This window comes from Micromonospora globosa (genome assembly GCF_000717585.1).
In the GTDB taxonomy this organism is placed as follows: Bacteria; Actinomycetota; Actinomycetes; order Mycobacteriales; family Micromonosporaceae; genus Micromonospora; species Micromonospora aurantiaca.
Genome location: NZ_JNZR01000035.1, coordinates 1 through 53,299, shown reverse-complemented (window position 1 = coordinate 53,299; position 53,299 = coordinate 1). Strand labels below are relative to the sequence as shown.

Below are 53,299 nucleotides of genomic sequence, written 5' to 3'. Positions count from 1 at the left end.
GGCGCAGTGGGCGCGGCCCTCGCTGTGCAGCCGGTGGACGGTGGAGGAGACGCTGGCGCACATGACCGCGGCGGCGAGCATCGGCCGCGTCCGCTGGCTCGCGAGCGTGCTCGGCGCCCGGTTCGACTTCGATCTGCACAACGACCGCCGGCTGGCCGGGCACCGGGGCGCCGACCCGGGGGAGACGCTGGACCGGTTCCGCCGGATCATCGGCAGCACCACCTCGACGTTCGGGCCGACCGAGGCGTGGCTCGGTGAGGTGGTCGTGCACGCCCAGGACATCCGGCGTCCGCTCGGCCTGACACGGACGCCGTCGGTCGAGGCCGTCACGCCGGTCGCCCGGTTCTACGCCGGGCGGGACTTCACGGTGGCCGGGCGCAGCGCGATCGACGGCCTGCGGGTGGAGGCGACCGACGGACCGTTCACCGCCGGCACCGGCCCGCTGGTCAGCGGCACCACGCTCGCGCTGATGATGGCGATGGCCGGGCGGGCCGCCTACTGCGACGACCTCACCGGCCCCGGCGTGCCGGAGCTGCGGGAGCGCTGCGCACCCGCCTGACGACGCCCGGCGGCGGGAACGCGGGAGAACGGCGACGCCTGCCGCAGCGAAGGTCACTGCTTCGGCAGCGTCAGGATCTCCGCGCCGTCGTCGGTGATGGCGATGGTGTGCTCGCTGTGCGCGGTGCGGCAGCCGGTCGCGCTGCGCAGCGTCCACCCGTCGGCGTCGGTGACCAGCGTGGCGGTGTCCGCCATCACCCACGGCTCCAGCGCCAGGAGCAGTCCGGGACGCAGCGTGTAGCCGCGCCCGGGGCGCCCGGTGTTCGACACGTGCGGGTCCTGGTGCATCGTCGACCCGACGCCGTGGCCGCCGAACTCGGTGTTGACCGTGTATCCGGCTTCGGTGAGGACCGAGCCGATGGCGTACGAGAGGTCGCCGACGCGGGCGCCGGGCCGGGCCGCGGCGATCCCGGCCTGCAGCGCCCGTTCGGTGGCGTCGATGAGCGCGACGCTCTCCGCGGGCCGGGCGTCACCGACGACGAAGCTGATCGCGGAGTCGGCCACCACCCCGCCCAGCGAGACGGCCAGGTCGAGGCTCAGCAGGTCGCCGTCGGCCAGCGTGTAGTCGTGCGGCAGCCCGTGCAGCACCGCGTCGTTGACCGAGGTGCAGATGTAGTGGCCGAACGGCCCGCGCCCGAACGACGGCTCGTAGTCGACGTAGCAGGACTGCGCCCCGGCCTCGGCGATCATGCGCTGCGCCTGCCTGTCGATGTCGAGCAGGTTCGTGCCGACTGTGGTGCGGCTGCGCAGCGTCCGCAGGATGTGGGCGACCAGGGCGCCGGTGTCCCGCGCCCGCCGTACGTCGGTGGGGCTCAGGATCTCGATCATGCAGGCGCCTTCCTCACGCGACCAATAAGTATCCCGGTCATGTTATCCCGGTATTAGAATCCTGGCATGGTCAGGTTGCCCCTCACCCCCGCCGAGGTCGAGCGCGGGCAGCGCCTCGGTGCGCTTCTGCGCCGCGCCCGGGGCGAGCGTTCGATGCTGCTCACCGCGCTCGACGCCGGTGTCTCCCCGGAGACGCTCCGGAAGATCGAGTCCGGCCGGGTCGCCACGCCGGCGTTCCCCACCATCGCCGCCATCGCCGACGTCCTCGGCCTCTCCCTCGACGAGGTGTGGGCCGAGATCAACCGCTCCGACGCCGCGGTGCGTCTCGCGCCGTCCGAGCGGCGCCTGGCTTCGTAGGGCCACCCTGCCGACCCGGTGAGCATACTGAGTATGCTCCCCCGCATGCCACCCTCGCGTCGCGCCGTCGCGCTTGTCGTCCCCGTCGCCGGTTTCCTGCTCGGCTTCCTGGACTTCGTCTGGATCAAGTGGGTGCCGTTCCCGTTCGCCGAACTCGGCAACTCCACAGCCACCTGGGCGGTCGCCGCGTTCGCGCTGGGCTGGTGGATCCGGTCGGGCGCGGTGCGCGCCGCCGTGGCGGCCAGCGTCCTGCTGATCGTCGCGGTGCCCAGCTACTACCTGGCGGCGACGCTGCTCCAGGGCGACGACCTCGCCGTGATCTGGTCGCCCACCTCGATCGTCTGGATGGCGTTCGGCGTGGTGGCGGGCGTGGTGTTCGGCGTCGGCGGCATCTGGGCGCGGACCGACGGATGGCGGCGAATCGTGGGGACCGCCCTGCCGGTGGCCGTGTTCGTCGAGGAGGCGCTGCGGTTCGCGCTGAAGTCCGGGTCGTACCCCGGAGCGTGGTGGAACGTCGCGATCGACCTCGCGCTCGCCGCGCTGCTCGTGGTGCTGATCGGCCGGTCCGCCCGGGTGCGGCTGCTGGCCGCCGCGGTGGCGTTGCCGGTGGCCGCGCTCGGCGCTGTCACGTTCGCCGCCGTCGCGGGCTGACCCGCCGCGTCGGCCGGCGAACCACCGGTCCTGGCCGGCGCGGGCGGGCGGCAGGACCACCGCCCCGGCCGAGAGGCTGCGGACCACCGGCGACCGGGATCGGCGACAATGGCCCGAGAACGGCGTGGTCCGGACGACGGGGGAGGAAACGGATGATCCGACGGCAGGTGCTCGCGGCGGCGATGCTCACGGCGACGGCTCTGGTGGCCGGCTGCACCACGGACCGGCCCGAACCCGCACCGGCGACCAGCGCCCCGGCCGCATCCACCGCCCCGGCCACGCCGAGCGCCACACCGAACGCCTCGCCGGTGCCCGCGCCGCCGGAACTGGCGGCCCTGGAGCGGCGCTCCGGCGCCCGGATCGGCGTCTTCGCCCTCGACACCGGCACCGGCCGCACCCTCGCGCACCGGGCCGACGAGCGGTTCGCGTACGCCTCCACGTGCAAGGCACTCGCGGCGGGCGCGATGCTGGCCGCCACGTCGGACGCCGACCGGGACCGGGTGGTCCGCTACCGGCGCGCGGACCTGGTGGCGCACTCCCCGGTGACCGAACGGCACGTGGAGACCGGGATGACGCTGCGGGACGCCGCCGAGGCGGCGGTGCGGTACAGCGACAACACCGCGGGCAACCTGCTGTTCGACGCGCTCGGCGGCCCGGCCGGTTTCGCGCGGGCGCTGCGGGACGTCGGCGACCAGGTGACCCGGCCCGCCCGTACCGAGCCGGAACTCAACGCGGCCACGCCCGGCGACGAGCGCGACACCAGCACGCCCCGCGCGCTGGCCGGCTCGCTGCGGGCGTACACGCTGGGTGAGACCCTGCCGCCCGCGGACCGCGACCTGCTGCTGGGCTGGATGCGGGCCAGCACCACCGGGAGCGGACTGGTCCGGGCCGGCGTGCCGGCCGGCTGGCAGGTGGCGGACAAGTCCGGCACCGGCGGGTACGGCACCCGCAACGACATCGCCGTGGTGTGGCCGCCGGACCGGGCGCCGATCGTGCTCGCAGTCATGTCCAGCCGGGACAGCCGCGACGCGGAGCCCGACGACGCGCTGGTGGCCCAGGCCGCGCGGGCGACCGTGACGGCGCTGCGCTGACGCGGGGCACCGCGCCGGCCCGGCTCAGGGGATCGGCCACTCGTGCACGGGCCGGTTGCTGTGCATCAGGTCGACGTAGTGGCGGACCACCTCGCGCAGCGCCGCCGGCCGGTCCATGTGGTCGGCCGACTCCAGCCGGTGCAGCGTCTCCACCTGCCACGTCGCGCCGTTGCGGCCGGTCAGGCAGCGCTGCTCGACGATGCCGAGCAGCCGGTCCCGCTCCGCCGGGTCCAGGCCCCACCGGTCCAGCCCGTGGTGGGCCATCGGCAGCAACCGGCGCAGCACCAGCTCGGTCACCGGCAGGTAGCCCAGCCCGGGCCAGTACACCTGGGCGTCGATGCCGTGCCGGGCGCAGGCGTTGAAGTTCTCCTCGGCCGCGCTGAACGACATCTGCGACCACAACGGGCGGTCGGACTCGGCGAGCGCCCGTACCAGGCCGAAGTAGAACGCGCCGTTGGCGACGGTGTCCACCACCGTCGGCCCGGCCGGCAGCACCCGGTTCTCCACCCGCAGGTGCGGCCGGCCCTTGAGCACGTCGTAGACCGGCCGGTTCCACCGGTAGATGGTGCCGTTGTGCAACCGCAGCTCGGCCAGCTTCGGCACGCCGCCGCTGTGCAGCGTGGCCGCCGGGTCCTCCGGGTCGCAGACCGGCAGCAGCGCCGGGAAGTAGCGGACGTTCTCCTCGAACAGGTCGAACACCGACGTGATCCAGCGTTCGCCGAACCACACCCGCGGGCGTACGCCCTGGGCCTTGATCTCCTCCGCCCGGGTGTCGGTGGCCTGCTGGAACAGCGGCACCCGGGTCTCGCGCCACAGTTCCCGGCCGAAGAACAGCGGGGAGTTCGCGCCGAGCGCCACCTGGATGCCGGCGACCGCCTGGGCCGCGTTCCAGTAGTCGGCGAACTGCGCCGGGCTGACCTGGAGGTGGAACTGGGTGCTGGTGCACGCCGCCTCCGGCGTGATGGTGTCGGCGGTGGTGGCCAGCCGCTCCACCCCGCTGATCGCGATCGGCAGGTCCTCGCCCCGGGCGGCGAAGATCTGCTCGTTGAGCAGCGCGTACCGGGGATTGGCCGACAGCGTCTCGGCGGTCAGGTGCTCCGGGCGCAGCGTCGGCAGGATCCCGATCATCACCATGTGCGCGCCGACGGTGCGGGCCTTGGACTCGGCGGCGTTCAGGCTGGCACGGACGTGCTCCTCGAACGCCGCGGTGCCGGTGCCGGCGAGCCGCCGCGGCTCGACGTTGATCTCCACGTTGAACTGGCCCAGTTCGGTCTGGAACGCCGGGTCGGCGATCGCCTCCAGCACGTCGGCGTTGCGCATGGCCGGGTCGAAGCCGTCGTCGACCAGGTTCAGCTCGATCTCCAGGCCGGTCATCGGCCGCTCCACGTCGAACCGGGACTCGCGCAGCATCTCGGCGAACACGTCCAGGCACCGCCGGACCTTCTCGCGATAGCGGGCCCGGTCCTCCCGGCTGAAGGTACGCACGCCGACGTCCTCGCCCATGGTCACCACCCTGTCACCGTTGGTTCTCCCCAACCTCGCACGGAGTGGCGGGTCAGGAAAGGCCCGGAGGCCCTTTTCTGTACCCCGTGGCGGCCCCGGTGATCCCCGTCGCGGGGCAGCGGGTTCCGTCCGGGCGGCCCGGCCCGGGCGGCTAGCATGGCCGCCGACGGCGAAGGGGAGTGGCGGAATGCGCGACGGGTGGATCCGGGCGTTCGTGGTGGCGGCGTTCGCCGAGGCCTGCTCGTGGGCGGCGCTGCTGGCCGGCATGGCGGTCAAGTACGGCCCGCCCGGCGACGAGATCGGCGTGAAGATCTTCGGCCCGATCCACGGCGCGCTGTTCGTGGTCTACGGCCTGCTGGCGCTCGTGGTGGCCCGGCGGCGCCGCTGGACGCTCGTGCAGACCGGGCTGGCCCTGGCCAGCGCGGTGCCCCCGTTCGCCACCGTGCTGTTCGAGCGCTGGGCGAACCGCCGGGGCCTGCTCGACGCGCCGGCTGCGGCGCAGCGGCCGCTCACCCCCGCGGGTCGCTGACCGCGGCGACGTCCTCGGCGAGGAACCCGGCCAGCACGTCGGTCAGCTCCCGCGGGGCCTCCTCGGCCATGTGGTGCCCGGACGGGATCGACGCGGTCCGCACGTTGTCGGCCCAGTCCCGCCAGATCGCGGCCGGGTCGCCGTAGAGGTCGACCATGTCGTCGCGCTCGGACCAGGCGAACAGCACCGGGCAGCCGATCCGCCGCCCGGCGGCCCGGTCGGCGTCGTCCGCCGCCCGGTCCGGCCCGAGTCCGGCCCGGTAGTCCTCGCACATGGCGTGCACCGTCGCCGGGTCGTGGATGGCGCGCCGGTAGTCGGCGTACGCCTGCTCGCCCATCTCCTCCGGTGATCCGCCGTACCAGGCGTCCGGATCGGCGTTGATCACCCGCTCGGCCGGCTTGGTGAGCTGACCGAGGAAGAACCAGTGCCACCAGCGGGCGGCGAACCGGGCGTCGCAGCGGGCCAGCGCCTCACCGATCGGCACCCCGTCCAGCATGCCGAGGCGGCTCACCCGGTCCGGATGGTCCAGGGCGGTCCGCATGGCCACGTACGCGCCGCGGTCGTGACCGATCACTGCGGCCCGGCGGTGGCCGAGCGCGTCGAGCAGCCCGACCACGTCGGCGGCCATCGCCCGCTTCGAGTAGACGGTGTGCTCCGGGTCGCTCGGCGGCTTCGACGAGCCGCCGTAGCCGCGCAGGTCCGGGCAGATCACCGTGTGCCGCGCGGCCAGCCGCGGCGCCACCCGGTGCCAGGTCGCATGGGTACGCGGGTGCCCGTGCAGCAGCACCACGGGTGGCCCGGAGCCGCCGTGGCGTACGCGCAGGCGGACCTCGCCGACGTCGATCTCGGTGAGCGTGAATCCGGCGAACATGGCCGCAGCGGTGCCCGCCTCCGGTGACGGGGAAACCTAGGTCAGGGCCGAGCAGGCGGCCACGCCGAACAGCAGCACGGCGCCCAGCATGGCCTGCAGCAGCAGCGCCGGACCCAGGTGGGACCAGAGCGTCGCGGTACGCGGGGTCAGCAGTTGCCCGGTGGTCAGGTTGACGATCCGCTCGATCCGCGGCGGCAGGTCCTCGTCACGTTGCGCCCGCAGCGTGAGCTGGACGTGGTCGCCGGGGTGCAGCGCGCTCTGCGGCAGGTGGCCGTGCAGCTCGACCTCCACCAGCCGGCCGGCGGCGTCGCGTACCCGGACCGGGGTGACCAGGAACTCCGGCCCCTTCTTCAGCTCCTTGAAGCTGCGCCGGGCCCCGCCGCCGCCGCTGCTGAGCAACGCGCGCACCACCTTCAGCAGCAGCCCCACCACGCCCGCGGCGGTCAGCACCGCGACAAGCGCGGGCTGCCCGACCCGGACCTCCCGGGCGTAGCCCTCCATCAACCGGACGAGACGCCCGGTGACGACGCGTTCCGTCGGGTGGACGACGCGTCGGCTGTACAGCTCCGTGTCCATGTTCACCACCGAGAGTCCCGTTCCGTGCACAGATGGTATCGGCCCTTCGGGTTGAACGACGTGAATGAACGGTGGTCACGCCCCGGCCGCCGGCAGGTGACATCCGCCGGGGCGCGGGTATGCGTGCGGCCGAGCCGGAAAGGGGTCGAGCATGCAGCTGTCCTTCCTGCGCCCGCTCTACAACCGTCCCGGGCCCTGGTGCTCGGTATACATGGACGCCTCCCGCGACACCCAGGACGCGCGACCGCAGGTCGACCTGCGCTGGCGGGCCCTCAAGGGCGACCTGCTGGGGCAGGGCGCCGACCCGGTCACCGTCGAGGCGGTGGAGGAGGTCGTCCGCCGGCACCAGCCGATGCCCGGCGACTACGGCATCGCCGTCTTCGCCACCCGGGGCCGCGTGGTGCTCACCGAGTACCTGTCCGCGCCGCCGCTGCGTGACCTGGCGAGCTGGTCGGCGCTGCCGCACACCATGCCGCTGGTCGCCCAGCGCGGCGAGCAGGTGGCCTGGGTGCGGGTGCTGGCCGACCGTACCGGCGCGGACGCGATGGCGGTCAGCGCCGGTGGCGTGCCCAGGCGCGCCCAGGTGAAGGGCGGGCAGAGCCGCCAGCTGCGCCGGGTGCAGCCGGGCGGCTGGTCGCAGTCCCGCTACCAGCGCGCCGCCATGGAGGCGTGGCACCAGAACGCCGGTGACGCCGCCGCGGCCACCGCCGACCTGGCCGAGCGCGTCGGCGCGGACGTCGTCCTGGTGGCCGGGGACGTCCGGGCCACCGGCATGATCGCCGCCCAGCTCCCCGAGCGCTGGCAGGACGTGCTGGTCCGCACCGACGCGGGCGCCCGCGACGTGGGCGCCGACGACACGCTGATGGACGACATCATGGTGCAGACCGTCGCCGAGGTCGCCGACCGGCGGATCGCCGCCGCGCTGGACCGCTTCGGCGTCCAGGAGGACGTCGGCGCCGGACTCGACGCCGTGGTCTCCGCGTTGCAACGCAACCAGGTCGACACGATGCTCATCGTGGACGACCCGTCGGCCGACGGCGAGCTGTGGGTGGGCCCCGAGCCGACCGAGATCGCCACCGACCCGGGGCAGCTGGCCGGCATGTCGGTGGCCGACCCCCAGCGGGTACGCGCCGACGCGGCGCTGCTGCGCGCGCTGATCGGCACCGACGCGGACCTGACGGTGCTCGCGCCCGAGGAGGCGCCGGAGCTGACCGACGGGGTCGGCGCGGTGCTGCGCTACGTCGACGCGAGCACGCCGGGGCGGGGTAATGGCTGAGCGCATCGTCGCCGACCTGGTGGTCGAACGCCTGCGGGCCTGGCGGGTGCCGCGGGTGTTCGGCTGTCCGGGCGCGGCGATCGCCCCGCTCGTGGGCGCGCTCGACGACGCGGGCGGGGATCCGGCGTTCGTCCCCGCCCGGCACGAGGAGACCGCCTCGTACATGGCCACCGGGCACGCGAAGTTCACCGGCGGCGTCGGGGTGTGCCTGGCGACCCAGGGCCCGAGCGCGGTGCACCTGCTCAACGGGCTCTACGACGCCAAGCTCGACAGCAAGCCGGTGGTCGCGATCATCGGCGAGGACGTCACCGGCCCGCTCGGCGGCGCGCACGAGGAGATCGGGCTGAGCCGGCTGTTCGGCGACGTGTGCAACCAGTTCGTCCGCTACGGCCGCCGGCCCGAGCAGGTGCCGGCGCTGCTGGACCAGGCGTTCCGTACCGCCGCGGCGACCCGCAGCCCGACCTGCGTGGTGCTGCCGCGCGCGTTGCAGGTCACTGCCGTACCGGACCTGCTGCCGCAGACCGCCGGGGTGGTCACCGCGACGCCCGGCGAGCCGCTGGCCCGGGTGCTGCCGCACGACGCCGACCTGGACGCCGCCGCCTCGCTGCTCGGCAACGGGCGGCGGGTGGCGGTGCTCGTCGGCCAGGGCGCGCACGGCGCGGCCGAGGAGATCGTCGCACTCGCCGACCGGCTCGGCGCGGGCGTGGCCACGTCGCTGCTGGGCAAGCCGGTGCTCGACGAGCGGCTGCCGTTCCACACCGGCGTGCTCGGCGAGGTCGGCACCACCGCCGCCGCGCAGCTCATGGGCTCCTGCGACACGCTGTTGATGATCGGCACCAACGATCCGTGGACCGACTGGTTCCCGATGCCGGGCCAGGTACGCACCATCCAGATCGACATCGACGGCCGGCGCATCGGCACCCGCTATCCGGTGGACGTGCCACTGGTCGGCGACGCCGCCGAGACGCTGCGGGCGCTGCTGACCCGGGTGCCGGAGAATCCCCACCGCGAGTGGCGCGGCATGGTGGAGAAGATGGTGGACCGGTGGCGCGCGGCCGCCGCCGAGCGCGCCGCCACGCCCGCCGATCCGGTCGACCCGCGGCTCGTGCTCCGTGAGCTGTCCACCCGGCTGCCCCGGCACGCCGGCGTCGCCGTCGACGTCGGCTCGGTCGTCTACTGGTACGCCCGGCACCTGGAGCTGCCGCCGGGTGTGCAGGCGCGGCTGTGCGGCACGCTCGGCTCGATGGGCTGCGCCCTGCCGTACGCGGTCGCCGCCAAGCTGGCCCGCCCGGACGAGCCGGTGCTCGCGCTGCTCGGCGACGGTGCGATGCAGCTCAACGGCCTGGCCGAGCTGATCACTGTGGCGCACCACTGGACGGCCTGGCGCGATCCCCGGCTGATCGTGCTGGTGCTGAACAACAGGGACCGGTCCGGCGTCGGCGGCGGCCGGTCACCCGGGGAGCGGGGGCCCGAGGTGCCGTACGCCGGGTGGGCCCGCCTGCTCGGGCTGCACGGCGTCCGGGTGGACCGGCCGGACCTGGTCGGACCCGCATGGGACGAGGTGCTGGCGGCCGACCGGCCTGCCGTCCTGGAGGCGGTGGTGGACCCGGCCGTGCCGCTGGACGCGCCCGAACCGGCGCTGGCCGACCTGCGCGGCCTGGTGGCCGACGGGGACGCCGCCCGCCGGGTGCGGGAGCGGGTGATCCAGACCGAGGCCATCGCGGCGGACGAAGTCGTTTAGCGGCATCCGGGCGGGGCACTGCGACCGGGCGCAACCGTCCCGGGAGGTCACATGTCCGTCGCCGCCGACAGTCGTCACGGCCCCGCTCCGTTGCCCGCGGCGCGCGGGCCCGTCTCCGCCGCGCTGCTGACCGCGCTGCGCGCGGCGCCGGGCGAGCTGCCGGCCGGGCTGGGCACGCACCTGGACGCGGCCGCCGCGCCGCTGACCGACGAGGATCTCCAGCTCACCCTGTTCCTCTGCTACGAGCTGCACTACCGGGGCTGGTCGGGCGTCGACGCGGCGTGGGAGTGGGAGCCGTCGCTGCTGGCGCTGCGCGCCCGCGCCGAGCGGCCGTTCGAGGCGGCGCTGCGCGAGCTGGCCGGTCCGCAGCCGGCGGTGCTGCCGGCCGGCGTGCCGGGTGCGCTGGCCGACCTGGTGGCCGCCGACGACGGCCCGCCGCTGGCCGTCACGCTGCAACGCCGCGCCGACCTCGACCGGTTCCGCGAGTTCGTCGTCCACCGCTCGATCTACCACCTGCGCGAGGCCGACCCGCACAGCTGGGCGCTGCCCCGGCTCGGTGGGCCGGCGAAGGCCGCGCTCGTGGAGATCCAGACCGACGAGTACGGCAACGGCCGGCTGGACCGGATGCACGCCGAGCTGTTCCGCACCACGATGGACCGGCTCGGCCTGGACACCGGCTACGCCGCCCATCTGGACCGGGTGCCGGCGGTGACGCTGGCGACGAACAACCTGATGTCGCTGTTCGGCCTGCACCGGCGGCTGCGCGGGGCGCTGCTCGGGCACCTGGCCGCGTACGAGATGACCTCGTCGCTGCCGAACCGCCGCTACGGCAACGGACTGCGCCGGCTCGGCTTCGACGAGGTCGCCACGCGCTTTTACGACGAGCACGTCGAGGCCGACGCCGTACACGAGCAGATCGCCGCGTACGACATGTGCGGCGGGCTGGTCCGGGCCGAGCCGGCGCTCGCGTCCGACGTGCTGTTCGGGGCCGCCGCCGCGCTGGCACTGGACGCCCTCTTCGCCGCACACCTGCTCACCGCCTGGTCGACGGGCGAGTCGTCCCTGCGCCCACCCCAGCACGCCCTCGCCGCAGCCTGATCCCACTTTTCGCTCGCGATCTTGCGGTTCGGGCCCACTGCGTGCCCGGTTCGGGAGGTTTGCCGGGCACCGAAGTGCAAGATCGACGAGGTGGGGGTCAGGACTCGCGGTCGCTGCCGGCCCGGAAACCGGCGACCTTGTGCGTGCCGTCGCAGAACGGCTTGATCGCGCTCTTTCCGCATCGGCACAGCGCGACGGTGCCCCGGCGCGTATCGATCGGCGTGCCCTCGGGCGTGACCAGCGCGAAGTCGCCGCGTACCAGCAGTGGTCCGTCCCGGTACGGGGTGATGGTCGCCGCCGGGGTGCTCTCGTCGTCGGGCATGCGCGGTGCAGTGCCCGTCCCGGTCCGGCCCAAACCCGCACCCGAGCGCTGTTGCGCCCGCGACGGCGGGCACGCGGCGCGACGGCGTACCTGGGTGTCGCGGGCGGTGCGGTTACCGGGCGGGCCTTGGTCCTCACCCGTGGGGAGATGCCCCGTTTAGACCCCAGAGGGACGGGAAGCCGGGCCGCGTGGTGAGCGAACGAGTCGAACGGACGCCGGTCAGCGGCGCAGGGCTGCCCGCGGAGCGGGTGGTGGCGGCCGGCAGCGCCGCCCGGGTCCTGGTCGCCGTGACCGCCCGGGCGCTGCGCGGCGACGACTGCGGCGACCTCGGCCACCCGGGCGCGCTGTCCCGCCTCACCGGCGCGCCCGAGCCGGTACGCCGCGCCGCCGCCGTCCGGGCCGCCGGGCGGGCGGCGCTCACCGCCGGACAGATCGCCGCCGTGGACGCCGAGCGGGTGGCCGGGTGGTTCGCCGGGCAGTACCCGGACCGGCGCTGGCCCGGCGTGGTGCTCGGCTCGCCGCACGGCGCCGCCGCCCACCTCGCGGTGGCCCTGGGCGTGCCCTGGCTCCCTGCCGGGTTCGAACTGGCCGGGCAGTGGACCCGGGGGGCGGTGGACCGTCCGGACGCGGCGTACGCGCACGGAGCCACGCTGGCCGCCCGGCTGCTCGACGCCAACCCGCGCGTGCACGTACGCCAGGTGCACTGCCCGGCCAGCCGGGGCGCGGCAGCCGGCGCGGCGGTGACGTTCGCGGTGCGCTGGCGCACGCTGCCGAAGGCGTACGCGCGCTTCCTGGCCGACCGGCTGGAACCGGGCGCGCCGGTGCTGCTGCTGCACGACGCCCGCACCTGGCCGGTACGCGACTGCGGCGACGGGCACAGCTTCCAGGCCGGCTGCCCGGGCGGCGGCCTGGACCCGGTCGACTTCCACCCGGACGCCCGGGCGCTGGGCCAGGTGCTGCGCGCGGCCGGCGGTGACGAGACGCGCTGGACCGCGCCGGAGGTCACGGTGGCGGGCGCGTTCGCCGAACACGGCGTGGAGTCCGGTTTCGAGCACGACGCCCGCTCCTTCGGCGACCGGCACGGGCATCCGCTGCACCTGGTGGTCGTGCCGCAGCCGGACGCGCTGAGCGCGGTGACCGCCGACCTGTACCGGCGCTGGCTGCGGCGGGCCGGCAAGACCGGCAACCGGCTGGTGGTGGAGTGCGGCCGGCTGCTCGACCCGGCGCAGGTGCTGCGGGCCGGCCTGGTGCCCTACTGGTGCGAGAACGCCGCCGCGCGCCGGGTCGCGGGCGTCGAGTGGTGGCTGGCCGGCAGCGAGCCGTTCAGCTCGGTGGACGTGCTGCCCGAGCCGCCCGGCCTGCGCTCGCCCGCGTACGCGGGACTGCCCCAGTGGCTGGCGGTGGCCGGCTTCGGGCGCCGCCGGCGGGCCCTGGACCGAGGTGCCGCCCGCGGCTACCCGGTCGCCTCGGTACCCACCCGACGTGCCACGGAGGTGTTGCGCAACCAGCCCTGCGACCTGCCCGCGCCGCCGCCGCTGCGGATGGCCGAGGCCCTCACCGTCCTGCGTGACGCAGGCGCACACCAGGGCCTGCTGGTCCGCTGAACCGCCGCCGGGACCGGGCTGCCGGCCAACCTGGCGAAACTTCCTCGCGATCCTGCGGTCCGTGATTGAGTACCTACGGAGCGGGAAGACCGCTCGCCGCGAAACGGCCCACGACGCCGTGCGGCGGGCAGCCACCGCTTTCGACGTATCCGTCACGTAACCCAACTTCCTCACCCGGTGCGTGGTCCGACCACGCGCACGACCGGTTCCGACCGGGCGGGGGCTCTTCGGCGAGGGGGCGCGGATGTTCGGACAGACCACCACACCCACACCACCGACCACCGACCGGGGTCTGGAGGACCTGGACGCGGCGGCGCTCGCGTACGCGGCCCGGATCGAGGGCCTGCCACCGGAGCGGCGGCAGGAGGCGCGGGACGACCTGGTCCGGTTCGCGCTGCCGTTCGCCGGCCGGCTCGCCCGCCGCTACCGCGGGCGCGGTGAGCCGCTGGAGGACCTGGAGCAGGTGGCCCGTCTCGGCCTGGTCAACGCCGTCGACAGGTACGACCCGGAACGCGGTTCGTTCACCGCGTACGCGGCGATCACCATCGTCGGCGAGATCAAACGGCACTTCCGCGACCGCACCTGGGGCGTGCACGTGCCGCGCCGGCTGCGGGACCTGATCCTCGAGGTGGGACAGGCGACGGCGACGCTGACCAGCGAGCTGTCCCGCGCGCCCACAGTGGCCGAGTTGTCCGCCCGGCTGGAGACGCCGGAGGAGGAGATCCTCGCCGCGCTGGAGTCGGCTGCCGGCTACAGCCCGGCCTCGCTCAACGCGCCGGTGGGCGGCGAGAGCTCGGCCGAGTTCGGCGACCTGGTCGGCGAGTCCGACCACGCGCTGGAGTCGGTGGACGACCGGGTCACTGTCAGCGGCCTGCTGCACCGGCTGCCCTGGCGGGAGCGCCGCATCCTGGCGATGCGCTTCTACGGCAACCAGACCCAGGCGGAGATCGCCGCCCGGTTCGGCATCTCCCAGATGCACGTGTCCCGGCTGCTGTCGCGGGCGCTGACCTGGCTGCGTCAGGCGATGCTCGCCGACGCCCCGCCGCCCTGGCAGAACGGCGCGGCCGAGGCCGAGCCGGCGAAGGCGCGGATCTCGGTGCGGCAGAACGGCGACCGGGTCGTCGTCGAGGTCGGCGGCGAGGTGGACCGGGCCGGCGCGGACCAGTTGCGCCGGGCGGTGCTCCAGGCGGTCACCGGCCAGCCCCGCGAGGTGGTGGTCGACCTGGTCGGCGCCGGTGGTTTCGACGCCGGCGGGATCGCCGCGCTGATGGCCGGCCGGGAGGCCGCCGCGCGTACCGGGGTGCCGCTGCGGCTGACCCGGGTGCAGCCGGCGGTGCGCCGCTCGCTGACCGCGGCCGGACTGCCGGCCGCCGACTGACCGACCAGCACGTGCCGCGCCGGCTTCCCACCACGGGAGCCGGCGCGAGGCGTACGACGAGAGGGCCGGCGCCCGACGGCGCCGGCCCTCGTCCGGTGTCTCAGTTCTCCGGGGTGTCCCCGTGCCCGCGCGGGTGCCGCCACCTGTCGTTGCGCTGGTCGTCGCGCTCGGCGTTGAGCGCGCTGCCCTCCGGCTCGTCGGTCTCCTCGAAGCTGGGCCGGCGCACCTCCTCCGGCTCCGGCACCTCCACCGGGCGCGCCCCGGACTGCGGAGCGGGCTGGTAGTCCACCGCCTCGGGCGCGCCGTACGCGCCGCCGGCCGACGGCGACTCCGGCACGTGCCGCTCGTGGTGCATCTCCTCGCGGAACGACTGCGGTGGCTTGGTGGTGCGCTGCGGCAGATCGCGGCCCAGGTCGGAGACGAGCGGGCCGTACTTGAGGTCGAACGCCGGCCGCTCGGAGCGGATGCGCGGCATCCGGTCGAAGTTGCGCAGCGGCGGCGGGCAGGTGGTGGCCCACTCCAGCGAGTTGCCGAAACCCCACGGGTCGTCCACTGTGACCATCGCGCCGTACCGCCACGACTTCCAGATGTTCCAGATCACAAACAGGGTGGACGCGCCGAGGATGAACGAGCCGATGCTGGAGATCGTGTTCAGCGTGGTGAAGCCGTCGCCGGGCAGGTAGTCGGCGTACCGGCGGGGCATGCCCTCGTTGCCGAGCCAGTGCTGCACCAGGAACGTGGCGTGGAAGCCGATGAACATGGTCCAGAAGTGCATCTTGCCCAGCCGTTCGTCGAGCAGCCGCCCGGTCATCTTCGGGAACCAGAAGTAGAGCCCGCCGAACGCGGCGAACACGATGGTCCCGAACATCACGTAGTGGAAGTGCGCCACCACGAAGTAGCTGTCGGTGACGTGCCAGTCCACCGGCGGGCTGGCCAGCAGCACCCCGGTCAGGCCGCCCAGCAGGAACGTCACCAGGAAGCCGACGGCGAACAGCATCGGCGTCTCGAACGTGATCTGTCCCTTCCACATGGTGCCGATCCAGTTGAAGAACTTCACTCCGGTCGGCACCGCGATCAGGAAGCTCAGGATGCTGAAGAACGGCAGCAGCACCTGCCCGGTGGCGAACATGTGGTGCGCCCAGACGGTCATCGACAGCACCGTGATGGCGATGGTGGCCAGCACCAGGCCGGTGTAGCCGAAGATCGGCTTGCGGGAGAACACCGGGATGATCTCGGTGATGATGCCGAAGAACGGCAGCGCGATGATGTAGACCTCGGGATGGCCGAAGAACCAGAACAGGTGCTGCCAGAGCATCGGCCCGCCGGTCGTCGAGTCGTACACGTGCGAGTGCAGCAGCCGGTCCGAGGCCAGCGCCAGCAGCGCGGCGGCCAGCAGCGGGAACACGAAGATCACCAGGACGCTGGTGAGCAGCGCGTTCCAGGTGAAGATCGGCATCCGGAACATGGTCATGCCCGGCGCGCGCAGCGTCACGATCGTGGTGATCAGGTTGACCGCGCCGAGGATCGTGCCCAGACCGGACACGGCCAGGCCGACCACCCACATGTTCGCCCCGACGCCGGGGGAGTGCTGCGCGGTGCTCAGCGGTGTGTACGCGGTCCAGCCGAAGTCCGCCGCGCCGGCCGGGGTGGCGAACCCGCCCACGACCATGAGCGCGCCCAGGAAGTAGAGCCAGTACGCGAACGCGTTCAGCCGGGGGAACGCCACGTCGGCGGCGCCGATCTGCAGCGGCACCAGGTAGTTGGCGAACCCGAAGAACAGCGGGGTGGCGAACAGCAGCAGCATCACCGTGCCGTGCATGGTGAACATCTGGTTGTACTGCTCGGGGGAGACGACCTGCATCCCCGGCCGGGCCAGCTCCACCCGGATGATCAACGCCAGGATCCCGCCGACGATGAAGTACCCGAACGACGTGATCAGGTAGAGCAGGCCGATCTGCTTGGCGTCGGTGGTCCGCAGCAACCGCCACAGCGCGTTGCCCTTCACCGCCTCCCGTACGGGCCCGGGGTAGCCCCCGAACCGGGCCGGCGCGAGGATCGCGGGCCCTCGGTCTCGTGCCGGTTCCGTGACTACCCGCTTGGGCATGGCATCTCACCCCGTGTGACGACAGACAGGACGGGCGGGCGTACCCGGCCCTCTGCCCATGTAACCAGGCGAGAGCGGAGAATTCGGTCAATTAGCCGGGAGCATGGCCCAGACGACCTTGCCGGCGCCGACCGGAGTGCTGCCCCAGCGCTGGGTCAGCTCGCGGACCAGCATCAGCCCGCGGCCGCCCTCGGCACGCGGATCGCGGCTGCTCGCGGCGCGGGCGTCGGCCGGGCTGCCGTCCATCACCGCGACCCGCAGGTACGGCCGGCGCAGCGTCAGCGTCACGTGCATCGGGGTGCCGGCGTGCCGCACCACGTTGCCGACCAGCTCGGTGAGCACCAGCGACGCCGGGCCGGCCAGCTCCGGCACGTTCCACCTGCCGCACGCCTCCGTGACCAGCTCCCGGGCCCGCCGGCAGGCGCCGGCGACCGGCTCCAGCCGGGCCCGCAGCCGGGGCGCCGCCTCCGCTCCGGCCAGCGCGGTCGCCTCGGCGCAGTCCCGGCGCACCGGCACCACCCGGCAGGCGGTGGTCTCGTTCAGCCAGGCCGCCGTCTCGGCGCAGGGAGCGGCGAGCACCATCGGCACCGCCGGCCAGTCGGCGGCGCGCCGCGCGGCGGCGGCGAAGACGGACAGGGCCAGCGGCTCGCCGACCTCGATCTCCTCCAGGTCGACCACCAGGGCGTCCGGCTGCGCGGCGAGGCAGTTGTCGAGCACCTCGTGCACCGCGCGCATCGTGCCCAGGTCGAGCGCTCCGGCCAGCCGTACGACAGTGACCGGCGACTCGTCGCGGACCTCGCACCTGATCCGGGTCACCATCGCCGCCTCGTTTCCTTCTCGTCGGGGAGGGCCGCCCGGCCGGGGCGATCGCCGCCTCCCGCAGCCGGAGGACTACGGACGTACCCGGGCCCCGGACCGGTGAAACCGGGCATCGGGGCCGCCGGGGCGCAGGTCAGCGGCGGTCCCCGCGCCGCGCCGCGACCAGCCCCAGCGCCAGCATGGCGGCGCCCAGCAGCAGGTGCAGCCACGAGTCGGCGCGGTTGACCGCGAGCGCGTTCGCCGCGTCGCGTCTGTCGACCGCCAGACCGAAGAGCCACAACGCCAGGTAGACCGCACCGGCGCCGACGAGGAACGCGCGGGCGCCGGCGACGGTACGGGCCAGCGCCAGCCCGGCCAGGCCGAGTACCAGGTGCACCAGGTTGTGCACAGCCGAGACCTGGAACACACCGAACAGCCGGGCGCCGGAGCCCGGCCCGGCGAAGCGCAGATCCGCGTAGTCGCTGGTGATGCCCGGCACGAAGCCCAGCGCGCCGAGCAGCAGCAGGAGCACGGCGAACCCCGAGGCGATCCGGCGTACCGGCGCCCGCCCGTCGGCCGGGTTGCGCCGTGCCCGGGAGTGCGCCATCGAGTTCGTCACGCCGGCCTCCTCGCCACCGCGGGAAGCGCCGGTTTCCCGCGCCCGGCGGGGGCAAACGCCGGCCCGGCCGCGCGGGGCAGCCGGGCCGGTGCGGCTCAGGCCGGCTGCAGCGGCTTCGTCACGCCCGCCCGGACCCGGTCGTACAGCTCGACGTACTGCTGTGCCATCCGGGCCGGGGTGAACCGCCGGGCCGCCTCCCGCCGGCACTCGGCCGGCTCCAGCCCGGCGGCGGCGAGCACCAGGTCACCCAGCTCACGCTCGTCGTCGGTGAGCAGGCCGGTGCGGCCGTGCTCGATCAGCTCCGGCAGGCAGCCCCGGGCGGTGGCCACCACCGGCGTGCCGAGCGACAGCGACTCGACCACAGCCGTACCGCCCGGCTCCTCCCAGCGCAGCGGGAACAGCGACGCCCGCGCCGAGGCGACCAGGTCGTCGCGCTCCCGCCCGGCGACAGTGCCGACCCAGCGCACCCGGTCGTCGTCGACGTACGGCGCCACCTGGTCGTAGAAGAAACGCACGTCCGGGTTCTGCCGGGCCTCGTCGCCGGCCGCGGCCAGATCCTCCGGCCGGTGGTACGGGCCGACCGGCCCGGCCAGAACCAGCCGGAAGCCGGTCTCCTGCGCCAGCCGGGCGCCCAGGTCCTGCCCCTTGCCCGGGTTGATCCGGCCGAGGATCACCACGTGGTCGCCCTTGGCCACCGGCGCGTGCCGGTCCGCGTCGACCGCGAGCGGGGTGGACAGGTGCACGTGCCCCACCGAGTGCGCGCGCAGCGCCTCCGGAGCGCGCGCCAGCTGCGACGCGGACACGCCGTTGACCCGTACCCGGTCGCCGCCGTCGAGGTTGCCGTACAGCTCCGGGTGCTTGGCCAGGTCCCAGTGCAGCGTGTGCAGCACCGGCGGGGCGTCCGGGCCCATCGCGGCGAGCGTGGCCAGCCCGACCGCCTCCACGTGGTCGTGCACCAGGTCGATGTCGTCGCGGGCGTGCAGCGCCCGCACCACCTCGGACAGGTGCGCCTGGGAGACGCCGCAGACCTGGTTGTACGGCCGCTGCAACGCGTGGAACTGGCCGTCCGGGAAGACCGCGATCCGCTCGTCGACCGGCAGCGTGCTGCTCTCCACCGAGGCGAGCACCACCCGTACGCCCAGGCGGCGCAGCTCCGGCACCAGCGTGGCGATCACGTTCTCGATGCCGCCGTAGCCCGGCGGAGGCACGGACAGCCACGGCCCGGCGTTCATCAGCACGGTGAGCGTCATGCGCTGTCCTCTCTCAGGGTTTCCCCGCTCACGCGGCCGCCACCCGGCGGCGGGGAAGGCGGTGCCGCATCTGCGCCAGCGGCGGGCGTTCCTGCACCGACACGTCGTTGACCACGATCTCGCGGTCCAGGTTGGGCAGCGTCTCCGAGCCGCCCCGGCGGAACTGGGTCAGCAGCGCGGTCGGCGCCACCCCCGGCGCCGCCCACCCGCGTCGTTGCAGCCGCGACCAGGCGGTCAGCATGATCTGCGCGGACATCCGGCCCAGCGCGGCGGTGTCCTGGTGCCGGTGCTTGCGCTCACCCAGGTCGACCTGGGCCAGCGCGTCCAGCCCGACCATCTCCAGCAGGTCGATCAGCATGGCCGTCTCGACGCCGTACCCGGTGACGAACGGCACCCGCTCCAGCACCTCGCGGCGGCCGGCGTACTCGCCCGCGAGCGGTTGCACGAAACCGGCCAGCTCCGGCCAGAACAGGTTCAGCAGCGGCCGGGCCATCAGCTCCGTCACCCGCCCGCCGCCGTCGGGCTCCACACTCGTCGCACCGACCAGCGGCCGGTGGTAGAAGCCCTTCACGAACTCCACGCCCGGATCCGTCAGCAGCGGCCCGAGCAGCCCGGTCACGAAATGCGGCCGGAACTCGCGCAGGTCGGCGTCGACGAACGCGACCACGTCCCCCTCGGCCGCGGCCAGCCCGGCCCAGAGCGCGTCGCCCTTGCCGGTCAGGCGGGGCAGCCCACGCGTCATCGCGTCCTGGCTGACCACCTCGGCGCCGGCGGCGCGCGCCACCTGCGCGGTCCGGTCGGTGGACCGGGAGTCCACCACGATCAGCTCGTCGACGAGCGGCACACGGTCCATCAGGTGTTCCCGGACGGTCGACACGATCGCGCCGACCGTCGCCTCCTCGTTGCGGGCCGGCAGCACCACGCTGACCCGGCTCGCGCCCTTGGCGCGTACCAGTCGCCGCGCCGGCCAGTCGTCGGCGGTGCTGGTGCGGTACGTGGCCCACGCCTCCACCACAGGTGAGACGGTCGAATCTGATTCCCGCACGGGCACCCCCCATTAGTGGTGGAATCGCGAATCATGGTTTTCCCAATCCCGCATCCGCGCTAACCGGATCTTGCCTAACAACCTGATCACCAGGTGCGTACCGGGCGGTTCCGGGCGGATGAACGTTGCGTTGCGCCCCCCGGCGGCGTTTCGCGCGCGGCCGCCGGGGGGAGTGGTGACCGCAGTCTTCCAGTCGTGGCGAGAGGGTTGGTCGGATGCGTACCTGCCGGGTGGGACTAGTCGGAGCCGGTGGGGTGGCACAACGCCACGCCCGGGTGCTCACGGGCTTCGAGGACGTGGAGCTGCTCGGTGTGACGGACGTCGCGCCGGACGCGGCGGGGGCGCTCGCCGGCACGTACGGCGGCCGGGTGTTCCGCGACGTGGACGAGCTGCTCGCGGCCGGGCCGGACGCGGTGTACGTCTGCGTGCCGCCGTTCGCGCACGGCCCGGTCGAGGAGGCGGTGGTCGCAGCTGGGGTACCGATGTTCGTGGAGAAGCCGGTGGCGCTGGACCTGGAGACCGCCGAGCGGGTCGCCGCGCTGGTGCAGCAGCAGGGGCTGCTCACCGGCGTCGGGCACCACTGGCGTTACCTGCACGTCGTGGAGGAGGCGCGGCGGCTGCTCGCCGGCCGTCCGGTGCGGATGGTCAACGGTGCCTGGCTGGACAAGGTGCCGCCGGTGGCGTGGTGGGCGCGGCGGGACCGCTCCGGCGGCCCGGTGGTCGAGCAGGCCGCGCACGTGCTGGACCTGGTCCGGCTGCTGGCCGGTGAGGCGGTCGAGGTGACCGCGTACGGCGACGGCGCCCCGCCGCCGGTCGACGGCGCCGACATCGACTCGGTGACCGCCGCCACGCTGCGGTTCGGCTCCGGTGCGGTCGGCACGCTCGCCGCGTCCTGCGTGCTCGGCTGGAAGCACCGGGCCGGTCTGGAGATCCTCGCCGACGGGCTGGCGCTGTGGCTGGCCGAGGACGGCCTGACCGTGCGTGACGCCGACGGCGAGCGGCACGTTCCCGCCGATCCGGACGGCGCGCGGGTAGCAGTCGACCGGGCGTTCGTCGACGCCGTCTGCGGCCTCGGCGACGACGTCCGGGTGCCGTACGCGGAGGCGCTGCGCACCCACCGGCTCGCGCTGGCGGTGGCCGAGTCGGCGCGTACCGGACGGCCGGTGGCGTTGCCGACCGGGCCGGCGTCCCGACTGTCCGCGCCGGTCGCGGACGCGGGGGTGAGCGTCGATGCGTGACCGGGTGGTGGTGGTCGGCGGTCCCGGCCGGGTCGAGCTGGCCGAACTGGACGCGCCGGAGCTGCGCGAGGGCACGTTCCGGGTGGAGACGCTCTACAGCGGCGTGTCCGCCGGCACCGAACTGAGCTTCGTCAAGGGCACCAACCCCTACCTGCACGTCACCTGGGACGCCGCGCTCGGGCTGTTCCGGCCCGGCGGGGCGAGCACGCCGTACCCGGTCACCCGGCTCGGCTACATGCAGGTCGGGCGCGTGGTGGAGAGCCGGACCCCGGCCGTCGCGGTGGGCGAGGTCGGCGCCATGACGTACGGCCACCGCAGCGGCTGGGTCGCCGACCCGCTCACCGAGCGGTTCGTGCCGCTGCCCGACGACCTTGATCCGCTGCTCGGCGTGTACGTCGCGCACATGGGCCCGATCTGCGCCAACGGGCTGCTGCACGCCGCGGCCGACCTGTGCGGCGCCGACGTGCGCACGCTGGGCGACGGCGTACGCGGCCGCCGGGTGGCCGTGGTGGGTGGCGGCGTGGTGGCGCTGCTGACCGCCCTGTTCGCCCGCAGGCACGGCGCCGCCTCGGTGGTCGTGGTCGACCCGACGCCGGCCCGGCGGCAGGTCGCCGAGGCGCTCGGCCTGGACACGCTCGACCCGGACGCGGACGACCCGGCGGTGGTGCTCAAGACGCGGTGGAACCACGCCGCCGGGGACCGGGGCGCCGACGTGGTCTTCCAGTGCCGGGGCCAGGACTGGGCGTTGCAGCTCGCGCTGCGCCTGCTGCGCCCGCAGGGCACCGTGGTCGACCTGGCGTTCTACCAGGGCGGCGCGGACGCGGTCCGGCTCGGTGAGGAGTTCCACCACAACGGGCTGTCGCTGCGCTGCGCGCAGATCGGCCGGGTGCCGCGCGGGCTGGCCCCGACCTGGGACCGGGAGCGGCTGTCGGCGGAGACGGTGGAGCTGCTGCGCCAGTACGGGGACGTGATCCGTAAGCACCTGATCTCCGCAGTGGTCCCCCTGGACGAGGCCCCGGCCCTGCTGACCGACCTGGCCGAGCGCCGCCGCACAGAACTCCAGGTGGTCCTCACCCCCTGACCCCACCCCCACCCGCCCCCTTTCCAGGGCGTCGATCATGAGGTTGGCGGCGACAAAACGGGCGCCGGACGCCGCCAACCTCATGATCGACCGAAGCGGACGCGAAGGGCGGAACCCGGCGCGCGGCGGGCGGGGGTCACAATCGGCTCCGGTTCGCGTACCGTTGCCGCTCATGGGTGTGTCGCAACGGTTGAAGACCAGGTTCCGCCGGTTCCTCCAGCGCCCGGGGACGACTGTCGACCTGGCGCCGCTGGAGAAGCTGCTGCCGGCGATCGAGGCGCGCGAGGCGGACCTGGAGCAGCTCTCCGACGCCGAGCTGACCGAGGCCGCCGGCCGGGCCACAGGGTACGAGGAGATCTGCGCGATCGGCCGCGAGGCGGCCCGGCGCGGGCTCGACCAGCGCCCCTACGACGTGCAGCTGCTCGGCGCGATGGCGCTGCTGTCCGGCAAGGTCGCCGAGATGGCCACCGGTGAGGGCAAGACGCTCACCGCGACTGTCGCCGCGTACGGGCACGTGCGGCTGGGCAACGGCCCGGTGCACGTGCTCACCGTCAACGACTACCTGGCCCGCCGCGACGCCGAGTGGATGACGCCCGTCTACGACCTGCTCGGGCTGACCGTCGGCTGGGTCAACGAGGCGTCCACGCCCGACGAGCGGCGCGCCGCGTACGGCTGCGACGTCACCTACGTGTCGGTCAGCGAGGCCGGCTTCGACTTCCTGCGCGACCAGCTCGTCACCGACCTGGCCGACCGGGTGCAGCCGCCGCTGAAGACCGCGATCGTGGACGAGGCCGACTCGATCCTGATCGACGAGGCCCGGGTGCCGATGGTGCTGGCCGGCGCGGTCGGCGGCGAGCAGGACCCGGTGCACGCCGCGGCCGCGCTCGTGCGCGGGCTGCGCAAGGGCAAGCACTACACGGTCGCCGAGGACGGCCGCAGTGTCGCCTTCACCTCGGTCGGCCTGGCCACCGTCGAGGCCAAGCTCGGCGGCATCGACCTGTACGACGAGGAGCACGTCGGGCAGCTCTCCGCGGTGAACGTGGCGCTGCACGCGCACGCCCTGCTGCACCGGGACGTGGACTACATCGTCCGGGACGACTCGGTCGAGCTGATCGACGAGATGCGCGGCCGGGTCGCCCAGCGCCGCCGCTGGCCGGACGGGCTCCAGGCCGCGGTCGAGGCGAAGGAGGGCCTGGACGCCACCGCCGAGGGCGAGGTGCTGGGCACGATCACCGTGCAGGCGTACATCGCGCTCTACCCGACTGTCTGCGGCATGACCGCGACCGCGGTGCTCGTCGGCGACCAGCTCCGCGAGTTCTTCGGCCTCGAGGTCGCGGTGATCCCGCCGAACACCCCCTGCGTCCGCGAGGACGAGCCGGACCGGATCTACGCCACCCGCGCCGAGAAGGAGGAGGCGCTGGTCGACGAGATCACGCGCTGCCACCAGGCGGGGCGGCCGGTGCTGGTCGGCACGCTCGACGTCAAGGAGTCCGAAGGGCTGGCCGCCGCGCTCAACGCCGCCGGCGTCTCCTGCGTGGTCCTCAACGCCAAGAACGACGACGAGGAGGCCGGCATCATCGCGGAGGCCGGCGCGTACGGCGCGGTGACGGTCTCCACCCAGATGGCCGGCCGGGGCGTGGACATCCGGCTGGGCGGCAGCGACCAGGCCGACCGGGACCGGGTGGCGGAACTGGGCGGCCTGTACGTGATCGGCAGCGGCCGGCACGACAGCCGCCGGGTCGACGACCAGCTCCGCGGCCGGGCCGGCCGGCAGGGCGACCCGGGCGGGTCGGTGTTCTTCGTCAGCCTGGAGGACGACCTGGTGGTCCGGCACGCCGGCGACACCGTGCCGGCCTCGCCCCGGATGAACGCCGACGGCCTGGTCACCGACCCGCAGGTCGACTACGCGGTCGAGCACGCCCAGCGCGTCGCCGAGGGCGTCAACCACGAGATCCACCGCAACACGTGGCGCTACAGCCAGGTGATCGAGCAGCAGCGCAAGGCGCTCGCCGAGCGCCGGGAGCGGCTGCTGACCAGCGACATCGCCGCGCTGATGCTGCTGGAGCGGGTGCCGGAGAAGGCCGGCGAGATGGACGAGGACCTGCTCGCCGACGTGGCCCGCAAGATCGCCCTCTATCACCTGGACCGGCTCTGGGCCGACCACCTGGCCGAGCTGTCCGAGGTACGCGAGGGCGTGCACCTGCGGGCGCTGGGCCGGCTCGACCCGCTCGACGAGTTCCACCGCAGCGCGGTGCCGGCGTTCAACGCGCTGGTGCCCGAGATCGAGACGCGGACCGTGGCCACGTTCGAGGAGACCGAGTTCGACGAGGGCTGGGAGCCGGACTCGTCGAAGCTGGTGCGCCCGAGCGCCACCTGGACGTACCTGGTGCACGACAACCCGTTCGGCTCGGAGCTGGACCGGCTGATCGCCTCGGTGGGCCGGCGGCTCATCTCCGGGTCGCGCTGACCCGCGCCGAAGGCCCCTTCCGGTGCAACCGGGAGGGGCCTTTTTGCGCGGTTTCGCCCGCGGTCTGCGAGGGTAGTAGGCCGGGGCCCGGCCACAGGAGGGACGGACATGGGACAGGCAACGGTGCCGGACGGGGAGACCGCGTGGACGTACGCGGGGACGGTGGAGGCCCCGGCCCGGTGAACCTCGACACGCGCCAACCCATGATCGACAACCTCGGTGTGCTGGAGACGGCCGCGCTGCTGCGCGAGCTGACCGCCGGTCTGATCGGCGTGGCCGGGTTCGACGAGGCGCTCGACCGCCTGGTCCGGATCGCCCGCGACGCCGTGCCGGGCGTGGACTGCTGCGGCTTCACCGCGCTGCGCGCCGGTGAGCCCGCCGGGGTGGCCGCCTCCGACCCGGACCGGGCCGAGCTGGACGACCTGCGGCACGGCCCGGACACACCGGCCCTGACGGCGATCCGCCGACGGGAGATGATCATCGCGGGCGGGCTGTCCGACGAGACGCGCTGGCCGGCCTGGAGCGAGCGGGCCCGCGTGCTCGGCGTGCACGGGGTGATCTCCGCGCCGGTCGACGTGGACGAGCAGGTCATCGGCGCGATCAACCTGTACGCCGAGTCGCCCGACGCGCTCACCCCCCGGCACCAGCTCACCGCGATGCTGCTCGCCGAGCACGCCGGGCTGCTGCTGGCCGCCGCGCGCGACCGTGAGCGGGCCGCCAGCCGGGCCGGTGAGATCGACGACTCGCTGCTGGCCGAGGGAGTGGTCGGGCAGGCCGTCGGTGTGATCATGACGCAGCGCGGCTGTCCCGCCCCGGAGGCGCTGCGGGTGCTGCGCAGCGCCGCGTCCTCGCTGGACATCCCGCTGCGCGAGGTGGCCGAGCGGCTCGTGCTGACCGTCTCCCGGCCCCGGGACAACTGAGCGACAGTCGTTTCACCCCGCGGCGCCTCGGGTAGCACTCTGGACTGGTGAGCTGCGCCGACCTGGGGAGGAAGCGATGCAGAGCCGACTGCGGGTGCAGGGGCATCCCATCCAACCGATGCTTGTCACGTTCCCGTTCGGCCTGTTCGTCTGCGCCGCGGTCTTCGACCTGGCCGACGTGGCGGGCGGTCCGGCGTTCCTCGGTGAGGTGGGCTACTGGACCGCGGTGGCTGCGCTCGTCGCCGCCGGGCTCACCACCGTCGCCGGCCTGGTCGACCTGTGGGACGTCCGCGCCGGGCGCACCAGCCGGACCGTGCTGACGTTCAATCTCGTCAACGCCGTGATGGCGGGGCTGTTCCTGCTGTCCTGCCTGATCCGGGCGAACGCCCCGCAGCGCGGCGCGAACGGCGCCCTGCTCGCCGCCGAACTCGTCGCGCTCGCCGTCGGTGCGGTCGGCGTGGCCCTGGGCGCGCGGCTGATGCAGCAGTTCGACCGGGCCACCGAGCCGACCGGCTTCGAGACGTTCGGCGACGTGCCCCCCGGGTCCACAGTCGAGATCGCCCGCCCGCGCCCGTTCTGACCCGGCCGAAATCCGTTGCCGCGGCCGTCGCCGGGCGGCAGGCTCGCGGGCATGGTCCGCACGTTCTCCGAACTCGTAGCCGAGGCCGAGGCCGCGCCGGTGGAGGGCTGGGGCTTCGACTGGCTGCGCGGCCGCGCCACCGAGGAGCGCCCGCCCTGGGGGTACGCACGCCTGGTGGGCGACCGGATGGCCGCCGTGAGGGCGGCGCTGGACGTCGACACCGGCGGGGGAGAGGTGCTGGCCGAGGCGCCCGCGCCGCCGCCGCTGCTGGTCGCCACCGAGGCGTGGCCGCCGAACGTGCCGGTGGCCCGGCGCAACCTGCGTCCGCTCGGCGCGACAGTGGTACGGGTGGCCGACCGGCCGCCGCTGCCGTTCCGGGATGCCGCCTTCGACCTGGTCGTGAGCCGTCATCCGGTGCACACCTGGTGGGGCGAGGTGGCCCGGGTGCTGCGCCCCGGCGGCACCTACCTGTCCCAGCAGATCGGCCCCGGCACGGTGCGGGAGCTGAGCGAGGCGATCCTCGGGCCGCTGCCGCCACCGGAGCACCGGCACCCGGAGGTGGCGGTCGCCGACGCGCGGGCTGCCGGGCTCACAGTCGTCGACCTGCGCGAGGCGACGCTGCGTACCGTCTTCCACGACGTCGGCGCGGTGGTCTGGTTCCTGCGCAAGGTGGTCTGGACGGTGCCCGGCTTCACAGTCGGCCGTTACACCGACGAGCTGCGCCGCCTGGACGAGCGGATCCGCGCCGAGGGACCGTTCGTCGCGTACGCCCGCCGTTTCCTCATCGAGGCGCACCGGGGCTGAGCGGACCGGGCCGGTGCGCCGCGGCGTGGTGCGCGGCCAGCACGTCGGCGCCGAAGTCACCGGCGGGGCGGCGCAGCACGGTGTGCGCGTGGTTGCCGTCGTCGGTGGTGTTGTCGTACTCGATCAGCAGGTCGTCGCCCTGCACCCGGTAGTAGTGCCGCCGGCCCGGCTCGACCGGGCCGGCCCAGGCGAAGTGCAGCTCGCCGCCGTCGAGCCGGTCGGCCTCCCGGGCCGCCAGCTCCGGCGGCAGCCGGTCCAGGTAGAGCGCGACCAGCCGGTCGAGCAGCGCCCGGCCGGTGGGCCGCAGCCGCCCTCGGGTACGCCGGGCGGGTCGAGCCGGCCCGGTGCGGTGGCGCGGGTGGCGCTGATGATGTCGGCCGGCGCCTCCTCGGCGATGATCGCGGCGGACCGGCCGGCCGGGCCGAGCACGTCGAGCAGCTCGCGGGCCAGGTCCTCCTCGGGGCCCAGGGGCCGGGAGACCGGGCGCCCGGAATGCCGGACGGTGGCCGGGTTGGCGCCGAGGAACACCGGCGCGGGGGAGACCCGGTCGTCGGCGACGGTCATGCTCACCGACAGGTGGTGTCCCTCGAACCGCCAGGCCCAGTCGTCGTCGCGGGCCGGGTCGCCGAAGACGGCCACCCAGTAGTCACCGCTGTGCCGGCCGCGCCGCCAGTCCTCGGCCCGGTCCAGCACCTCTTCCAGGGCCATCACGGCCATGGCCTGCGCGTACGCGGCCGGGCTGAGCGCGGTGGCGAGCAGCCGGTGCGCGGCCTTGCGGGCGGTGACGTCCAGGCCGGCGAGCGTGACGCCGGGCCGGGGCCGCGGCCGGTACTCCAGCCACCGGCGGGCCGGCTCGTCGTCGAAGGCGTGCCGGGCGGCGTCGCGGGCCGGCTCGTCCAGTGCCGCCAGGAACGCCGCGGCCGCCGTGCGCATCTGCTCGGGTACGGGATCCTCCACCGTCCCTGTATACCGCCCGCCGCTCACGCGCGGCCGAGCAGCGCCAGCATGTCGGGCAGCTCGAAGAACCGCGCGGTCTCGACCGCGGACGGGCCGCCGTGGTCCGGGTCGGCGCCGGCGTCGAGCAGCGCGCGGACCGCCGCCGCCTGACGCCGGAACACGGCCGCGGCGAGCGCGGTCTGCCCCCTGTCGTTGACCCGGGCCGGGTCGGCGCCCCGGGCCAGCAACGCGGCAACCGTGTCCGGGTGGGCGTGGTACGCGGCGAGGATCAGCAGCGTGTCGCCCTTGGCGTTGGTGAGGTTGACCGGCAGCCCGGCGTCCACGTTGGCCGCCAGCTCCTCGGTGGCGCCGGCCCGGGCCAGGTCGAACATCCGGTGGGCGAAGGCGATGGTCTCGTCGTCGAGTTCGTCGGGCATCCGCCCAGGCTATGGCGTCGCGGCCGGGCGCGCCTGGTAGCTTGCGCAGCCGGGCACGGGAGGCGCGCGCATGGACGATCGGGTGTACGTGGGCAACGCGGCGGTGGACGGCGCGACCGACGCGGGCTGGCTGCTGGGCCACTTCAAGCCGGCCGGGGACGTGCGGCACAGCACCGACGTGGAGGTGAAGTGGGGCGTGCACCCGGCGGGGGAGACCCGGTCCCGGTGGGCCACCGGTGAGCGGCGTACCGCCCTGCTGGTGCTGATCAGCGGCGCGTTCCGGATCGAGCTGCCGGACCGCACGGTGGTGCTGCGCGCGCCCGGTGACTACGTGGTGTGGGGCCGGGGCGTGGACCACTCCTGGTACGCCGAGCGGGAGTCCACGGTGCTCACCGTCCGCTGGCCGTCCGTGCCGGGTTACAAGGTGGATCCGCCGGTCCTCCGCTGAGCCGCGCCCGCCGTCCCAGCATTCGGTATTACCTACTAAACCGATAGGCTTTACCGTCTAAGCTGTGCGGGTACATCCGCTCCGCACCGTGAGGACGCACCGCCGATGACCAGCACCGCACCGCCCGACCTGCTCGCCGTCGCCGCCCGCTGGGCGAACCCGGACGGCTGGCCGGTGCCGTTGCGGTTCGATGCGCCGCAACGCTGGTACGCCCGGCTGGACGCCGACGACGCGCACGAGGTGTGGGTGCTGAGCTGGCTGCCCGGACAGGCCACCGACCTGCACGACCACGGCGGCTCCGCAGGCGCCTTCCTGGTCGTGGCCGGCGTGCTCACCGAGGAGACGGTGAGCGGCGGACGGCTGCGCCCGCACCGGCTCGCCGCCGGAGCCGGCCGGCGCTTCGGCGTCCGGCACGTGCACCAGGTCACCAACCGCGGCGACGAGCCCGCCGTCAGCGTGCACGTGTACCGGCCGGCGCTGACCCGGATGACCCGCTACCACCTCGTCGCCGGCCGGCTCCGGGTCGCCGAGGTGGCCCGAGCCGGCGTGGCCTGGTGAGCCGCACCCGCAACCCCGACGAACGGAAGGACGCCACGATGGCGCAGACCCCCACCCGCACCGAGCGCTGTCCGGTCCCGCCGCCCGGCTCGCGGGGCATCGACGAGATCCTCGCCGCCGCCCGGACCCGCCTTCGCCGCCTCGACCCGGAGCAGGCCCACCTGGCATGCCGGGGCGGCGCGCTGCTGGTGGACATCCGCCCGGCCGCCCAGCGCGCCGCGCAGGGCACCGTACCCGGCTCTCTCGTGGTCGAGCGCAACGTGCTGGAGTGGCGCTTCGACCCGCGCTGCGCGGCACGGCTGCCGCAGGCGTCCGGATACGACGTCCCGGTGATCGTGCTCTGCCAGGAGGGCTACACCTCGTCGCTGGCCGCCGCCGCGCTCCAGGACATCGGCCTGCACCGGGCCACCGACGTCGTCGGCGGCTTCGCCGCCTGGCAGATCGCCGGCCTGCCCACCCTCGGTCCCACCCCGCCGACCCGACCCTCGTCCGCCGCGCCCCCGGTCACCGCCGGCGGGGCGCTCCGCTGACCGTCCCGCCGCATCCGGCGGGGCGGGGCGACCGCCCGCACAGGAGGCTCCCATGTCCGTCGTCGCCCTCACCACCCGTCCGGCCCGATCGGGCCGCCCCGACCGGGCCGTGCCGCCCCGGCCGCGTACCGCACCGACGCTCACCATCACGCTCGACCTGGGTACCGGGCCGCTGACGCCGGGCCTCGCGCGCCTGGTCGACCTGCTCGACGAACTCGCCGCCACCGGCGAAGGGCATGCCGCCTTCGGCGAAGGACCGGCCGGACCGGACGGCCGCCCGGCCGCCCGTACCGTGCTCGACCTGCGCCGCGGCGACGCGCCCGCCCCCGCCTCGCCCGCCCCCGGCGGCGTGCGCATCCTCACCGGCACCCGGCGCGTCCGCCGCGGCGGCGCCGAGATCCCGCTGACCCGCATCGAGTACGACCTGCTGCTGTTCCTCGCCGAACATCCCCGCCGCGTGTTCACCCGCCTGCAACTTCTCGCGAACGTCTGGGGCTACGAGCACGCGGTGGCGCGCACCGTCGACGTGCACGTGCGCCGGCTGCGGGCCAAGTTCGGGCCGGAGACGCCGCTGGTGACCACCGTGTACGGCGTGGGCTACCGCCTCGCCGACGACGCCGCGATCGTCGTGGACCGCGACGCCTGACCGAGGCCGACCGGCACGCGGCGCACCCGGTCCCGGGGTGCGCCGCGTTCACGTCTGCGGCTGATCCGCCACTGTGAACGCCTGGGGAGACCCCCCGTACCATCTCGAATCGGTGCTCTGCTGTAATCAACGGGCCTCGCACGCAGAGCGAGCGCACGGCTGCGATGTGTTCGTCAAATGTCACATTCATGCAACGCAGCCGCCCCTTGACCCTCGCAGAGACGCCGGGAAGCATCGATGAAGCGGCGTCCCGGGCCGTGGGGAGATACCCGGACCAGCCCAAGGAGGACCATGTCGGTCAGCCCCGCCTCGTCGCGCGCCGGATGGCATACGTCCCAACCCGCGGTCCCCGGTCGTCCCCCCGGCGGCCAGCGTCGTCCCGCCAACACCGCTGCCGCGCCCATGCTCACCGTCACCCTCAACATCCCCCTGGCCTGCGAGGAGTCGCTCACCCCGGCCGCCCGTCGGCTGCTCGACGCCGCCCGCGAGATGCTCGAACGCGGCGACGCGGTGGTCAGCGCGGGCACCGTCCCGGCCGAGCGCCGTCCCGACACCGTCCCGGGCGGCCGCGCTCCGGCCCGCCCGCTCGCCCCGACCATCCCGACCCTGCACATCCTCGCGTCGTCCCGGTCCGTGCTGCGCGACGGCGAGCCCTTGCCGCTGACCCGCCTGGAGTTCGACCTGCTGCTGCACCTGGTCGCCCACCCGCGCCGGGTGTTCACCCGGCTGCAACTGCTCAACGCGGTCTGGGGGTACGAGCACGCCGGCGTCCGCACCGTCGACGTGCACGTACGCCGGCTGCGCGGCAAGGTCGGTGTGGACGTCCCGCTCGTCACCACCGTCTACGGCGTCGGCTACCGGCTCGCCGACGACGCCCGCGTCACCATCGACCGCACCGGCTGACCACCCGGGACCACCACCCGACGATCGCCGCCGGACGGAGCCCCGACCGCCCGAACCGATCATGTGGTGACCCGCCCGCCCGCGCGGCACGATGGTCCGATGCGCGTGCGCCCGATCAGCCCCGACCGGCTCGTCACCGAGCTGGCCGAGCGTCTCGCCCGCACCGGGACGCCCGGCCGGCTGCGGGTCGCCGTGGACGGCCCGCCCGCCGCCGGGCCGGACACGCTCGCCGAAGCGCTGGTCGAACCGCTGCGTGCCGCCGGCCGTCCGGTGCTGCACGTCCGCGCCGACGACTTCCTCCGGCCCGCCTCGGTGCGCCTGGAGCACGGCCGCACCAACCCCGACGCGTACTACGAGGGCTGGCTCGACGAACCGGGACTGCGCCGCGAGGTGCTCGACCCGGCCGGCCCGGACGGCTCCGGCCGGCTGCTGCCGTCGCTGTGGGACGCCGACGCCGACCGGGCCAGCCGCGCGGCGTACGTGGATCTGCCGCCCGGCGGGGTGGTTCTGGTCAGCGGCGCGCTGCTGCTCGGCGGCGCGCTGCCGTTCGACGTCACCGTCCACCTCGTGCTCTCCCCGGCGGCGCTTGCGCGGCGCACCGACCCGGCGCTGCGGTGGACCCTGCCCGCGTTCGCCCGCTACGCCGGCGAGGTCGACCCGGCGTCCTTCGCCGACGTGGTGGTCCGGGCCGACGACCCGCGCCGTCCGGCGCTCGTCGAGGCCGCCTGACCAGCGGCTGCGGACTCACCGGAAACACTCAGGAAACAGCCGGTTTGACCCGCCGAGGGCGGGGGTAATCGCCCGGCTCACAGAGCACGGGTGATCTCGTCGCCCGCGCATCCACAGTCGGACCGGATCCGGGGCGCAGGCCGCCCCGGTCCGGTATGAGGGCGCAGGAAAGGCAGGCAGCGATGCTCGTCCACGACACGACAGCCACGGGCCGCTCCCAGGCGGAGGTCGACCAGATCCGGCAGTCCCTGCGGTCGCGGTACGACGAGCTGACCGCCGAGTACGAGCAGACCGTGGCGCAGAGCCAGGTGCTCCGGCTGGTGGAGGTCGGCGACACCGCCGGCGACGACCAGGCCGACAGCGGCACCAAGACCGCCGAGCGGGACACCGCGCAGTCGCTGCTGCGCACCATCCTGGACCGGCGGGCCCAGTTCGAGCACGCGCTGACCCGCCTGGACGAGGGCACCTACGGCTTCTGCGAGGGCTGCACCGCGCCCATCCCGGTGGAGCGGCTGGAGATCTTCCCGTCCGCCACCTCCTGCGTGGCCTGCAAGCAGACCCGGGAGCGGCGGGCGGCCTGAACGCCGTTCCGGTTGCCGGTCGGTCCTCCGACGCGGTGGACTGTCCCCATGGGTGAGATCAAGGTGGGCACCGCCTCGTGGACCGACCGGACCCTGCTCGACTCCGGCTGGTACCCGGCGAGCGCCGACACACCGGAGAAGCGGCTGTCCTACTACGCCCGGCAGTTCCCGCTGGTCGAGGTGGACGCCACCTACTACTCGCCACCGGCCGAGCGCACCGCCCGGTTGTGGGCCGAACGCACCCCGGCCGGGTTCACGTTCAACGTCAAGGCGTTCAGCCTGCTGACCGGCCACCCCACCCGCGTCTCCGCGCTCTACAAGGACCTGCGCCCGGAGACGGACAAGCGCAACGTCTACCCGGACGACCTGCCCGCGCAGGCGTACGAGGAGGTCTGGACCCGGTTCCTGTCCGCCCTCGACCCGCTCGTCGAGGCCGGCAAGCTGGGCGCGCTGCTGTTCCAGTTCCCGCCCTGGTTCACCATCAAGCGGGCCAACAAGGAATACCTGCTGGAGGTGGAGCGGCGGTGCGCGCCGCTGCGCCCGGTCTTCGAGTTCCGGCACGCCTCCTGGTTCGACGGCGACAACGCCGAGGAGACGCTCGGTTTCCTGCGCGAGCACGAGCTGCCGTTCGTCTGCGTGGACATGCCGCAGGGACACAAGTCGTCCATTCCCCCGGTGCTGGCCGCCACCGCGGACCTCGCTGTGGTCCGGTTCCACGGGCACAGCGACAAGTGGACGAGCAAGGACATCCACGAGAAGTTCGGCTACGACTACTCCAAGCGGGAACTGCGCGACTGGGCGCCGAAGCTGCGCGAGCTGGCCGGCCAGGCCGAGCAGACGCACGTGCTGATGAACAACTGCTACCAGGACTACGCGCAGCGCAACGCCACCACGCTCGCCGGCCTCCTGGACGCCTGAGCGTCTCACCCGGTACGGGTGAGGCCGGCTCACCCGCCCCCGCCGCAGCATGGACCGTGGGCGCCGGCTCGGGCGCCGCGACGAGGAGGTGGGTCATGACGGTACGGGTGGTGGCGGACCGACGCCGCGGTGGCGTACTGCACGTGGTCGGCAGCTCCGAGGCGCCACGGCGGGGCGAACGGCCCGGCCGGTTCAGCCCGACCCGGCTGTGGCGGGGCCCCAGCGGCCCGCCGCGCCGCGCCGACGACCGACGCTGGGAGACCGAAGCACGGGGGTGAGCCCGATGGCCGAACAGCTGTTGTCCGCGTTCGAGTCCTCGCTGGACAAGACGAACGTGATCCTCAAGGAGATCGAGTCCGCGTACGGCTGGCCGAAGGAACAGCGCAACCAGTCCTATGCCGCGCTGCGTACCGTCCTGCACCTGCTGCGGGACCGGCTGCCGGTGCAGGAGAGCACCGAGTTCGCCCAGCAGTTGCCGGTGCTGGTGCGCGGGATCTACTTCGACGGCTGGCAGCCGGAGAACGTGCCGATCAAGCTGAACCGCGACGACTTCCTGTACGAGGTGCGCCAGGGCTTCCCGTACGACGCCGAGGGCGGCGCGCAGCGGGTGGTGCAGGTCGTGCTGGACACGCTGCGGCGGCACGTCACCCAGGGCGAGTGGGAGGACGTGAAGGCCACCATGCCGGGTGACCTGCGTCAGATGATTCCCTGATCCGGCACCGGACCGGCCCGTCCCGCCCCCTCGGCGGGGCGGGCCGCCGGCTCGGCCGGGTCTCGCAGCCGCTTGACGTGCGTGAGGTGGCGGCTCATCTTCACCGCCACGCAGAAGTCGCCGGGCGTACGCTCCCGCCAGTCCCGGTAGTGCCAGCCCGACGTGCCGACCAGGAACGTCGCCGCGCCCTAGTGAAGGTTGATCTGGAAGACCTCGAACGTGGCGCCGAACCGCGTGCCGAGCCGGCTGCCGGCCGGCCGGGCCATGCCCTCCAGGAACTCCTCGGCGTCGAAGCCGCCGTCGCCGAGCCCGCTCAGGTACGCCCCGTGCGCCCGCAGCGACGCCACGCCCCGGTCGAAGGTGCCGGTCACGTCCACCCCGTGCCGTGCCGCCGGCGATCCGGCCGCCCACACCTCACGCACCCGCGACCACGGCTGCGTGCCGTCGGTGAGCTGCTCCGGGAAGATCCACCGGTTGCCGGCGTCGCGGACCGCGTCCAGCGTGGCCCGGCCGCAGGCGATGTGGTCGGCCTGGTTCAGCGCGTACGCCCCGTCCCACGTCTCCCGGAAGTTGTTGGTCAGCACCACGTCCGGCCGGTGCCGGCGCACCACGGCGGCGATGGCCCGGCGCAGCGGCACGCCGTACTCCAGCAGCCCGTCGGGTAGGCCGAGGAACTCGACCTCCGACACCCCGACCACGGCGGCGGAGGCCCGCTGCTCCTCCTCGCGCACCACCCGGGCGCGTTCCGGCGTCATCCCGTCGATGCCCGCCTCGCCGCTGGTGAGCAGGCAGTACACGACCTCCTTGCCCTGCCCGGTCCAGCGCGCCACCGCGGCGGCGGCGCCGAACTCCAGGTCGTCGGGGTGGGCCACCACTGCGAGCGCCCGCTGCCAGTCCTCGGTCAGCGGGGTGAGCGGCTCCGGCTGCGTCACGTGCGTCTCCTCGCGTCGTCCTCCCGCCATCCTGGCATCCACCCGTCCCGGCCGCTTGCCCCGCGAACCGTCCGTACGGCGGCGTAAGGGCGTCTACGGTGTGGTTAGAGAAGATCGGGCGTGGGGTACCACCCGCTGCACACGGACCCCGGCACCACGCGGGGCGGCACACCGAGGGAGCACCCATGGCATTGAACGACGACGACATCCAGAGCAGCGGCGGCAGCGGCCTGGAGGGCCCGGCCGAGGTCAGCACGACGGTGGCGCGGACGGCGGCGCGGAGGGTCCTGCTGACGGCGGCGCGACTCCGGGTCAGCACGACGGTGGCGCGGACGGCGGCGCCGAGGGTCCGGCCGACGGCGGCGCGACCCCCGGCCAGCGCGACGGCGGCGCCGACGGCAGCGCCTGACACATGAGCACCACGCACGTCGACCCGCCGGGTGGCCACGGCCGCCCGGCGGTTCCGTTCTCCGCGACCGAGGCGCTGGCCCGGTGCGTGGCGGTGGAGCCGGCCAAGTTCGCCGCCGACCACTGGGGGCGCAGCCCGCTGCTGTCCCGCGCCGCCGAACTGCCCAACCCCGACGGCTTCACCGACCTGCTCAGCCCCGCCGACGCCGACGAGCTGCTCAGCCGCCGCGGTCTGCGTACCCCGTTCCTGCGGGTGGCCAAGGACGGCCAGCTCGTGCCGGCGGCGCGGTTCACCGGCGGCGGCGGCGCGGGCGCCGAGATCGGCGACCAGGTCCTCGACGAGAAGGTGCTGGCGCTGTACGCCGACGGCGCGACGCTGGTGTTGCAGGGCCTGCACCGCACCTGGCCGGCGATCGTCGACTTCGCCCGCGACCTGGGCACCGCGCTGGCCCAGCCGTTGCAGGTGAACGCCTACCTGACGCCGGCCGGCAGCCAGGGCTTCGCCACCCACTACGACACGCACGACGTGTTCGTGCTCCAGGTGGACGGGCGCAAGCACTGGCGGATCCACCCGCCGGTGCTGGCCGACCCGCTGGAGCGCCAGCCCTGGGGCGGCCGGGCCGACGAGGTGTCCGCGACCGCCGAGGGCCGCCCCGAACTGGACGTGGTGCTCGAACCGGGCGACGCGCTCTACCTGCCGCGCGGCTGGCTGCACAGCGCCCAGGCGCAGGAGTCCAGCTCGTTGCACCTGACAGTGGGCATCCGGGCGCTGACCCGGTACGCGGTGGTCGAGGAGCTGCTCGCCCTCGCCGCCGAGGACGCGCGGCTGCGCGCGAGCCTGCCGTTCGGTCTCGACCTGGCCGACCCGGACGCGATCGAGCCGGAGCTGACCGAGACCGTCGAGGCGCTGCGCGACTGGCTGCTGCGGGCCGACCCGGCGGCGGTGGCCGGCCGGCTGCGTGCCCGGGTCTGGCCGGCCGCCCGCCCGGCGCCGATCCGGCCGCTGGCCCAGGCGCAGGCACTGGCCCGGCTGACAGCGGACAGCGAGGTCGCGGTGCGTGGGGGGCTGCGCTGGCAGCTCACCCCGGCCGCCGACGGACGGGTCACGCTGCGCGTGCCGGACCGGACGCTCACGCTCCCCGGCACCTGCGAGGCGGCGCTGCGCGCGCTGCTCACCGGCGAGGTCACAAGGGTCGGCGACCTCCCCGGCCTCGACGACGACGCCGACCGCCTGACACTGACCCGCCGCCTGCTCAAGGAGGCCGTCCTGACCCCCGCCTGACGGGCGCGATCATGAGGTCGACCGGCGGCGCGACGGCGTGTCGCGCCGCCGACTCCATGATCGCCGGCGGTCAGCGGGTGTATGTCGCAGTGAGCAGGAGCAGCGTCGTCACCAGGCCGGATACGGCCACCACGATCATCGGGCGCGGGGTCAGCACCGCGTGGCGGCGGTCGGCCAGCAGCCGGGCGGGCGCCAGCCCGATCACCGGGCCGAGCAGCGTCACCACCAGCGCCAGCACCGGCAGGCCCACCGCCAGGTCGCCGCTGGCACCGGCGGCCAGCGCGCGCGCAGCCACCCCCAGGGCGTACGCCACCAGCGCCCCGCCGATCCCGCACGCGACCAGCAGCGGGTTCACCGAGCCGGGCAGCTCGCCCGGCGCCCCGGTGCGGTCCAGCAGCTCCCGGACCGCCCGCAGCAGCGGCACCGGGTCACCGGCGGCGCCGCGTACCGGGCCGGGCGGGTCACCGAGCCGCCGGGCGCCCACACCGAGCCGGGCCCGCAACTGCGTCCACAGGTGAGTGACCTCGCCGTCGACGCGCTCCACCATCCGGGACGCCTCGGCCACCTCCGCCTCGGCCTGCCGCACCTGCTCGGCGGCCTCGGCGACCGCCCGGTCCGCGGCGGCCACCTGCTGGGCGTACCAGGTGTGCGCCTCGGCCCGCTGGGCGGACACCCGGGAGGTCAGCTCGGCGAGCCGGCGGATCTGCGCGTTGTACGTCTCACTGGCAACCGGTTCGTTCATCGGGACGGACCATAAGGGATGATCACCTGTCCGGTGCGGTGCACCGCGCGGTCGAAGTAGAGACCGCGCCACGGCCGGGGATACCAGTCCGGCCCGCCGCTGCCCGGGTAGAGCGAGGAGCCCAGCTCACCGCCCTGCACGTCCAGCGCCACCCAGGCGCCGATCTGGTCGGTGCGCGCGCCCGCGCCGCCCAGGTCGACGCGCATCCGGGCCACGCCGCGCCACCACGCCAGCACGTGCGTACGCCGCTCCGGCCCGTCGTGCAGGATCCGGCGCAACTGCTCCAGCCCGGTGCGCGTCCCGGCCTTGCCGGCGAGCGCCGCGGCGGCCGCGTCCACCGCGTACAGCAGCAGGAAGTGCGGGGTACGCGCCGCACCCGGCGCGCCGAGTCCGTCGCCCACCTCGGCCATCAGCTCCGGCACCGTCTCCTCGTCGTACCAGGAAGCGTCGCCTTCCAGGTCCTCGTACAGGGCGCGGGCGGCCGGGTCGGCGTCCGGGTCCAGGCAGGCGATGGAGAACCGGGCGGTGCCGGGCCGGTACTGCCGGGCCAGCGACCGGGCGGCGGCGTCGAGCACCGCGCACGCCTCGTCCACCCGGGTGCCGAGCACCGCCAGGTTGCGGCCGGGAGCGCGGGGCAGCCGCAGCGCCGCCGAGCGGGACTGCACGTCGATGATCTCGCCGAGCAGCGCCACCGGGCTGCGGGGCACGCCCTGCTCCGGCGCGGTCAGCGCGCGGAAGTCCGGCGCGTCGGCCAGCTTCGGGATCGCGTCGCCGTCGAACAGCCGGGCCGGCGCGGCGTCCTGCGGGCGCATCCGCCACAGCCGGTGCTGAAGCTCGCTCCACGTCTCCCAGTCGCTCGCCGACGGGATCCGGGCCACCTCGTTCCCCTCGGCCAGGCCCGACTCGGCGTTGATCACCGCGTGGTGGCGGGGCAGCGACTGCGCCGCGTCGTTGCGCTCGGCCAGGATGCGCAGCGCCTTCGGCAGCGCGATCCGCAGCGTGAACTGGGCGACCAGCGCGGGCCGCCCCCACAGCGCCTCGATGCCGCGCACGTCCTGCGAGGCCAGCACCAGGTGGATGCCCTGCGACCGGCCCCGCCGGGCCAGGTCCTCCAGCAGGTCGGCGGCCTCCCGGGCGACCACGTCCCGGCCGGCGAGCAGCGCCTGGAACTCGTCGACCACCGCGACGATGCGCGGCCAGTGCCCGTCCGGGTCCACCGCGCGCAGCTCGGCCAGCTTGGTGACCTCGTGCTTCTTCGCGGCGTCGGCGCGCCGGCGCAGCTCCTCGGCGAGGAAGCGCAGCAGCGCCAGGCCGAACTCCCGGTCGGTGTTGACGTTGATGCCGACCAGCCGCATGTGCGGCAGCCAGCTCGGGTCGCGGCGGCCCTGCGCGAACCGGGCGAAGGACACGCCCTCCTTGAAGTCGAGCAGATAGAACTCCAGCTCGGCGGGGGAGTAGCGGGCGGCGAGCGCGCCGATCCAGGCGAAGATCAGGTTCGTCTTGCCGGTGCCCGACGGGCCGCCGATCAACGCGTGCGGCGGGTAGTCGCCGAGCGTGAGCAGCACCTGCCGCCCGTGCGGGCCCTCGCCGATCGGGGCGCTGAGCCCGTGCGCCGAGTCCTCCCGCCAGTACTCGTCCGGCGGCGGGAGCAGGTCGGTGAACGGCGTCGGCGGCGGGCCGGCGGCCACCCGGGAGGCGACGGTGCGGCAGGTCTCGGTGACCAGGGCGGGCGGCGGCGGCGCGTCGAGCACCACCGGCAGCCCGGCCACCCGGGCGTCGTCCGGCTCCACCGTGATCCGGGTGACGGTCGGGTCGTCGGGCAGCTCGATGCCGCGGACCACCAGGTGCACGCCGCAGGCCGCACCGGTACGCACCACCCGGTCGAGCTGGCCGCGCTCGTGCCGGGACAGCTCGTCGCCGCCGAGCAGCACCGCCACCCGCCACGGCTCCGGCCGGCGTCCGGTGGCGGCGGCCAGCTCGCGCAGCGAGCCGTACTCACCGGCGAGCACCGTGGCGTTGATCCGGCGGATCTGCTCCACCAGGTCGTCCAGCAGGCGGCCCAGCCCGCCCGGCCCGACGAACGTGAGCAGCCCGGCCGTACCCAGCGGCGCGAATCCGGCCAGACCGCCGCCCAGGTGCTCCGGGTCGTACCCGTACAGCCGCACCGCGCCCGGGTCGGCCCGCCCGACCGAGCGCAGCAGCAGCGCGGGGACCACGGCGGCGAGCCCGTCCCGGTCGCCGCCGGCCAGGTGCGCGTGCCCGGCGTCCAGGAGCGGGACCAGCGCCGGCACCGGTTCGGCGCCGTCGAGGCGTACCGTGCCGACCCGCAACGCGCCGGGCGGCTCGGACCGGCCGGCGGGGGTGGCCTGCCAGCGGTCCCAGGGCGCGGACGCCGCGCCCGGCGCCTCCCGCTGTGCCGCGGCGGCGGCCCGCCGGGCCAACTCGGCGAGGCGGGCCGTGTGCCGGGCGTCGATCTCGGCCAGGCGCCGGTCGCGGGCGGCGCCCACCCGGGCGGGCACGGCCGCGGCGGCCCGGCGGGTACGCGCCAGCCGCTCCCGGCTCGCGGTCAGCTCGGCCTCGGCGGCGGTGAGCCGGGTACGGGTGGCGCCCAGGGCCTCGGAGAGCATCCCCCGGACCCGCGTCACCAGTTGAGCGCGGACGTCAGCCACGGGACGGCTCCCGATCGTCGTTGTCCTTGGGCAGGTCCCGGCCGAGCCGGTCGAGCAGCACCCCGGTGAGCACACCCGCGGTGACCGCCGGGTCGGCCGCGTGCGGCTGCTCCGCGTCGTCGTCGCGGCGCGGTGGGGGCATCCGGCACACCCGGGTCAGCAGCGTGTCCAGCACCGGCCGCGGCAGCCCGGGCAGCAGGTCGCGGACCCGGGAGTCCAGCGCGCCGCGCAGCCGGGGCAGGTCGTCCGCACGGGGCGGATGGCCGAGCAGCTCACCGGCCAGCTCGCGCAGCAGCGGCGGGGTGATCGCGGCCAGCCCCAGCCCCACGTCGGCGTGCGCCCGGCGCAGCTCGCGGTGCAGCCGGTCCCGGTCACCGGAGCGGATCCCGGCGACCACCCGGCGCAGCAGCTCGTGGGAGTCCTCGACGCGTTCGTCCGGCTCGTCCGGCGCGCCCTCCCGGCCGCCGGTCAGCTCCGCCACCCGCACCGCCCACCAGCGCCGTACCGCCGGCTGCTCACCCGGCTCGGCGGCCGGGCCGGCCGCGGGCGGCTCCTCGCCGCGCGGCGTGTCGTGCTTCGGCGGCCGCTCGCCCGGCGGCGCCGGCCGCGCCCCGTCCGGCGCCAGCCCGATCGCGGCCAGGTACGCGGTGAGCTGCTCCTGCGCCACGCGCAGCGCGTAGCCGGCGGTCTCGGCGTGCTCGGTGGCCGAGGACAGCTCCGGTACCCCCATCGGGTCGGACGACTCCTGGCGCACCCAGCGCAGCCGCTCCTGCGCCTGACCGAGCTTCTCCAGCGCGGCGGCGAGCTGCGCCAGCGGCAGTTCCTCGGCGGCGGCGCGCACCTGCGCGCCGATGTCCTCGACTATGGACACGGCCGGCCTCAGAGCGTCGCGACGTAGAGCTGTGCCTGTTCCACCGCGACCAGTGTCGCGGCCAGACACTCCTCCAGTTCCTGGCCCGCCTGTGTCAGCGAGGCCTGGGCCGCCTCGACCGTCTCGTGACCGCTGCCCTCCAGCGCGCCGGCCAGCGTCTGCTGCGCCTCGGCCAGCTTCTCGCCGGCTGCCTGCACCGCTGTCTGGCCGTCACCGATCTGCTGGAGAGCGACATCGATGGCGGCCTTCAGCTCGGCGACGCTCGCCACGGGGACCTCCTGGGGGCGGAAGAGATCTCCATTACAACCCATCGGAACGGGTGGACGAACATCCACCCTCGCGTGGTTGCGGCCCTCGTGTCCGGTTCCCGCGTTGACGTGCGCGAAGACCCCGGCCGGCGGTCCCGCCGGCGGACGCCGTGGTCCCGCTCGCGGGACCGGCCGGGCTAAGGGCGCAGCCAGCGCGGGCCGCGTACCTCCGCGCCCAGCGCGGTCACCCGCTCGCGCAGCTCCCGGTCGGCGGTGACCACCACCCGCCGCCGATCCGGTGCCGCGGCGACCAGCTCGACCATCGTGTCGTCGCCGGAGCCGGGCGCGGAGACCACCTCCACGCCGGGCGCGGGTGCCACGTGCCGGGCCGCGCCCTCCACCACCAGCACCACCTGCACCGGTGGCGGCAGCTCCGGCGGCACGCCCGCCTCGCCGACGGGCGCCAGCGCGTCGCGCAGCCGGACCGCCGCGCCGGCCCGGTCGCGCCACCAGCCGTCCGGGCGCGAGCCCACCACGTTCGCGCCGTCCACGATCAGCAGCGGTCTGCTCTCCATGCTCCCCAGCCTGCCATCCGGTCGCGTTTGTCGCGCCGACCGCCGGGTAGCCACCGCCGACCGTGCCGCGCGTGCCGGGTGCCGGTCGTGCCGACTGACTGCGGAGGACGAGATGATGGGACCGGGTGACTTCGGCAACGACCCCTGGGACGAGTTCCTGGCCCGATACTTCGGCCGGGGCGAGGGGGGACGCCGGCCGGCGCACCGGGTCGACATCACGCGCCTGATGACCGCCGACGCCCGGGAGATGCTCGCCGACGCGGCCCGCCGCGCCGCCCAGAAGCACAGCAACGACCTGGACACCGACCACCTGCTCTGGGCGGCGTTGCAGCGCGAGCCGTTGCGTGACCTGGTCCGCCGGGCCGGCGCCGACCCGGACGCGCTGCTGGGCGCGCTGGGCGGGCGCGGTGAGGGCGCACCGCGCGGCGAGGTGCCGCCGAACCTGTCGCTGACCCCGGCCGCGAAGCGGGCGCTGCTGGACGCGCACCAGCTGTCCCGCGCCATGGGCGCCAACTACATCGGTCCCGAGCACATCCTGATGGCGTTGCCGCTGAACCCCGAGTCGCCGGCCGGCCGGATGCTCGCCGCCGGCCGGATCCAGCCCGAATCGTTGCAGGCGGCCAGCGCCGAGCGCGGCGCGGCGAACGCCCCGCGCCCGGACCGGGGCACCCCGACGCTCGACCAGTACGGCCAGGACCTCACCGAGCTGGCCCGGATGGACCAGATCGACCCGGTGATCGGCCGGGCCGACGAGATCGAGCAGGCGGTGGAGATCCTGTCCCGGCGGACCAAGAACAACCCGGTGCTGATCGGTGAGGCCGGTGTCGGCAAGACCGCGATCGTGGAGGGCCTGGCCGAGCGGATCTGTGACGGCGATGTGCCGCAGACGCTGATCGGCAAGCGGGTGATCCAGCTCGATCTGTCCGGCCTGGTCGCCGGCACCCGCTACCGGGGTGACTTCGAGGAGCGCCTGAAGAAGGTGATCGACGAGATCCGCGCCCACCGCGAGGAGCTGATCATCTTCCTGGACGAGATCCACACGCTGGTCGGCGCGGGCGGCGCCGGCAGCGAGGGCGGAATGGACGCGTCGAACATGCTCAAGCCCGCCCTGGCGCGCGGCGAGCTGCGGGTGATCGGCGCGACCACGCTCGACGAGTACCGGCGCAGCATCGAGAAGGACGCCGCACTGGCCCGCCGGTTCCAGCCGGTGCTGGTGCCCGAGCCGACGGTCGACGACACCATCGCGATCCTGCGCGGCCTGCGCGACCGGTACGAGGCGCACCACCAGGTCCGGTTCACCGACGAGGCGCTGATCGCCGCCGGTGAGCTGTCCGACCGGTACGTCACCGACCGGTTCCTGCCGGACAAGGCGATCGACCTGATCGACCAGGCCGGCGCGCGGGTGCGGCTGCGCACCCGTACCCCCGCCGAGGACGTGCGCGAGCTGGAGCAGCAGCTCGACGAGACGCGCCGGGACAAGGAGCAGGCGGTCTCCGACGAGCAGTACGAGCGGGCCTCCGCGCTGCGCGACCGGCTCGCCGAACTGGAGGACCAGGTCCGCCGCGCCCGCGGCGACGAGGGCCCCAGCCACGTGCCCGAGGTGGGGCCGACGGAGATCGCCGAGGTGGTCTCCCGGGCCACCGGCATCCCGGTCACCCAGCTCACCGAGGAGGAACGCGACCGGCTGCTGCGCCTGGAGGGGCACCTGCACGAGAAGATCATCGGCCAGGACGACGCGGTCAGCGCCGTCGCCGAGGCGGTACGCCGCTCCCGCACCGGGCTGGCCGACCCGGACCGGCCGATGGGCAGCTTCCTGTTCCTCGGCCCGACCGGCGTCGGCAAGACCGAGCTGGCCCGCGCGCTCGCCGAGGCGCTGTTCGGCGAGGCGGACCGGATGGTCCGGGTGGACATGAGCGAGTTCCAGGAACGGCACACGGTCAGCCGGCTGGTCGGCGCCCCGCCCGGGTACGTCGGCTACGAGGAGGCCGGTCAGCTCACCGAGGCGGTCCGCCGCCGCCCGTACGCGGTGGTGCTGCTCGACGAGATCGAGAAGGCGCACCCGGACGTGTTCAACATCCTGCTCCAGGTGCTCGACGACGGCCGGCTCACCGACAGCCAGGGCCGCACCGTGAACTTCAAGAACACCGTCCTGATCATGACCAGCAACCTCGGCTCGGAGCTGATCACCGGCACCCAGCGCACCGTCGGCTTCGCCACCGGCGGGCCCGGCGAGCAGGAGAGCGACGAACTGCGGGAGCGGCTGATGCGCCGGCTCCAGGAGAACTTCCGCCCGGAGTTCCTCAACCGCATCGACGAGGTGATCATTTTTCAGCGGCTGGAGGCCGAGCAGCTCCGCCAGATCACCGGGCTGCTGCTGGAGGAGACCCGCCGCCGCATGCACGCCCAGGACATCCAGGTCGACTTCAGTACGGCGGGCGTCGACTGGCTCGCCGAGCACGGCTACCAGCCGGAGTTCGGCGCCCGGCCGCTGCGCCGGGTGATCCAGCGCGAGGTCGACAACCGGCTGTCCCGGATGCTGCTGGAGAACGAGGTCTCACCGGGGCAGAAAGTCACCGTCGACACCCGTGACGACCAGCTCGTCTTCGACGTCGCCGCCGGTGAGCGGGGCTACACGCCGGCCACCACGTCCCATCCCCGATGACCGGCCGGGGCCCGTCCCGGCCGGGCCGGGACGGGCCGTCACCGAAGGACCGGAGGGCGGACATGACCGAACCCGAGGAAGTCCCCGACGACGACACCGGGGCCGGTGAACCGATCGAGGCGGCCCCGACGGCGAACCCGTCCCGGGTCCGGGTGCCGCCGGAGGGTCTGAAGCAGCACACACCGAACGAGGGCGAGCCGGCACCCGGGCCGCCGCCGGGAGAGGAGGCGTGATGGTACGCGAGGCGCGACTCGACCCCGAGGTCGAGGTGATCTGGGACGACTTCCACGCCGAGGTGAACGTGTCCTCCGAGACGCTGCGGCAGTGGCTGCTGACCCGCGGCTCGGGAGAGGAGGCGTTCGGTCCGGGCCCGGACCTGGACCTGCCCGAGCCGGGCCGACAGATCCTCGCCGTGCTGCGCAAGCGCAAGGTGGACCTCACGCCGGAGGACATCGAGGTGATGCGGGAGGCGATCAGCCGGATCCGGGAGCTGACCGCGCAGCGGCCACGCCGGGGCAACGCCGACGACGAGTGGCGCCACGCCCTGCTCGACCTCGGTCACGACGTACTCGTCGAACGCTGAGCCGGTGCGGCGGCGCCCGGGCGGACCACCCGCCCGGGCGCCGCCCGCTACTCCGACTCCAGGCTGGGCAGCCGCAGCCCGGCCGCGTCCGCCGCGGCCTGCCGGTCGGCCCGGGCGCGTTCCTCGCGGCTGAGCAGGTTGGCGTACTCGGTCACGTCGGCCGGCCCCGGCACCTCCGGCAACCGGCGCAGGAACGCCTCCACCTCGGCGGCGGCGGTGGTGTGCGCGGTGGCCGCCTGGCGCAGCAGCTCCCGCTGGTCGGCGGCCGGATACAGATCAGTCATGTCGCCGGTGATACCCGGGTTCAGGCGATTCGCACCCCGCCCGAGCCGTTGGGCTGCACGCCGAACTCCGGGTGCGCCAGCAGCCAGCCCAGGTATTCCGGATGGTTCGCCAGCGCGTCCGTGTACGCGGCGACGGCCGCCGCCAGCACCGGCTCGGCCACCGCCGCGGCCGGCACGTCCGGATGCCAGCCCAGCAGCAGCCGCCAGCGCAGCGGCGTGCCGGCGAGCCTGCGGGTGACCAGCCCGGCCACCGGACGGAACGTGGCCTGGCACAACGCCACCGCCTCGCCCGCGTCCACCAGGTCCAGCGCGGCCCGCACGTCCGCCTCGTACACCTTCTTCGGGGTGAAGCCGGAGCGGGCGCAGGCGGCGGCGAAGCAGTCGCCGAAGCAGCCGTCGCCCGGCGCGGCCACCCACCGCTCGCGCCGCAGGTCGACCAGGTCGACGTCGGCGCGGCCGGCCAGCGGGTGGGTCTGCGGCAGCAGCACGCAGATCGGCTCGACCGCCACCTCCCGCCAGCTCAGCCCGAACCCGGCCGACGGCGTCGAGTCGCCGCACACCCCGGTCAGCGCGAAGTCGAGCCGGCCACCGGCCACCATCTGCGCGAGTTCGTCCACCGACCACGAGCCGTACGTGGTGATCTGCGCGTCCGGACGCTCGGCGGCCAGCCGGTGCACCAGCCGGCCCAGGATCGGGCTGTTCACGCCGCCGAAGCGGTACCGGCGCAGCGGATCGCCCGCACCGGCCATCCGGGCCGCCTCGTCCCGCAGGCCCTTCATCGCCGGCAGCAGCACCCGCGCCCGGTCCAGCACCAGCTCACCCAGCGCGGTCGGGCGGGCGCCGCGGCGGTCCCGTTCGAACAACGGCCCGCCCAGCGCCCGTTCGATCCGCTGAAGCTGGGCGGTCAGCGCCGGCTGGGCCAGGCCGAGCGCCGAAGCGGCCTTGGTGACGCTCCCCGTCTCCGCGATCGCGCAGACCACACGCAGGTGTCGCAGCTCCAGATCCATACCGTGACGGTAGGACCACGAACCGATACACGGAAGGGGCGATCGGCTCACCCCTCGCGGCGATGTTCCAGGTCGCTCAGCCGCGTACGCCGTCCGGTGACCGCGTCGCGCACCTTGTCCAGCACCCCGACCGCCGGTTCGACGATCTTGTTCCAGGGCGGCGTGGCGGGCGTGCCGGGGTGCGGACGGGTCGGCGCCGCCTCCTCCGCGATCTCCCACCGGTTGCCCAGCCGGATCAGCTCGGCGTCGCTGGCCACCTCCCGCAGCGGCGTGACCAGCGCCGCGACGCGGCTGACGTGCCGGCGTACCCGCTCGGCCACGTCGGCGACCGCCGGGTCGTCCGCGCCGGACAGCTCCTTGAGCGCGGTCAGCAGCCCGGCGTCCGCCTCGATCTCCCGCTCGACCAGCTCCGCGGCGTCCGGCACGGCGGCGCGGGCCGCCGGGAACAGGTACTGCTCCTCGGCGGACAGGTGCCGGGACACCGCAGCGGTCAGGACGTCGAGCACCTCGCGCCGGCCGGCGGCGTCCAGCGTCGGGTCGGTGACCCGGTCGGCCAGCCCCAGCAGCACCCGGTGCTCGGTGTCCACGAGTTCGGCGACGCTGCGCCCACCCGGCCGGTACGTGTCGTCGGCGGCGGGCGGCAGCGGCGGCAGGGGGACGGTCATGGTGCCCTCCTCGTGACGGCCGGAGTCGATGTCCGGGCGGTCCGGCGGTACCCGGCCGGACGATCCGCGAAACCGCCGCCCGACACCGGCGGCCCGCGACCACCTCACCTGCTGGTATAAGGAAGCGATGACGAGCGACGCCGCCCCCGCCCGACCCGACGCCACCGACGAGGTCGTGGACCTCTGCCGCGACCTGCTGCGCATCGACACCACCAACACCGGCGACAACGACACCAGCGCGGGGGAGCGGCGCGCCGCCGAGTACGTGGCGGAGAAGCTCGCCGAGGTCGGCGTCGACGCCGAGATCCACGAATCCGCGCCCGGCCGGGCCAACCTGGTCGCCCGGATCCCCGGCACCGAGCCCGGCCGCGACGCGCTGCTGGTGCACGGCCACCTCGACGTGGTGCCCGCCGACCCGGACGAGTGGTCGGTGCACCCCTTCTCCGGCGAGATCCGCGACGGCTACCTGTGGGGCCGCGGCGCGATCGACATGAAGGACTTCGACGCGATGGTGCTCGCCGTGGTCCGCGACTGGCAGCGCACCGGCGTCCGCCCCCGGCGCGACGTCGTGCTCGCGTTCACCGCCGACGAGGAAGCCGGCAGCGACTACGGCGCGCACTTCCTCACCCGGCGCCACCGGGACCTGTTCGACGGCTGCACCGAGGCGATCGGCGAGGTCGGCGGCTTCTCCTACTCCGTCGACGAGCAGCGCCGCCTCTACCTCATCGAGACCGCCGAGAAGGGCATCGACTGGCTGCGCCTGCACGCCAAGGGCCGGCCCGGCCACGGCTCGATGGTGCACGACGACAACGCCGTCACCGCGCTCGCCGAGGCGGTCGCCCGGATCGGCCGGCACCGCTTCCCGGTCGTGATGACCGACACCGTACGAGCGTTCCTCGCCGAGGTCTCCGACGTGCTCGGCATCGAGATCGACCCGGACGACCCGGAGACCGCGATCGCCAAGCTCGGCCCGATCGCCAACATCATCGGCGCGACCGTCCGCAACACCGCCAACCCGACCCGCCTGGCCGCCGGCTACAAGGACAACGTCATCCCCGGCCGGGCCACCGCCACCATCGACTGCCGCAGCCTGCCCGGCCAGAGCGAGGAACTGGAGCGGCAGCTGCGCGAGCTGGTCGGGCCAGACATCGCCATCGAGTACGTCCAGCGCCAGCCGGCCCTGGAGACCACGTTCGACGGTGACCTGGTGGCGCACATGTCGGAGGCGCTGCGCGCCGAGGACCCGGGCGCGCACCCCGTGCCGTACATGCTCTCCGGCGGCACCGACGCCAAGGCGTTCTCCCAGCTCGGCATCCGCTGCTTCGGGTTCGCGCCGCTGCGGCTGCCCGCCGACCTCAATTTCTCCGGCCTGTTCCACGGCATCGACGAGCGGGTTCCGCTGGACGGACTACAGTTCGGCGTGCGGGTTCTGGACCGCTTCCTCCGTACCTGCTGACCGCGCCCGCCGCGGCGCCGCCGGCGCGGAACCTCCCCCCATCGCGAAGGGACTGCCACACATGACCGACCAGCACGGTGAGCTGGACGCCGCCCTCGAGCGGGTGATCGACGCGGCCCGCGCCCACCTGGCCGCCGTCCGGGCCGCCCAGGGCCGGATCGACGACGACGCCGTCTGGCAGGCGTACGTCGCGTTGAACAACGCCTCGTTCGCCTACGACGAGCAGCTGCTCGACGCGTTCGGCGAGGTGACGCCCTGGGACGTGGAGTCGATCGACCCGGACGAGGCCGACGAGCGCTTCGGCGCCGTCGAGGGCGGCGAGCCCACCGACCCGCACCCGCGGGTCATCTCGGTGCGGCAGCGGCGCGACTACCGGGTGCCCAGCGTCGCCGCGCTGCTGCGCGCGGCCGAGGCGGCCCGCCGGGAGGGCACCCCGGAGGAGGACGAGCCGGCGCCGGTGGAGGGCGTCGGCGAGGCGGTGCTGGAGCTGCTGCAGAGCGGCGACGGTTCGCTGTCCGCGCTCGACGTGCCGGAGCTGGAGCCGCTGGACGGTGTGGTGATGGTCAGCGAGGTCGGCACCCCCGTCGACCTGGAGTCGTTCGACGACGACGACCCGGTCGGCCCGTTCCAGCCGGCCGCCGACGACCGGCTGGTCGGCCGGCTCGACGAGCACCCGTTCATGGAGCTCGACGAGGAGCACGACCACGCGCACTAGGCCGTGCGCGTCCCCGGGGCGGCGCCGCGTCGCGCGGCCCCGGGGACGGGCCCCTCGTCAGTACGACAGACCCGGCTGCGACTGGTTGACCAGGCGGCGCCGAAGCACCACCTGCCGCGTGCCGTCCCGGTAGAGCCGCACCCGGGCCAGCTCCCAGCCGGAGAACTCGGCCTGGATCGCCAGCTGCGCCGCGGCGGTCAGCCGATCGACGTTCGAGGGCAACCGCAGCGGCGCGTATTCGTAGTCCATGCCCCTATGCTGCCCAGGTGGCGGGCCCTCCGCCACCCCCTGCGGGTGACCCGGATCGCCCTCGTACGGCTCACCCGTCGCGCTCCGGATAGCCCACCGGCACCGCCGACACGTCGTCCAGCGCCGTGACGATCTCCTCCGGCAGCGTCATCCGCTCCACCTGCAACGCGCCGAGCAGCTGCCCGACGGTGCGGGCGCCCAGGATCGGCGCGGTCACGCCCGGCCGGTCCCGCACCCAGGCCAGCGCCACCTCCAGCGGCGACACGCCGAGCCCGCCGGCCGCGATGGCGACCGCCTCCACGATGCTGGAGCAGCGCGGCTCCAGGTACGTCGCGACGAACCGCTCGAAGTGCGGCGACACCGCCCGCGAGTCGGCCGGGCGGCCGTTGCGGTACTTGCCGGTGAGCACGCCCCGGCCCAGCGGCGACCAGGGCAGCACGCCCAGCCCCATCCCGGCGCAGGCGGGCAGCACCTCCCGCTCCACGCCGCGCTCCAGCAGTGAGTACTCCACCTGCGCGGCGACCACCGGGGCGCGCCCCGGCCAGGCGGCCTGCCAGGCGGCGGCCCGGGCGGTCTGCCAGCCGGAGAAGTTCGACACACCCACGTAGCGGGCCTTCCCGCTGGACACCGCGTGGTCCAGCGCCGAGAGCGTCTCCTCCAGCGGGGTGTCCGGGTCGTACCCGTGCACCTGCCACAGGTCGACGTGATCGGTGCCCAGCCGGCGCAGCGAGGCGTCCAGCGTACGCAGCAGGTGACCGCGCGATCCGTCCCGGCGGCGGCTGCCCGGCCGCAGGCCCGCCTTGGTGGCGATCAGCAGCTCGTCGCGGTCCACCAGGCTGCCCAGCAGCGAGCCGATCACCGACTCGGCGTCGCCGTCGGCGTACACGTCGGCGGTGTCGACGAGGTTGCCGCCCGCGTCGAGGTAGCTCTTCAGCTGGGCGGCCGCGTCGTCGGCGTCGGTGTCCCGTCCCCAGGTCATGGTGCCGAGCGCGAGCCGCGATACCGCCAGCCCGCTTCGGCCGAGCGGTCGCTGTTGCATGCGTGAACCTTATTTCGAACCCGGCGTCACGGATATCCTCGCCGCAGTCAACTTCCCGCGCGAGCTCCACCCGGTGTGACATGTTCGGGGCGAGCCGGACGTCGAGGGCGCCACGCTCATTGCGTAACCTGATGCGACCTGTGGTGCGGACGGTGGGAGGATCAGTGCGACTCGGGCTCAACCTCGGATACCAGACGGCGTGGAGCACGCCCTTCGACCACCTGGCGCTGGCCCAGGAGGCGGACCGGCTCGGCTACTCGGTGGTCTGGGCCGCGGAGGCGTACGGCTCGGACTCGCCGAGCATGCTGGCCTGGATCGCCGGTCAGACGGAGCGCATCGACGTGGGCTCCGCGGTCATGCAGATCCCGGCCCGTACCCCCGCCATGACCGCGATGACCGCCGCGACCATCGACACGCTCTCCGGCGGCCGGTTCCGGCTCGGCCTGGGCGTGTCCGGCCCGCAGGTCTCCGAGGGCTGGCACGGCGTGCGGTTCGCCAAGCCGCTGGCCCGCACCCGGGAGTACGTCGACATCGTCAAGCTGGCGGTGGCCCGCAAGGAGGTCGCGTACGACGGCGAGCACTACACGCTGCCGCTGCCCGACGGCCCCGGCAAGGCGCTGCGGCTGGGCTTCCACCCGCCGCGCGACCACATCCCGATCTACCTGGCCGCAGTCGGCCCGAAGAACCTGGAACTGGCCGGCGAGATCGCCGACGGCTGGCTGGCCGTCTTCTACTCACCGGAGTTCGCCGAGGAGCACCTCGCCTCGGTACGCGCCGGGCGCGCGGCGGCGGGCAAGGAACTGGCCGGCTTCGACGTGGTGCCGTCCGTGCCGGTCGTGGTCGGCGACGACATCGCCACCTGCGCCGAGCTGGTGCGCTGGTACGCCGCGCTGTACGTGGGCGGCATGGGCAGCCGCAAGCAGAACTTCTACAACCAGCTCGCCACCCGGATGGGCTACGGCGACGCCGCCCGCGAGGTCCAGGACCTCTACCTGGCCAAGCGGCAGCGCGACGCGGCCGCCGCCGTACCGATGGAGTTCATCGACCGCACCTCGCTGCTCGGCCCGAAGGAGCGCATCGCCGAGCGGATGCGGGAGTACGCCGCCGCCGGCGTGACCACGCTGTCGGTGTCGCTGTTCGTGGCCGACCGGGACAGCGGGGTGCAGACCCTGCGTACCGTCGCCGAGGCGCTGGAGCTGTCCGGAGTCGGCGAGTGACCTGGATCGAGGCCATCGTCCTGGGCCTGGTCCAGGGACTGACCGAGTTCCTTCCGGTGTCCTCGTCGGGGCACCTGCGGATCACCTCGGCCCTGTTCTTCGGCCGGGACGCGGGCGCGTCGTTCACCGCGGTGACCCAGCTCGGCACCGAGGCCGCCGTCCTGATCTACTTCGCCAAGGACATCTGGCGGATCGTCCGGACCTGGTTCGTCGGCCTGGTCGACCGTTCGGTGCGGTCGAGCCTCGACTACCGGATGGGCTGGTACGTCATCGTCGGCACCATCCCGATCGGCATCTTCGGGCTGATCTTCAAGGACCAGATCCGCACCGCCGGCCGGAACCTCTGGCTGATCTCCTGCACGCTGATCATCGGTGCGATGCTGCTGGCCTTCGCCGAGTACTGGGGCCGGCAGACCCGTACGCTGGAGAACTTCCGGATGCGCGACGGCGTCATCATGGGCTTCGCCCAGGCCGCGGCGCTGGTCCCCGGCGTCTCCCGCTCGGGCGGCACCCTGACCGCGGGCCTGCTGCTCAACCTCACCCGGGAGACCGCGGCCCGCTACTCGTTCCTGCTGGCGATCCCGGCCGTGGTGATCTCCGGCGTGTTCAGCCTCCCGGACGTCTTCGAGCCGTCCGCGCCGGGCACCGCCGCGCCGAGCGTGGCGCAGATGGTGATCGCGACGCTCATCGCGTTCGCCGTCGGCTACGCGGCCATCGCGTGGCTGCTGCGCTACGTCGCACACCACACGCTGTACGTCTTCGTGCTGTACCGGGTGGCGCTGGGCAGCCTGGTGATCTGCCTGCTGGCGACCGGCACGATCAGCGCGACCTGACGCTGTCTCCTGGCACGCGGAAAGGCCGGCACCCCGTTGGTTCGGGGTGCCGGCCTTCAGCTTGGTCTCACTTGTTGTCTTAGCTGTTCCAGTGCTGGGCGACGAGGTCGGCGGCCTGCTGCTCCCACTGGGCGTAGTGGTCCGGGTAGGCCGACACCTGGACGGTCTGGGCGGC

57 protein-coding genes and 2 pseudogenes (1 of these 59 cut by a window edge) are annotated in these 53,299 nt (G+C 74.4%); 35 read left to right on the top strand and 24 right to left on the bottom strand.

Annotated features, from left to right (window positions below; all coding sequences use genetic code 11):
- Positions 1-559, top strand: the 3' portion of a protein-coding gene (locus IF06_RS0126850; RefSeq protein WP_030274305.1) for a maleylpyruvate isomerase family mycothiol-dependent enzyme. Its footprint begins 89 nt before the window's first position; only the last 559 of its 648 coding nucleotides appear in the window; its start codon lies beyond the left edge, outside the window; the stop codon is at positions 557-559.
- Between the two features lie 53 nt (positions 560-612).
- On the opposite strand, the gene map is transcribed toward IF06_RS0126850, so the two are convergent.
- A complete protein-coding gene (gene map / locus IF06_RS0126845) occupies positions 613-1,386 on the bottom strand; it encodes a type I methionyl aminopeptidase (protein WP_013477015.1) in 774 nt (257 codons plus the stop codon).
- A 66-nt stretch (positions 1,387-1,452) separates the two neighbouring features.
- Between map and IF06_RS0126840 the strand changes: the two genes are divergently transcribed.
- The 3 genes from IF06_RS0126840 (at position 1,453) to bla (ending at position 3,485) form a co-directional block, all read left to right on the top strand.
- The gene (locus tag IF06_RS0126840; protein WP_013477014.1) at positions 1,453-1,743 is read left to right on the top strand and encodes a helix-turn-helix domain-containing protein; all 291 of its coding nucleotides are present in this window, start codon (positions 1,453-1,455) and stop codon (positions 1,741-1,743) included.
- A gap of 45 nt (positions 1,744-1,788) precedes the next feature.
- Positions 1,789-2,394, top strand: coding sequence for a DUF6518 family protein (locus IF06_RS0126835; protein WP_232236776.1), 606 nt, complete (start codon positions 1,789-1,791; stop codon positions 2,392-2,394).
- Between the two features lie 152 nt (positions 2,395-2,546).
- A complete protein-coding gene (gene bla, locus IF06_RS0126830) occupies positions 2,547-3,485 on the top strand; it encodes a class A beta-lactamase (protein ID WP_030274300.1) in 939 nt (312 codons plus the stop codon).
- Between the two features lie 24 nt (positions 3,486-3,509).
- Here the strand turns inward: bla and IF06_RS0126825 are convergent, their stop codons facing one another.
- Complete coding sequence (locus IF06_RS0126825; protein ID WP_013477011.1) at positions 3,510-4,988, bottom strand: glutamate--cysteine ligase; 1,479 nt, start codon at positions 4,986-4,988, stop codon at positions 3,510-3,512.
- A 187-nt stretch (positions 4,989-5,175) separates the two neighbouring features.
- On the opposite strand from IF06_RS0126825, the gene IF06_RS0126820 reads away from it, so the two are divergent.
- Complete coding sequence (locus tag IF06_RS0126820) at positions 5,176-5,517, top strand: DUF3817 domain-containing protein (RefSeq protein ID WP_030274298.1); 342 nt, start codon at positions 5,176-5,178, stop codon at positions 5,515-5,517.
- Here the strand turns inward: IF06_RS0126820 and IF06_RS0126815 are convergent.
- Together IF06_RS0126815 and IF06_RS0126810 are read right to left on the bottom strand one after the other, a co-directional pair.
- Complete coding sequence (locus IF06_RS0126815; RefSeq protein ID WP_030274296.1) at positions 5,498-6,388, bottom strand: alpha/beta fold hydrolase; 891 nt, start codon at positions 6,386-6,388, stop codon at positions 5,498-5,500. The two genes, IF06_RS0126820 and IF06_RS0126815, sit on opposite strands and share 20 nt — an antisense overlap.
- A gap of 36 nt (positions 6,389-6,424) precedes the next feature.
- Positions 6,425-6,964, bottom strand: coding sequence for a hypothetical protein (locus tag IF06_RS0126810; RefSeq protein WP_036311648.1), 540 nt, complete (start codon positions 6,962-6,964; stop codon positions 6,425-6,427).
- A 151-nt stretch (positions 6,965-7,115) separates the two neighbouring features.
- On the opposite strand from IF06_RS0126810, the gene IF06_RS0126805 reads away from it, so the two are divergent.
- Genes IF06_RS0126805 through IF06_RS0126795 form a run of 3 tightly spaced genes read left to right on the top strand, consistent with a single transcriptional unit; the run spans position 7,116 to position 11,079 of the window.
- The gene (locus tag IF06_RS0126805) at positions 7,116-8,240 is read left to right on the top strand and encodes a Vms1/Ankzf1 family peptidyl-tRNA hydrolase (RefSeq protein WP_013286024.1); all 1,125 of its coding nucleotides are present in this window, start codon (positions 7,116-7,118) and stop codon (positions 8,238-8,240) included.
- Positions 8,233-9,981, top strand: a complete 1,749-nt coding sequence (locus IF06_RS0126800) for a thiamine pyrophosphate-binding protein (RefSeq protein WP_030274292.1) — start codon at positions 8,233-8,235, stop codon at positions 9,979-9,981. Before IF06_RS0126805 ends, IF06_RS0126800 begins: the two co-directional genes overlap by 8 nt.
- Positions 9,982-10,032: 51 nt before the next feature.
- A complete protein-coding gene (locus IF06_RS0126795; RefSeq protein WP_030274290.1) occupies positions 10,033-11,079 on the top strand; it encodes an iron-containing redox enzyme family protein in 1,047 nt (348 codons plus the stop codon).
- A 97-nt stretch (positions 11,080-11,176) separates the two neighbouring features.
- Here the strand turns inward: IF06_RS0126795 and IF06_RS0126790 are convergent, their stop codons facing one another.
- Positions 11,177-11,401, bottom strand: a complete 225-nt coding sequence (locus tag IF06_RS0126790) for a CDGSH iron-sulfur domain-containing protein (RefSeq protein WP_030274287.1) — start codon at positions 11,399-11,401, stop codon at positions 11,177-11,179.
- Positions 11,402-11,589: 188 nt separating this feature from the next.
- Here IF06_RS0126790 and IF06_RS0126785 point away from each other — a divergent pair, with 188 nt between their 5' ends.
- Together IF06_RS0126785 and IF06_RS0126780 are read left to right on the top strand one after the other, a co-directional pair.
- Entirely contained in the window at positions 11,590-13,005 is a 1,416-nt protein-coding gene (locus IF06_RS0126785; protein ID WP_036311643.1) for a hypothetical protein, read from the top strand.
- 244 nt (positions 13,006-13,249) lie between these two features.
- Positions 13,250-14,383 carry a SigB/SigF/SigG family RNA polymerase sigma factor gene (locus IF06_RS0126780; protein ID WP_013286029.1) on the top strand — a complete coding sequence of 378 codons (1,134 nt, stop codon included), beginning with the start codon at positions 13,250-13,252 and terminating at the stop codon, positions 14,381-14,383.
- Positions 14,384-14,483: 100 nt separating this feature from the next.
- On the opposite strand, the gene ctaD is transcribed toward IF06_RS0126780, so the two are convergent.
- The 5 genes from ctaD to IF06_RS0126755 form a co-directional block, all read right to left on the bottom strand.
- Positions 14,484-16,487, bottom strand: coding sequence for a cytochrome c oxidase subunit I (ctaD, locus tag IF06_RS0126775; protein WP_013286030.1), 2,004 nt, complete (start codon positions 16,485-16,487; stop codon positions 14,484-14,486).
- A gap of 87 nt (positions 16,488-16,574) precedes the next feature.
- Entirely contained in the window at positions 16,575-17,306 is a 732-nt protein-coding gene (locus tag IF06_RS0126770) for an ATP-binding protein (protein WP_013286031.1), read from the bottom strand.
- Positions 17,307-17,439: 133 nt separating this feature from the next.
- Positions 17,440-17,892, bottom strand: coding sequence for a DUF4383 domain-containing protein (locus tag IF06_RS0126765; protein ID WP_030274282.1), 453 nt, complete (start codon positions 17,890-17,892; stop codon positions 17,440-17,442).
- A gap of 107 nt (positions 17,893-17,999) precedes the next feature.
- Entirely contained in the window at positions 18,000-19,154 is a 1,155-nt protein-coding gene (locus tag IF06_RS0126760; protein ID WP_030274281.1) for a glycosyltransferase, read from the bottom strand.
- A gap of 28 nt (positions 19,155-19,182) precedes the next feature.
- Entirely contained in the window at positions 19,183-20,166 is a 984-nt protein-coding gene (locus IF06_RS0126755) for a glucosyl-3-phosphoglycerate synthase (RefSeq protein WP_225319619.1), read from the bottom strand.
- A 248-nt stretch (positions 20,167-20,414) separates the two neighbouring features.
- Here IF06_RS0126755 and IF06_RS0126750 point away from each other — a divergent pair, with 248 nt between their 5' ends.
- The 6 genes from IF06_RS0126750 to IF06_RS0126725 all read left to right on the top strand — a co-directional run bounded on the left by IF06_RS0126750 (position 20,415) and on the right by IF06_RS0126725 (position 27,289).
- Complete coding sequence (locus tag IF06_RS0126750; RefSeq protein WP_030274278.1) at positions 20,415-21,437, top strand: Gfo/Idh/MocA family protein; 1,023 nt, start codon at positions 20,415-20,417, stop codon at positions 21,435-21,437.
- Positions 21,430-22,518: a zinc-dependent alcohol dehydrogenase gene (locus IF06_RS0126745; protein WP_030274276.1), complete on the top strand. Its 1,089-nt coding sequence runs from the start codon at positions 21,430-21,432 to the stop codon at positions 22,516-22,518. The genes IF06_RS0126750 and IF06_RS0126745 overlap by 8 nt, the downstream gene beginning before the upstream one ends.
- Positions 22,519-22,690: 172 nt before the next feature.
- Entirely contained in the window at positions 22,691-24,985 is a 2,295-nt protein-coding gene (gene secA2 / locus IF06_RS0126740) for an accessory Sec system translocase SecA2 (RefSeq protein ID WP_030274274.1), read from the top strand.
- A gap of 203 nt (positions 24,986-25,188) precedes the next feature.
- Entirely contained in the window at positions 25,189-25,905 is a 717-nt protein-coding gene (locus IF06_RS0126735; RefSeq protein ID WP_221488905.1) for a GAF and ANTAR domain-containing protein, read from the top strand.
- A 76-nt stretch (positions 25,906-25,981) separates the two neighbouring features.
- On the top strand, positions 25,982-26,485 hold the full coding sequence (locus tag IF06_RS0126730; RefSeq protein WP_013286039.1) for a DUF2231 domain-containing protein: 504 nt from the start codon (positions 25,982-25,984) through the stop codon (positions 26,483-26,485).
- A 51-nt stretch (positions 26,486-26,536) separates the two neighbouring features.
- The gene (locus IF06_RS0126725; RefSeq protein ID WP_030274272.1) at positions 26,537-27,289 is read left to right on the top strand and encodes a class I SAM-dependent methyltransferase; all 753 of its coding nucleotides are present in this window, start codon (positions 26,537-26,539) and stop codon (positions 27,287-27,289) included.
- Here the strand turns inward: IF06_RS0126725 and IF06_RS32335 are convergent.
- Both IF06_RS32335 and IF06_RS0126715 read right to left on the bottom strand, forming a co-directional pair.
- Positions 27,267-28,246 (bottom strand): annotated as a pseudogene (locus IF06_RS32335) (DUF3500 domain-containing protein). The gene IF06_RS0126725 and the pseudogene IF06_RS32335 sit on opposite strands and share 23 nt — an antisense overlap.
- Positions 28,247-28,269: 23 nt before the next feature.
- Positions 28,270-28,662, bottom strand: a complete 393-nt coding sequence (locus IF06_RS0126715) for an ankyrin repeat domain-containing protein (protein WP_030274270.1) — start codon at positions 28,660-28,662, stop codon at positions 28,270-28,272.
- Between the two features lie 70 nt (positions 28,663-28,732).
- Between IF06_RS0126715 and IF06_RS0126710 the strand changes: the two genes are divergently transcribed.
- The 10 genes from IF06_RS0126710 to IF06_RS0126665 all read left to right on the top strand — a co-directional run bounded on the left by IF06_RS0126710 (position 28,733) and on the right by IF06_RS0126665 (position 34,687).
- On the top strand, positions 28,733-29,110 hold the full coding sequence (locus IF06_RS0126710) for a hypothetical protein (RefSeq protein WP_013476996.1): 378 nt from the start codon (positions 28,733-28,735) through the stop codon (positions 29,108-29,110).
- Between the two features lie 105 nt (positions 29,111-29,215).
- Positions 29,216-29,668: a cysteine dioxygenase gene (locus IF06_RS0126705; RefSeq protein WP_030274268.1), complete on the top strand. Its 453-nt coding sequence runs from the start codon at positions 29,216-29,218 to the stop codon at positions 29,666-29,668.
- Between the two features lie 38 nt (positions 29,669-29,706).
- A complete protein-coding gene (locus tag IF06_RS0126700) occupies positions 29,707-30,198 on the top strand; it encodes a rhodanese-like domain-containing protein (protein ID WP_013476995.1) in 492 nt (163 codons plus the stop codon).
- A 52-nt stretch (positions 30,199-30,250) separates the two neighbouring features.
- On the top strand, positions 30,251-30,844 hold the full coding sequence (locus tag IF06_RS0126695; RefSeq protein ID WP_030274265.1) for a winged helix-turn-helix domain-containing protein: 594 nt from the start codon (positions 30,251-30,253) through the stop codon (positions 30,842-30,844).
- Between the two features lie 291 nt (positions 30,845-31,135).
- Positions 31,136-31,747: a winged helix-turn-helix domain-containing protein gene (locus tag IF06_RS0126690; RefSeq protein WP_013286047.1), complete on the top strand. Its 612-nt coding sequence runs from the start codon at positions 31,136-31,138 to the stop codon at positions 31,745-31,747.
- Positions 31,748-31,846: 99 nt separating this feature from the next.
- A complete protein-coding gene (locus IF06_RS0126685; protein ID WP_013476993.1) occupies positions 31,847-32,476 on the top strand; it encodes a uridine kinase in 630 nt (209 codons plus the stop codon).
- A gap of 182 nt (positions 32,477-32,658) precedes the next feature.
- On the top strand, positions 32,659-33,057 hold the full coding sequence (locus tag IF06_RS0126680) for a TraR/DksA family transcriptional regulator (RefSeq protein ID WP_013286049.1): 399 nt from the start codon (positions 32,659-32,661) through the stop codon (positions 33,055-33,057).
- 48 nt (positions 33,058-33,105) lie between these two features.
- On the top strand, positions 33,106-33,975 hold the full coding sequence (locus IF06_RS0126675; RefSeq protein ID WP_013286050.1) for a DUF72 domain-containing protein: 870 nt from the start codon (positions 33,106-33,108) through the stop codon (positions 33,973-33,975).
- Between the two features lie 95 nt (positions 33,976-34,070).
- Positions 34,071-34,253, top strand: coding sequence for a hypothetical protein (locus tag IF06_RS0126670; RefSeq protein WP_013286051.1), 183 nt, complete (start codon positions 34,071-34,073; stop codon positions 34,251-34,253).
- Positions 34,254-34,258: 5 nt separating this feature from the next.
- Positions 34,259-34,687 carry a DUF2267 domain-containing protein gene (locus IF06_RS0126665; protein WP_013286052.1) on the top strand — a complete coding sequence of 143 codons (429 nt, stop codon included), beginning with the start codon at positions 34,259-34,261 and terminating at the stop codon, positions 34,685-34,687.
- Here IF06_RS0126665 and IF06_RS34890 read toward each other — a convergent pair.
- Complete coding sequence (locus tag IF06_RS34890; RefSeq protein ID WP_332259024.1) at positions 34,672-34,860, bottom strand: DUF72 domain-containing protein; 189 nt, start codon at positions 34,858-34,860, stop codon at positions 34,672-34,674. The genes IF06_RS0126665 and IF06_RS34890 overlap by 16 nt on opposite strands.
- A 15-nt stretch (positions 34,861-34,875) precedes the next feature.
- A complete protein-coding gene (locus IF06_RS0126660; protein WP_013286054.1) occupies positions 34,876-35,619 on the bottom strand; it encodes a PIG-L deacetylase family protein in 744 nt (247 codons plus the stop codon).
- A gap of 185 nt (positions 35,620-35,804) precedes the next feature.
- Between IF06_RS0126660 and IF06_RS32330 the strand changes: the two are divergent.
- Together IF06_RS32330 and IF06_RS0126650 are read left to right on the top strand one after the other, a co-directional pair.
- Positions 35,805-36,025 (top strand): annotated as a pseudogene (locus IF06_RS32330) (hypothetical protein); the annotation flags it as partial.
- Between the two features lie 6 nt (positions 36,026-36,031).
- Positions 36,032-37,309: a cupin domain-containing protein gene (locus IF06_RS0126650; RefSeq protein ID WP_030274262.1), complete on the top strand. Its 1,278-nt coding sequence runs from the start codon at positions 36,032-36,034 to the stop codon at positions 37,307-37,309.
- Positions 37,310-37,379: 70 nt separating this feature from the next.
- On the opposite strand, the gene IF06_RS0126645 is transcribed toward IF06_RS0126650, so the two are convergent.
- From IF06_RS0126645 to IF06_RS0126625, 5 genes are all read right to left on the bottom strand, one after another.
- Entirely contained in the window at positions 37,380-38,051 is a 672-nt protein-coding gene (locus tag IF06_RS0126645; protein ID WP_013286057.1) for a hypothetical protein, read from the bottom strand.
- Complete coding sequence (locus IF06_RS0126640) at positions 38,048-40,720, bottom strand: FtsK/SpoIIIE domain-containing protein (RefSeq protein WP_030274260.1); 2,673 nt, start codon at positions 40,718-40,720, stop codon at positions 38,048-38,050. The genes IF06_RS0126645 and IF06_RS0126640 overlap by 4 nt, the downstream gene beginning before the upstream one ends.
- The gene (locus tag IF06_RS0126635) at positions 40,713-41,591 is read right to left on the bottom strand and encodes a hypothetical protein (RefSeq protein ID WP_013286059.1); all 879 of its coding nucleotides are present in this window, start codon (positions 41,589-41,591) and stop codon (positions 40,713-40,715) included. The genes IF06_RS0126640 and IF06_RS0126635 overlap by 8 nt, the downstream gene beginning before the upstream one ends.
- An 8-nt stretch (positions 41,592-41,599) precedes the next feature.
- Positions 41,600-41,860, bottom strand: a complete 261-nt coding sequence (locus IF06_RS0126630) for a hypothetical protein (RefSeq protein WP_013286060.1) — start codon at positions 41,858-41,860, stop codon at positions 41,600-41,602.
- Between the two features lie 176 nt (positions 41,861-42,036).
- On the bottom strand, positions 42,037-42,414 hold the full coding sequence (locus IF06_RS0126625; RefSeq protein ID WP_013286061.1) for a hypothetical protein: 378 nt from the start codon (positions 42,412-42,414) through the stop codon (positions 42,037-42,039).
- Positions 42,415-42,526: 112 nt separating this feature from the next.
- On the opposite strand from IF06_RS0126625, the gene IF06_RS0126620 reads away from it, so the two are divergent.
- The 3 genes from IF06_RS0126620 to IF06_RS0126610 all read left to right on the top strand — a co-directional run bounded on the left by IF06_RS0126620 (position 42,527) and on the right by IF06_RS0126610 (position 45,659).
- Entirely contained in the window at positions 42,527-45,076 is a 2,550-nt protein-coding gene (locus IF06_RS0126620; protein WP_013286062.1) for an ATP-dependent Clp protease ATP-binding subunit, read from the top strand.
- A gap of 62 nt (positions 45,077-45,138) precedes the next feature.
- On the top strand, positions 45,139-45,309 hold the full coding sequence (locus IF06_RS34030) for a hypothetical protein (RefSeq protein WP_013286063.1): 171 nt from the start codon (positions 45,139-45,141) through the stop codon (positions 45,307-45,309).
- Positions 45,309-45,659: a DUF3140 domain-containing protein gene (locus tag IF06_RS0126610; protein WP_013286064.1), complete on the top strand. Its 351-nt coding sequence runs from the start codon at positions 45,309-45,311 to the stop codon at positions 45,657-45,659. The genes IF06_RS34030 and IF06_RS0126610 overlap by 1 nt, the downstream gene beginning before the upstream one ends.
- Positions 45,660-45,706: 47 nt before the next feature.
- Here IF06_RS0126610 and IF06_RS0126605 read toward each other — a convergent pair whose 3' ends face one another.
- Genes IF06_RS0126605 through IF06_RS0126595 form a run of 3 tightly spaced genes read right to left on the bottom strand, consistent with a single transcriptional unit; the run spans position 45,707 to position 47,615 of the window.
- Complete coding sequence (locus IF06_RS0126605; protein ID WP_013286065.1) at positions 45,707-45,943, bottom strand: hypothetical protein; 237 nt, start codon at positions 45,941-45,943, stop codon at positions 45,707-45,709.
- Between the two features lie 20 nt (positions 45,944-45,963).
- On the bottom strand, positions 45,964-46,950 hold the full coding sequence (locus tag IF06_RS0126600) for a LysR family transcriptional regulator (protein WP_013286066.1): 987 nt from the start codon (positions 46,948-46,950) through the stop codon (positions 45,964-45,966).
- Between the two features lie 47 nt (positions 46,951-46,997).
- Positions 46,998-47,615: a hemerythrin domain-containing protein gene (locus IF06_RS0126595; protein ID WP_013476979.1), complete on the bottom strand. Its 618-nt coding sequence runs from the start codon at positions 47,613-47,615 to the stop codon at positions 46,998-47,000.
- Positions 47,616-47,742: 127 nt separating this feature from the next.
- Here IF06_RS0126595 and IF06_RS0126590 point away from each other — a divergent pair, with 127 nt between their 5' ends.
- Positions 47,743-49,071, top strand: coding sequence for a M20/M25/M40 family metallo-hydrolase (locus IF06_RS0126590; RefSeq protein WP_013286068.1), 1,329 nt, complete (start codon positions 47,743-47,745; stop codon positions 49,069-49,071).
- Positions 49,072-49,132: 61 nt separating this feature from the next.
- Positions 49,133-49,786: a hypothetical protein gene (locus IF06_RS0126585; RefSeq protein ID WP_013286069.1), complete on the top strand. Its 654-nt coding sequence runs from the start codon at positions 49,133-49,135 to the stop codon at positions 49,784-49,786.
- A 57-nt stretch (positions 49,787-49,843) separates the two neighbouring features.
- Here the strand turns inward: IF06_RS0126585 and IF06_RS0126580 are convergent, their stop codons facing one another.
- Positions 49,844-50,035, bottom strand: a complete 192-nt coding sequence (locus IF06_RS0126580; protein ID WP_030274256.1) for a DUF5703 family protein — start codon at positions 50,033-50,035, stop codon at positions 49,844-49,846.
- A 70-nt stretch (positions 50,036-50,105) separates the two neighbouring features.
- The gene (locus tag IF06_RS0126575; RefSeq protein ID WP_013286071.1) at positions 50,106-51,074 is read right to left on the bottom strand and encodes an aldo/keto reductase; all 969 of its coding nucleotides are present in this window, start codon (positions 51,072-51,074) and stop codon (positions 50,106-50,108) included.
- A gap of 164 nt (positions 51,075-51,238) precedes the next feature.
- Here IF06_RS0126575 and IF06_RS0126570 point away from each other — a divergent pair, with 164 nt between their 5' ends.
- The gene (locus IF06_RS0126570) at positions 51,239-52,291 is read left to right on the top strand and encodes an LLM class F420-dependent oxidoreductase (RefSeq protein WP_013286072.1); all 1,053 of its coding nucleotides are present in this window, start codon (positions 51,239-51,241) and stop codon (positions 52,289-52,291) included.
- Entirely contained in the window at positions 52,288-53,124 is an 837-nt protein-coding gene (locus tag IF06_RS0126565) for an undecaprenyl-diphosphate phosphatase (protein WP_013286073.1), read from the top strand. Before IF06_RS0126570 ends, IF06_RS0126565 begins: the two co-directional genes overlap by 4 nt.
- Positions 53,125-53,299 lie beyond the last annotated feature (175 nt).

What these genes read in the sequence shown, in the direction of transcription:
- map (WP_013477015.1), bottom strand. Translation starts at nt 1,386, where the DNA reads ATGATCGAGATCCTGAGCCCCACCGACGTACGGCGGGCGCGGGACACC.
- IF06_RS0126840 (WP_013477014.1), top strand. Translation starts at nt 1,453, where the DNA reads ATGGTCAGGTTGCCCCTCACCCCCGCCGAGGTCGAGCGCGGGCAGCGC.
- IF06_RS0126835 (WP_232236776.1), top strand. Translation starts at nt 1,789, where the DNA reads ATGCCACCCTCGCGTCGCGCCGTCGCGCTTGTCGTCCCCGTCGCCGGT.
- bla (WP_030274300.1), top strand. Translation starts at nt 2,547, where the DNA reads ATGATCCGACGGCAGGTGCTCGCGGCGGCGATGCTCACGGCGACGGCT.
- IF06_RS0126825 (WP_013477011.1), bottom strand. Translation starts at nt 4,988, where the DNA reads ATGGGCGAGGACGTCGGCGTGCGTACCTTCAGCCGGGAGGACCGGGCC.
- IF06_RS0126820 (WP_030274298.1), top strand. Translation starts at nt 5,176, where the DNA reads ATGCGCGACGGGTGGATCCGGGCGTTCGTGGTGGCGGCGTTCGCCGAG.
- IF06_RS0126815 (WP_030274296.1), bottom strand. Translation starts at nt 6,388, where the DNA reads ATGTTCGCCGGATTCACGCTCACCGAGATCGACGTCGGCGAGGTCCGC.
- IF06_RS0126810 (WP_036311648.1), bottom strand. Translation starts at nt 6,964, where the DNA reads ATGGACACGGAGCTGTACAGCCGACGCGTCGTCCACCCGACGGAACGC.
- IF06_RS0126805 (WP_013286024.1), top strand. Translation starts at nt 7,116, where the DNA reads ATGCAGCTGTCCTTCCTGCGCCCGCTCTACAACCGTCCCGGGCCCTGG.
- IF06_RS0126800 (WP_030274292.1), top strand. Translation starts at nt 8,233, where the DNA reads ATGGCTGAGCGCATCGTCGCCGACCTGGTGGTCGAACGCCTGCGGGCC.
- IF06_RS0126795 (WP_030274290.1), top strand. Translation starts at nt 10,033, where the DNA reads ATGTCCGTCGCCGCCGACAGTCGTCACGGCCCCGCTCCGTTGCCCGCG.
- IF06_RS0126790 (WP_030274287.1), bottom strand. Translation starts at nt 11,401, where the DNA reads ATGCCCGACGACGAGAGCACCCCGGCGGCGACCATCACCCCGTACCGG.
- IF06_RS0126780 (WP_013286029.1), top strand. Translation starts at nt 13,250, where the DNA reads ATGTTCGGACAGACCACCACACCCACACCACCGACCACCGACCGGGGT.
- ctaD (WP_013286030.1), bottom strand. Translation starts at nt 16,487, where the DNA reads ATGCCCAAGCGGGTAGTCACGGAACCGGCACGAGACCGAGGGCCCGCG.
- IF06_RS0126770 (WP_013286031.1), bottom strand. Translation starts at nt 17,306, where the DNA reads ATGGTGACCCGGATCAGGTGCGAGGTCCGCGACGAGTCGCCGGTCACT.
- IF06_RS0126765 (WP_030274282.1), bottom strand. Translation starts at nt 17,892, where the DNA reads ATGGCGCACTCCCGGGCACGGCGCAACCCGGCCGACGGGCGGGCGCCG.
- IF06_RS0126760 (WP_030274281.1), bottom strand. Translation starts at nt 19,154, where the DNA reads ATGACGCTCACCGTGCTGATGAACGCCGGGCCGTGGCTGTCCGTGCCT.
- IF06_RS0126750 (WP_030274278.1), top strand. Translation starts at nt 20,415, where the DNA reads ATGCGTACCTGCCGGGTGGGACTAGTCGGAGCCGGTGGGGTGGCACAA.
- IF06_RS0126745 (WP_030274276.1), top strand. Translation starts at nt 21,430, where the DNA reads ATGCGTGACCGGGTGGTGGTGGTCGGCGGTCCCGGCCGGGTCGAGCTG.
- secA2 (WP_030274274.1), top strand. Translation starts at nt 22,691, where the DNA reads ATGGGTGTGTCGCAACGGTTGAAGACCAGGTTCCGCCGGTTCCTCCAG.
- IF06_RS0126735 (WP_221488905.1), top strand. Translation starts at nt 25,189, where the DNA reads ATGATCGACAACCTCGGTGTGCTGGAGACGGCCGCGCTGCTGCGCGAG.
- IF06_RS0126730 (WP_013286039.1), top strand. Translation starts at nt 25,982, where the DNA reads ATGCAGAGCCGACTGCGGGTGCAGGGGCATCCCATCCAACCGATGCTT.
- IF06_RS0126725 (WP_030274272.1), top strand. Translation starts at nt 26,537, where the DNA reads ATGGTCCGCACGTTCTCCGAACTCGTAGCCGAGGCCGAGGCCGCGCCG.
- IF06_RS0126715 (WP_030274270.1), bottom strand. Translation starts at nt 28,662, where the DNA reads ATGCCCGACGAACTCGACGACGAGACCATCGCCTTCGCCCACCGGATG.
- IF06_RS0126710 (WP_013476996.1), top strand. Translation starts at nt 28,733, where the DNA reads ATGGACGATCGGGTGTACGTGGGCAACGCGGCGGTGGACGGCGCGACC.
- IF06_RS0126705 (WP_030274268.1), top strand. Translation starts at nt 29,216, where the DNA reads ATGACCAGCACCGCACCGCCCGACCTGCTCGCCGTCGCCGCCCGCTGG.
- IF06_RS0126700 (WP_013476995.1), top strand. Translation starts at nt 29,707, where the DNA reads ATGGCGCAGACCCCCACCCGCACCGAGCGCTGTCCGGTCCCGCCGCCC.
- IF06_RS0126695 (WP_030274265.1), top strand. Translation starts at nt 30,251, where the DNA reads ATGTCCGTCGTCGCCCTCACCACCCGTCCGGCCCGATCGGGCCGCCCC.
- IF06_RS0126690 (WP_013286047.1), top strand. Translation starts at nt 31,136, where the DNA reads ATGTCGGTCAGCCCCGCCTCGTCGCGCGCCGGATGGCATACGTCCCAA.
- IF06_RS0126685 (WP_013476993.1), top strand. Translation starts at nt 31,847, where the DNA reads ATGCGCGTGCGCCCGATCAGCCCCGACCGGCTCGTCACCGAGCTGGCC.
- IF06_RS0126680 (WP_013286049.1), top strand. Translation starts at nt 32,659, where the DNA reads ATGCTCGTCCACGACACGACAGCCACGGGCCGCTCCCAGGCGGAGGTC.
- IF06_RS0126675 (WP_013286050.1), top strand. Translation starts at nt 33,106, where the DNA reads ATGGGTGAGATCAAGGTGGGCACCGCCTCGTGGACCGACCGGACCCTG.
- IF06_RS0126670 (WP_013286051.1), top strand. Translation starts at nt 34,071, where the DNA reads ATGACGGTACGGGTGGTGGCGGACCGACGCCGCGGTGGCGTACTGCAC.
- IF06_RS0126665 (WP_013286052.1), top strand. Translation starts at nt 34,259, where the DNA reads ATGGCCGAACAGCTGTTGTCCGCGTTCGAGTCCTCGCTGGACAAGACG.
- IF06_RS0126650 (WP_030274262.1), top strand. Translation starts at nt 36,032, where the DNA reads ATGAGCACCACGCACGTCGACCCGCCGGGTGGCCACGGCCGCCCGGCG.
- IF06_RS0126645 (WP_013286057.1), bottom strand. Translation starts at nt 38,051, where the DNA reads ATGAACGAACCGGTTGCCAGTGAGACGTACAACGCGCAGATCCGCCGG.
- IF06_RS0126625 (WP_013286061.1), bottom strand. Translation starts at nt 42,414, where the DNA reads ATGGAGAGCAGACCGCTGCTGATCGTGGACGGCGCGAACGTGGTGGGC.
- IF06_RS0126620 (WP_013286062.1), top strand. Translation starts at nt 42,527, where the DNA reads ATGATGGGACCGGGTGACTTCGGCAACGACCCCTGGGACGAGTTCCTG.
- IF06_RS34030 (WP_013286063.1), top strand. Translation starts at nt 45,139, where the DNA reads ATGACCGAACCCGAGGAAGTCCCCGACGACGACACCGGGGCCGGTGAA.
- IF06_RS0126610 (WP_013286064.1), top strand. Translation starts at nt 45,309, where the DNA reads ATGGTACGCGAGGCGCGACTCGACCCCGAGGTCGAGGTGATCTGGGAC.
- IF06_RS0126605 (WP_013286065.1), bottom strand. Translation starts at nt 45,943, where the DNA reads ATGACTGATCTGTATCCGGCCGCCGACCAGCGGGAGCTGCTGCGCCAG.
- IF06_RS0126600 (WP_013286066.1), bottom strand. Translation starts at nt 46,950, where the DNA reads ATGGATCTGGAGCTGCGACACCTGCGTGTGGTCTGCGCGATCGCGGAG.
- IF06_RS0126595 (WP_013476979.1), bottom strand. Translation starts at nt 47,615, where the DNA reads ATGACCGTCCCCCTGCCGCCGCTGCCGCCCGCCGCCGACGACACGTAC.
- IF06_RS0126590 (WP_013286068.1), top strand. Translation starts at nt 47,743, where the DNA reads ATGACGAGCGACGCCGCCCCCGCCCGACCCGACGCCACCGACGAGGTC.
- IF06_RS0126585 (WP_013286069.1), top strand. Translation starts at nt 49,133, where the DNA reads ATGACCGACCAGCACGGTGAGCTGGACGCCGCCCTCGAGCGGGTGATC.
- IF06_RS0126580 (WP_030274256.1), bottom strand. Translation starts at nt 50,035, where the DNA reads ATGGACTACGAATACGCGCCGCTGCGGTTGCCCTCGAACGTCGATCGG.
- IF06_RS0126575 (WP_013286071.1), bottom strand. Translation starts at nt 51,074, where the DNA reads ATGCAACAGCGACCGCTCGGCCGAAGCGGGCTGGCGGTATCGCGGCTC.